Origin of the sequence: Butyrivibrio sp. AE2005, from assembly GCF_000686965.1 — a bacterium.
Taxonomy (GTDB): domain Bacteria; phylum Bacillota; class Clostridia; order Lachnospirales; family Lachnospiraceae; genus Butyrivibrio; species Butyrivibrio hungatei_A.
Window position 1 is genome coordinate 1 of record NZ_JMMD01000018.1, and the last position, 57,671, is coordinate 57,671.

At 41.3% G+C, this 57,671-nt stretch carries 54 protein-coding genes and 1 riboswitch (1 of these 55 running past the window's edge); of the genes, 43 read left to right on the plus strand and 11 right to left on the minus strand.

Annotation, left to right across the window (positions count from 1 at the left end):
- The 8 genes from DL92_RS21275 to DL92_RS0112065 form a co-directional block, all read left to right on the plus strand.
- The coding region (locus DL92_RS21275; protein WP_034469076.1) for an RHS repeat-associated core domain-containing protein at positions 1-835 on the plus strand (835 nt) is incomplete at its 5' end.
- A gap of 2 nt (positions 836-837) precedes the next feature.
- Positions 838-1,278 carry a hypothetical protein gene (locus DL92_RS0112035; RefSeq protein WP_026667852.1) on the plus strand — a complete coding sequence of 147 codons (441 nt, stop codon included), beginning with the start codon at positions 838-840 and terminating at the stop codon, positions 1,276-1,278.
- 85 nt (positions 1,279-1,363) lie between these two features.
- Positions 1,364-1,729 carry a hypothetical protein gene (locus DL92_RS0112040; protein ID WP_026656140.1) on the plus strand — a complete coding sequence of 122 codons (366 nt, stop codon included), beginning with the start codon at positions 1,364-1,366 and terminating at the stop codon, positions 1,727-1,729.
- Between the two features lie 193 nt (positions 1,730-1,922).
- Positions 1,923-3,092: an RHS repeat domain-containing protein gene (locus tag DL92_RS0112045; RefSeq protein ID WP_026667853.1), complete on the plus strand. Its 1,170-nt coding sequence runs from the start codon at positions 1,923-1,925 to the stop codon at positions 3,090-3,092.
- 15 nt (positions 3,093-3,107) lie between these two features.
- Positions 3,108-3,833 carry a hypothetical protein gene (locus DL92_RS0112050; protein WP_026656138.1) on the plus strand — a complete coding sequence of 242 codons (726 nt, stop codon included), beginning with the start codon at positions 3,108-3,110 and terminating at the stop codon, positions 3,831-3,833.
- Between the two features lie 6 nt (positions 3,834-3,839).
- Positions 3,840-4,043 carry a hypothetical protein gene (locus DL92_RS0112055; protein WP_026667854.1) on the plus strand — a complete coding sequence of 68 codons (204 nt, stop codon included), beginning with the start codon at positions 3,840-3,842 and terminating at the stop codon, positions 4,041-4,043.
- Between the two features lie 95 nt (positions 4,044-4,138).
- Positions 4,139-4,501, plus strand: a complete 363-nt coding sequence (locus DL92_RS0112060) for an RHS repeat domain-containing protein (RefSeq protein ID WP_026667855.1) — start codon at positions 4,139-4,141, stop codon at positions 4,499-4,501.
- 250 nt (positions 4,502-4,751) lie between these two features.
- Positions 4,752-5,489: a hypothetical protein gene (locus tag DL92_RS0112065; protein ID WP_026667856.1), complete on the plus strand. Its 738-nt coding sequence runs from the start codon at positions 4,752-4,754 to the stop codon at positions 5,487-5,489.
- 101 nt (positions 5,490-5,590) lie between these two features.
- Here the strand turns inward: DL92_RS0112065 and DL92_RS0112070 are convergent, their stop codons facing one another.
- The 3 genes from DL92_RS0112070 to DL92_RS0112080 all read right to left on the minus strand — a co-directional run bounded on the left by DL92_RS0112070 (position 5,591) and on the right by DL92_RS0112080 (position 10,030).
- Positions 5,591-6,529 carry an alpha/beta fold hydrolase gene (locus tag DL92_RS0112070; RefSeq protein WP_026667857.1) on the minus strand — a complete coding sequence of 313 codons (939 nt, stop codon included), beginning with the start codon at positions 6,527-6,529 and terminating at the stop codon, positions 5,591-5,593.
- An 88-nt stretch (positions 6,530-6,617) separates the two neighbouring features.
- Positions 6,618-8,255, minus strand: a complete 1,638-nt coding sequence (locus DL92_RS0112075; RefSeq protein WP_026667858.1) for a hypothetical protein — start codon at positions 8,253-8,255, stop codon at positions 6,618-6,620.
- Positions 8,256-8,284: 29 nt separating this feature from the next.
- A complete protein-coding gene (locus DL92_RS0112080; RefSeq protein WP_026667859.1) occupies positions 8,285-10,030 on the minus strand; it encodes a S41 family peptidase in 1,746 nt (581 codons plus the stop codon).
- Positions 10,031-10,452: 422 nt separating this feature from the next.
- On the opposite strand from DL92_RS0112080, the gene DL92_RS0112085 reads away from it, so the two are divergent.
- From DL92_RS0112085 to DL92_RS19150, 5 genes are all read left to right on the plus strand, one after another.
- Positions 10,453-12,192 carry a GH25 family lysozyme gene (locus DL92_RS0112085; RefSeq protein WP_026667860.1) on the plus strand — a complete coding sequence of 580 codons (1,740 nt, stop codon included), beginning with the start codon at positions 10,453-10,455 and terminating at the stop codon, positions 12,190-12,192.
- A gap of 79 nt (positions 12,193-12,271) precedes the next feature.
- A complete protein-coding gene (locus DL92_RS0112090; RefSeq protein ID WP_026667861.1) occupies positions 12,272-13,501 on the plus strand; it encodes a UTP--glucose-1-phosphate uridylyltransferase in 1,230 nt (409 codons plus the stop codon).
- A gap of 40 nt (positions 13,502-13,541) precedes the next feature.
- Positions 13,542-14,558, plus strand: coding sequence for a UDP-glucose 4-epimerase GalE (gene galE / locus DL92_RS0112095; RefSeq protein ID WP_026667862.1), 1,017 nt, complete (start codon positions 13,542-13,544; stop codon positions 14,556-14,558).
- Positions 14,559-14,639: 81 nt separating this feature from the next.
- Positions 14,640-14,909: a hypothetical protein gene (locus DL92_RS0112100; RefSeq protein WP_026656126.1), complete on the plus strand. Its 270-nt coding sequence runs from the start codon at positions 14,640-14,642 to the stop codon at positions 14,907-14,909.
- 100 nt (positions 14,910-15,009) lie between these two features.
- Positions 15,010-16,533, plus strand: a complete 1,524-nt coding sequence (locus DL92_RS19150; RefSeq protein ID WP_051625322.1) for a S1C family serine protease — start codon at positions 15,010-15,012, stop codon at positions 16,531-16,533.
- A 97-nt stretch (positions 16,534-16,630) separates the two neighbouring features.
- Here the strand turns inward: DL92_RS19150 and clpX are convergent, their stop codons facing one another.
- The 6 genes from clpX to DL92_RS0112135 form a co-directional block, all read right to left on the minus strand.
- On the minus strand, positions 16,631-18,178 hold the full coding sequence (gene clpX, locus DL92_RS0112110) for an ATP-dependent Clp protease ATP-binding subunit ClpX (protein WP_026656125.1): 1,548 nt from the start codon (positions 18,176-18,178) through the stop codon (positions 16,631-16,633).
- Positions 18,179-18,201: 23 nt separating this feature from the next.
- Entirely contained in the window at positions 18,202-19,140 is a 939-nt protein-coding gene (gene arcC / locus DL92_RS0112115) for a carbamate kinase (RefSeq protein ID WP_026656124.1), read from the minus strand.
- 101 nt (positions 19,141-19,241) lie between these two features.
- Positions 19,242-21,164 (minus strand): glycoside hydrolase family 2 protein, encoded by a 1,923-nt coding sequence (locus tag DL92_RS0112120; RefSeq protein ID WP_026667863.1) that lies wholly within the window; start codon positions 21,162-21,164, stop codon positions 19,242-19,244.
- Positions 21,151-21,891, minus strand: coding sequence for a DUF975 family protein (locus tag DL92_RS0112125; RefSeq protein ID WP_026667864.1), 741 nt, complete (start codon positions 21,889-21,891; stop codon positions 21,151-21,153). Before DL92_RS0112125 ends, DL92_RS0112120 begins: the two co-directional genes overlap by 14 nt.
- 17 nt (positions 21,892-21,908) lie before the next feature.
- Positions 21,909-22,403, minus strand: coding sequence for a hypothetical protein (locus tag DL92_RS0112130; protein WP_026656121.1), 495 nt, complete (start codon positions 22,401-22,403; stop codon positions 21,909-21,911).
- A gap of 9 nt (positions 22,404-22,412) precedes the next feature.
- Entirely contained in the window at positions 22,413-22,811 is a 399-nt protein-coding gene (locus DL92_RS0112135; protein ID WP_026667865.1) for a hypothetical protein, read from the minus strand.
- A gap of 218 nt (positions 22,812-23,029) precedes the next feature.
- Between DL92_RS0112135 and DL92_RS19155 the strand changes: the two genes are divergently transcribed.
- From DL92_RS19155 to metK, 5 genes are all read left to right on the plus strand, one after another.
- A complete protein-coding gene (locus DL92_RS19155; RefSeq protein WP_034469080.1) occupies positions 23,030-25,789 on the plus strand; it encodes a Tex family protein in 2,760 nt (919 codons plus the stop codon).
- 773 nt (positions 25,790-26,562) lie between these two features.
- Positions 26,563-27,354, plus strand: a complete 792-nt coding sequence (locus tag DL92_RS20345; RefSeq protein ID WP_051625323.1) for a hypothetical protein — start codon at positions 26,563-26,565, stop codon at positions 27,352-27,354.
- A 306-nt stretch (positions 27,355-27,660) separates the two neighbouring features.
- Positions 27,661-29,130, plus strand: coding sequence for a xylulokinase (gene xylB / locus DL92_RS0112150; protein WP_026667866.1), 1,470 nt, complete (start codon positions 27,661-27,663; stop codon positions 29,128-29,130).
- Between the two features lie 201 nt (positions 29,131-29,331).
- Entirely contained in the window at positions 29,332-30,591 is a 1,260-nt protein-coding gene (locus tag DL92_RS19165) for a CapA family protein (RefSeq protein ID WP_051625324.1), read from the plus strand.
- Positions 30,592-30,739: 148 nt separating this feature from the next.
- Positions 30,740-30,860, plus strand: a riboswitch (SAM riboswitch).
- 206 nt (positions 30,861-31,066) lie between these two features.
- Positions 31,067-32,257, plus strand: coding sequence for a methionine adenosyltransferase (metK, locus tag DL92_RS0112160; protein ID WP_026513558.1), 1,191 nt, complete (start codon positions 31,067-31,069; stop codon positions 32,255-32,257).
- A gap of 151 nt (positions 32,258-32,408) precedes the next feature.
- Here metK and DL92_RS0112165 read toward each other — a convergent pair whose 3' ends face one another.
- The gene (locus DL92_RS0112165) at positions 32,409-35,948 is read right to left on the minus strand and encodes a DNA polymerase III subunit alpha (RefSeq protein ID WP_026667867.1); all 3,540 of its coding nucleotides are present in this window, start codon (positions 35,946-35,948) and stop codon (positions 32,409-32,411) included.
- Positions 35,949-36,140: 192 nt separating this feature from the next.
- Between DL92_RS0112165 and pfkA the strand changes: the two genes are divergently transcribed.
- The 22 genes from pfkA (at position 36,141) to DL92_RS0112280 (ending at position 55,886) form a co-directional block, all read left to right on the plus strand.
- Entirely contained in the window at positions 36,141-37,109 is a 969-nt protein-coding gene (gene pfkA, locus DL92_RS0112170) for a 6-phosphofructokinase (protein ID WP_026656114.1), read from the plus strand.
- A 193-nt stretch (positions 37,110-37,302) separates the two neighbouring features.
- A complete protein-coding gene (folE, locus tag DL92_RS0112175) occupies positions 37,303-37,857 on the plus strand; it encodes a GTP cyclohydrolase I FolE (protein WP_026667868.1) in 555 nt (184 codons plus the stop codon).
- A gap of 21 nt (positions 37,858-37,878) precedes the next feature.
- Complete coding sequence (folP, locus tag DL92_RS0112180) at positions 37,879-38,709, plus strand: dihydropteroate synthase (RefSeq protein ID WP_026656111.1); 831 nt, start codon at positions 37,879-37,881, stop codon at positions 38,707-38,709.
- A gap of 20 nt (positions 38,710-38,729) precedes the next feature.
- The gene (gene folK / locus DL92_RS0112185; RefSeq protein WP_026656110.1) at positions 38,730-39,545 is read left to right on the plus strand and encodes a 2-amino-4-hydroxy-6-hydroxymethyldihydropteridine diphosphokinase; all 816 of its coding nucleotides are present in this window, start codon (positions 38,730-38,732) and stop codon (positions 39,543-39,545) included.
- 333 nt (positions 39,546-39,878) lie between these two features.
- On the plus strand, positions 39,879-40,595 hold the full coding sequence (locus DL92_RS0112190) for a LytR/AlgR family response regulator transcription factor (protein WP_026667869.1): 717 nt from the start codon (positions 39,879-39,881) through the stop codon (positions 40,593-40,595).
- Positions 40,592-41,896: a GHKL domain-containing protein gene (locus tag DL92_RS0112195; protein WP_026667870.1), complete on the plus strand. Its 1,305-nt coding sequence runs from the start codon at positions 40,592-40,594 to the stop codon at positions 41,894-41,896. Before DL92_RS0112190 ends, DL92_RS0112195 begins: the two co-directional genes overlap by 4 nt.
- A 75-nt stretch (positions 41,897-41,971) precedes the next feature.
- Entirely contained in the window at positions 41,972-42,772 is an 801-nt protein-coding gene (locus DL92_RS0112200; RefSeq protein ID WP_026667871.1) for a TrmH family RNA methyltransferase, read from the plus strand.
- A 4-nt stretch (positions 42,773-42,776) separates the two neighbouring features.
- Entirely contained in the window at positions 42,777-43,571 is a 795-nt protein-coding gene (proC, locus tag DL92_RS0112205) for a pyrroline-5-carboxylate reductase (RefSeq protein ID WP_026656106.1), read from the plus strand.
- A gap of 149 nt (positions 43,572-43,720) precedes the next feature.
- Positions 43,721-44,881 carry a cell wall hydrolase gene (locus DL92_RS0112210; RefSeq protein ID WP_026656104.1) on the plus strand — a complete coding sequence of 387 codons (1,161 nt, stop codon included), beginning with the start codon at positions 43,721-43,723 and terminating at the stop codon, positions 44,879-44,881.
- Positions 44,882-44,976: 95 nt separating this feature from the next.
- Positions 44,977-45,969 carry an ornithine carbamoyltransferase gene (gene argF / locus DL92_RS0112215; protein WP_026656103.1) on the plus strand — a complete coding sequence of 331 codons (993 nt, stop codon included), beginning with the start codon at positions 44,977-44,979 and terminating at the stop codon, positions 45,967-45,969.
- A gap of 2 nt (positions 45,970-45,971) precedes the next feature.
- A complete protein-coding gene (locus tag DL92_RS0112220) occupies positions 45,972-46,790 on the plus strand; it encodes a biotin--[acetyl-CoA-carboxylase] ligase (protein ID WP_051198993.1) in 819 nt (272 codons plus the stop codon).
- A gap of 19 nt (positions 46,791-46,809) precedes the next feature.
- Complete coding sequence (locus DL92_RS0112225) at positions 46,810-47,583, plus strand: type III pantothenate kinase (protein WP_026656101.1); 774 nt, start codon at positions 46,810-46,812, stop codon at positions 47,581-47,583.
- Positions 47,584-47,604: 21 nt separating this feature from the next.
- On the plus strand, positions 47,605-48,234 hold the full coding sequence (locus DL92_RS21530; RefSeq protein WP_242845859.1) for a DUF6145 family protein: 630 nt from the start codon (positions 47,605-47,607) through the stop codon (positions 48,232-48,234).
- A complete protein-coding gene (gene dusB, locus DL92_RS0112235; RefSeq protein ID WP_185750445.1) occupies positions 48,234-49,211 on the plus strand; it encodes a tRNA dihydrouridine synthase DusB in 978 nt (325 codons plus the stop codon). The genes DL92_RS21530 and dusB overlap by 1 nt, the downstream gene beginning before the upstream one ends.
- A 156-nt stretch (positions 49,212-49,367) precedes the next feature.
- Positions 49,368-49,853 (plus strand): transcription elongation factor GreA, encoded by a 486-nt coding sequence (greA, locus tag DL92_RS0112240; protein ID WP_026513575.1) that lies wholly within the window; start codon positions 49,368-49,370, stop codon positions 49,851-49,853.
- 139 nt (positions 49,854-49,992) lie between these two features.
- Positions 49,993-51,555, plus strand: coding sequence for a lysine--tRNA ligase (gene lysS / locus DL92_RS0112245; RefSeq protein ID WP_026667873.1), 1,563 nt, complete (start codon positions 49,993-49,995; stop codon positions 51,553-51,555).
- A gap of 400 nt (positions 51,556-51,955) precedes the next feature.
- The gene (locus DL92_RS21535) at positions 51,956-52,432 is read left to right on the plus strand and encodes a DUF6462 family protein (RefSeq protein WP_242845860.1); all 477 of its coding nucleotides are present in this window, start codon (positions 51,956-51,958) and stop codon (positions 52,430-52,432) included.
- Between the two features lies 1 nt (position 52,433).
- On the plus strand, positions 52,434-53,219 hold the full coding sequence (locus DL92_RS0112260) for a ParA family protein (protein ID WP_026513577.1): 786 nt from the start codon (positions 52,434-52,436) through the stop codon (positions 53,217-53,219).
- Entirely contained in the window at positions 53,209-54,120 is a 912-nt protein-coding gene (locus tag DL92_RS0112265) for a ParB/RepB/Spo0J family partition protein (RefSeq protein ID WP_026513578.1), read from the plus strand. The genes DL92_RS0112260 and DL92_RS0112265 overlap by 11 nt, the downstream gene beginning before the upstream one ends.
- Positions 54,117-54,485, plus strand: coding sequence for a replication initiator protein A (locus DL92_RS0112270; RefSeq protein WP_051625326.1), 369 nt, complete (start codon positions 54,117-54,119; stop codon positions 54,483-54,485). The genes DL92_RS0112265 and DL92_RS0112270 overlap by 4 nt, the downstream gene beginning before the upstream one ends.
- Before the next feature lie 66 nt (positions 54,486-54,551).
- Positions 54,552-55,481 carry a DUF6017 domain-containing protein gene (locus DL92_RS0112275; RefSeq protein WP_026513580.1) on the plus strand — a complete coding sequence of 310 codons (930 nt, stop codon included), beginning with the start codon at positions 54,552-54,554 and terminating at the stop codon, positions 55,479-55,481.
- Positions 55,482-55,502: 21 nt separating this feature from the next.
- On the plus strand, positions 55,503-55,886 hold the full coding sequence (locus DL92_RS0112280; protein ID WP_026667875.1) for a hypothetical protein: 384 nt from the start codon (positions 55,503-55,505) through the stop codon (positions 55,884-55,886).
- A gap of 43 nt (positions 55,887-55,929) precedes the next feature.
- On the opposite strand, the gene DL92_RS0112285 is transcribed toward DL92_RS0112280, so the two are convergent.
- A complete protein-coding gene (locus DL92_RS0112285; RefSeq protein WP_026667876.1) occupies positions 55,930-56,298 on the minus strand; it encodes a hypothetical protein in 369 nt (122 codons plus the stop codon).
- Positions 56,299-56,490: 192 nt separating this feature from the next.
- Here DL92_RS0112285 and DL92_RS0112290 point away from each other — a divergent pair, with 192 nt between their 5' ends.
- The 3 genes in view from DL92_RS0112290 to DL92_RS0112300 are tightly spaced (at most 11 nt apart) and all read left to right on the plus strand, a layout consistent with a single transcriptional unit that may run on beyond the window.
- Positions 56,491-56,820 (plus strand): hypothetical protein, encoded by a 330-nt coding sequence (locus DL92_RS0112290; protein WP_026667877.1) that lies wholly within the window; start codon positions 56,491-56,493, stop codon positions 56,818-56,820.
- Positions 56,804-57,190, plus strand: coding sequence for a DUF5082 domain-containing protein (locus tag DL92_RS0112295; protein WP_026667878.1), 387 nt, complete (start codon positions 56,804-56,806; stop codon positions 57,188-57,190). Before DL92_RS0112290 ends, DL92_RS0112295 begins: the two co-directional genes overlap by 17 nt.
- 11 nt (positions 57,191-57,201) lie before the next feature.
- Positions 57,202-57,671, plus strand: partial view of a T7SS effector LXG polymorphic toxin gene (locus DL92_RS0112300; RefSeq protein ID WP_026667879.1) — the 5' end (the start) only. It continues 1,939 nt past the right edge of the window; 470 of the gene's 2,409 nt are visible here — the first part of the coding sequence; its start codon is at positions 57,202-57,204; the stop codon falls past the right edge of the window.

Consider the following 57,671-nt stretch of genomic DNA (forward strand, 5'->3'; position numbering starts at 1 on the left):
AAAAGGATTTATTATTAGTCCGTTTACGCTGAATCACTATGGCTATTGTTGGGGGAATCCGATTAATCTTGTTGATAATGATGGAAATTTGCCTAAGTGGATAACTGATGCTGCAAGCAATATTGAAAATGGAGTAGAAAAAATTAGTTCTACTGCTAAAAGTGTTGCACATACTACTGAAAAATGGTGGGATGAAAATAAGGGAACTGTTGCAAAAGTTGCTGTTACAACTGCAGTTGTTACTGGATTGGTGGCGGGAACTGTTCTTGCACCTGGAGCAGTTGGATTTGTGTGTGCAACTGCGCTTGCATCTGGAACTATATCCATGGGAGTAGATGTTGTTGCTCAAGTTATTGAACATAAAGGTTTCTCTGATTTTAATTTGAATCAAACACTTATTGCAGGGGCAAGTGGTGCCTTATCAGGAGCATTAAGTTGTGTAACAGCTAATCCGGGAATGCTTTTTGCTGGAAATGCAATAATTAATAGTACTTCATATGCTGTTACACAGGCAGTTAATGGTGAAGAAATAAGTGCATCAGGGGTGCTGATTAATGGTATTATTGGTGGAATAGTAGGAACTAGAGCTGGATCAAGTAATGAAGCAATGAAATTTGCTGGAAATCAATGGGGATGGAATAAGATTGGTGTTGGTGCTAAAGGCGCATGGGCAAAAGAATGCGTTAGATGGATAGGTGATGAGGTTGGTAAAGGCTTTGCACGAGCAGTAGGGTTTGAAGGTGCAAGATATACAGCATCTGATTTATTAACGGACGAAAAATTATATGATATACCAAGGCGAATAATTCAAAATTTTAACAGTTGTGGAGAATAACCATGAAGATAGTATTTGCGGTAATTATCTGGCTTTATTATATGTGCTGGGTTATGAATAATAAAAAAATTAATAATGTTTCATTTTATAAAGTTGTTGTATCACCTAAACTGAAGCTCCTACTTAATCCCTTTAAAGAAAATGAGGAATTTGATTTATCTGCAGTGATAATTGAATTATATGCTCATATTAGTGTCATGGTGTTGTTGGTCTTATATTTGACTGGAGAAATTGAAAAATTCAATCATAATATATGGTTGCTTGTAACATTTGCTTTATTGTGTATTGTTGAAGCTATAAGTTTTATGCGCCACATAGGGCAAACGGACAACAAAGCTGCTAAGTTTGGTTATGGGATAATACTGATTGTCTTGGTGATTGCAACGCTAGTTTCGATGCTTTTTGCGGCTATGTTGATGCTAGATCAGTTTAAAGTAATGTGAAATAAGTATGTATGACTTTATATAAAAGCGACATAATGGAAAAATAAAAATTAAAGGCCGCAAAAATGGCAATCTTAATAGAATAATGGCTGCAACGTTTGCTTCCGCAGCGGCATGCTCACCAAGATTATTCAGAGCGCTTGCAGGAAAAAACGTTTTTGAAGCTATAATAAATGTCGTTACGTTTCTTTTAGTAGTAGCAGCTATGGGGCTTTTTCTTAACTTGATTATTAAGAGCTCGATAGTGGTTAAAGAGGACAGGTTTGTGATACATGCCGGATTATATTTCAAGACAATTAAGTATAGCGACATTAATCAGTGCTTCTTTATGGATGGTAAATTTGTTTTTGTGACCAGAGACAGAGAAGTTCCTATACAAATTGCTATATTTGAGGATATGAGTGCTTTGTATGATGAACTAAAGAGAAATGGTATTGTGATAGAAGGATGATCAGATAAGATAAAAATCCCCTGATAACTTACGGCATATAACGAAGTTATCGGGGGATTCCGCTATTAGCATTTGTAAGACCGGAAGAAAGAATAGAGTTTTTTGAAATCTTTCGAAGGATTACTATAACCTTCTTGAGAGAACGGTAAATGGTGAGACAGAGAGATTTGTTTATGACAACAATGTAATTTCTATGTCAAAGTCAGGAAATAACTTCTATTATATCCAGGATGAACTTGGATCACCGATGTACATGACAGGTACTGACGGAGCAGTTGTATCATCATATGCATTCGATGACTTTGGAAGAAATATAGATCCGTTTACAGGCAATATAAGAAACAATAACTCGAAGCATGCATACACAAAACAGGGCAATATAATTCAGCCATTTGCTTTTACAGGCTATCAGGAAGATGAAGTATCGGGGCTTAAGTTTGCACAGGCAAGATTCTACAGCACTGATAATGGTAGATTTGTTGGTGAAGATCAATTTCCAGGATTGCTAACTTCTGCCAGCACATTGAACAAATTTCTATATTGTGAAAATAGTCCCATAGATTTTGTTGATAATAACGGAAAATGGCTTAAATTAAAAGATTTTGATATAAATGATGGATTAGGAGTGGCAGCTGTAACTGTAGGTGCAGTAGCAGCTACTGTAGGGGCTATAGGCGTAGGAATAGCTTTGACAGCTACTGCACCAATTTCGCTTCCGGTATTAGCTTGTTGTGGTGCTGCGGTTGGGGCAGGAATAGCGTGTGATGCATCTATTATTTCTGATTGGAAGAAGGGAGAACATGCAAATCTAATAAAAGCTGCAGGTAATACTCTTGCTGGAGCGATGATAGGTGGAGCAGTCGCTTCAGGAGTAGGGGCGGTTGTTTCTGGTGGAGTAACAACGTTAGGAACTGTAAGCACTGCTATAATGGAACATAAAGATATTTTAACTGCAACGGTTGGAGGAACGATAAGTGCAGTTAAAGGTAATTCATTTAGCTCTGGATTCTTTTCAACATATATTAACTGTAAAGTTACAAGTAAAATTGGTGGTGCTAAGGGTAACTTTTTGGGAGGTGCGACTGGTAGTACTGTTGCTGATGCAATAACAAGTATAGAGAATGGCGAGAGCATCTCTGTTAAAAAAGTACTAGGTAAGGCGACTTTATCAGGTATAGCTCAAGCTTTAATATCAGGTCCAGGAGATTGGATATCAGATGTTTTTAATAGTGCTAATCCTAGCGCAAGTGAGCAACTCTTATGGTATGCGATTCATGATACTAAAAATATTGGGATTTTGTCGGAAGCAGCTGGGTGGATTATTGATAATATAATAGATGACAAGAATAACTGTGAAGGTTGATTGTGAGGTTGAGAAATGACTGTATTTTGGACTCTTGTAGTAAATATAGGTATTATAATAGTTGCACCGTGCATTATACTTACTATTTTTTTACAGAATTGTGCAACTAAGGCGAGTTCTGTAAAAGATAAAAAAGAAGCAAATATATTAGCAAAAGTGCTAGGAGTACTTATGCTATATGGTATTTTCTTTTGGGATCCCGATATGTATATTGGAACGTGGCGGCAAATATTAGATATTTCAAATGATGCAAGTATGAGAGATGCGTTTGGGATAGTAGCATTAGCATTTATAGTAATGTGGCTTTGTTTTTATTACATAATCGTAAATAAGAGAAACATGAAAGCTTTTTACAGATACAGGATTGTTAGATGGTTAGCAATTGCTATGCATATAATAGACAGTATATTGGTGATTGTTTTTCTTTGGGTGAGTAATGCGAACACAGACATTGATTATGATTGTTGGCGATGGTTATTATTATCAAATTATATATTGATGGTATCTATTGTTGTGCTTGATGCGTTTAGAGTGGGATATGAAAAGGAGGGGCAGTTCTTTGAATATAACAATATAATTAGACAGATAAAAATATTTACATATAATGGGAAAAAAATAGACATCATAGAGAATGGGGATGAATTTATAGTAACAAATGGTGATGAGGAAGTAAGAATGACTAAACTATTACCATATCAGGAGAACGGAGTAAAAGGATTTAAGGATATAATAAAGGAGTAAAAAATATTGGAGTCAAAAGTAAAAAAACTAATTATTAGTATGATGGTAGAAGCAATAATTTCATTATTCATAGGAGTAATGTTTCTATATTTTGGAGAGATTTTGATAGGAGCTTTGTTTTGTGTTTTTGTTACTTTTGAGGCTATTCTTGTAATAATCAGAATTAAAAAGCTAAAAGAGAGTAGCCAAACTATAGGTGATAGCAATTGATTTGCTTGAACAGAAATTGGAACTTTGAGGTATGTAGCGTATTACTTATTTGTCGCATTCAAAGTATGTGGTTGTATAGCTTGAATAAGTAAAATATGCAGATTATTGATGCGCTTGGAAATAAGACCAGCATTACCTATAGGGTAGATGGAAAGCTTCATACCGTAAAAGGACCAAGAGACGATACATACAAATATTTTTATAACAAAAACGGCACGATAAAAGAGATTGCTGCTCCCGGAGGGAATGCCAGCATTTTTGCATACAGTGACGGAAACATAAAAGCAGTTTATGACGATAGAGGAATAGGGTCAAACTTTACTTACGATGACAGAGGAAACGTTGCTACAATAACAGATCCTGACGGAGTAAAGACGAGCTATAAGTATGACGAACTTAAACGTGTTGTAGAAACAGTTTCTGCTGACGATGCAAAAAATTTGTATAGCGTTAAATAAATATTTTCCAATAACGGAAGTTTAGTTGTTGACTTTGAACGAGCATTATTTGGAGTTAATGGATGCTCTGATATTATTCAAAATTATATTGTACAGATATTTAGTATAGTCAGACTGGAGATAAAAAGCCCGAGAGTATAGAGACTCTTGGGCTACTTCAATATTAGGGTGGGAAAATGGATTCATTTAAATTTTGACATCCAATAATGTTTTTGATTTCATTAATACTTTTGTATTGAGGAGAGCGTTTATGGTAATTTTTTGGAGCATTATAATAAATTTTTGTGTTGTTCTATGGGGGCCCTGTATAGCATTGGTTACTTTTGTGCAGAACTGTACAAAAAAAGTTTGCTCTGCAAAAGAAAGTCGAAATGCAAATATATTATCGAAAGCGTTAGGGGGACTGGTGCTATTTGGATTATTTGTTTATACACCTGATACTTTTAAAGAGTCATGGCAAGAGCTTTTAGATATTCCAACTATTATAATTAATGAACATTGTTTTGGGATAATTGTTTCTGCACTTTTGATTGTATTGCTGACTTTTTATATTATGATTTTTGGGGATAGTTTAGGAGTTGAAATATTTTATAAATATGAAAAATTGAGAATTGTAGCTATTGGTATTCATTTGTTGAATAACGTTATTATGATTGTTTATCTGTTTCTTATTGATAAAAAAGTTAATATTGCTTATTGGAAGTATCTACTGGTATTTGATTTAATAATGTTTGCAACTATTATTTTGGTTAGTGCAATAAAAGTAGCATATACAGAGGATGGAAGGATTTTTGAATATAATACTGTTATATCACAGCGGAAAATTTCTACAGTTGGCGATGATAAGTTTGATTTGACTTTAGATAATGATGAATATGAGATTACAAATGGCGAAGAAATAATACGAATGAAAAAGCTTACACCATATCAAAAAGAAGGTATAAAAAAATTCGTAGAATTGATAAGAGAAAAACAAAATGATAAATAAGGGTTTTTTTATTTGAATAATGTATTATAGACTAATGCTCTATTTAAAAAAAGGGACTTCGTTCAGATGGTTGATCATCTAAAACGAAGTCCCTTCTAATATTATAGTGCTTTCAAAAACTCTTTTATATCTTTCGCGATTCTTTTTTCTTCAAATTTATATACATAGTGTGCACAGTTGAGTTTAACAAGCTTTCCGTTGGAGGAAGAATCTACGAGGGCCTGATGGCCTTCAAGCCAGCCGGGAGAGAGTTCGGTAGTCTGTGCCGAGATGTACTGGATTGTCGGAGCTGTAGGGAGAGGATTGCTACTGATTTCATGTAGGGCTTCTATGCAATTTAAGCCTTCGTCCAGCTTGCAGTTATTTACGTCGTTTCTGTATCCAATGGCAGTTTCCATTTTAGCAAGCTCATCGGCTTCATCTGAATGTCCGCTCAGAACTCGCATAATTCCTGAATCAATAAGGCATCTCATAATTGGAAATTGCTTTTTGGCGGCGTCAAACTCTTCCTTATATTGATCGTCCAAACCGGGGATTGATATATCCATTCCAACGATTCCCTCTACTTCCGCGGGATATTTCTGAGCCCAGAGAGTTGCTTCAACTCCTGCGATTGAATGAGGACATAATACGAAGGGGCCTTCTATGCCGGCTTTGGAAAGGCATTCTCTGTCATTTTCGACGATCTTATCGAAGGTTCTTTCTTCTTTTACAACGTCGCTTAAGCCGTAGCCGAATCGTTCAATGATAACCACTTTTGCATCGGTGCTTAAGTCTTTGCAAAGAGGAAGAAAATTGACGTATGGACTTGTGTCGCCCCAGCCTGACATAAGTACGATTGTGTGGTCGCCTTCGCCTTCCGTGTAGATGTGCATTTTGTGGCCGTCCACTTCGACATACTGTCCGGGAGGATTCTGCCATATCGCTTCTTCTTTTTTGAGCTCTATGCGGTGGTATATAAATGCACCTGTTATAAAAAGCAGGGCAATTATTAAAATAACTGAAAAGATTCTTCCGAGTATCTTTAAAAATTTTTTCATAGTATACCTCACTTATCTAAAAGGGGGGGTCCTTGTTTCAAATACACTATATCTTGTCTTAAATATACTGATTCATTGTGGTGAATGTTTAACTGTTCTTATTTTCCTGTTTGAAATAATTGGTGTCGGATTTATAGCATGCAAGCCATCTCGTTTCGCCGACATATTCGTATTCGTTTGCAATGTCTTCGGAGACGTAATCGGTTAACTTATTGAAGTTTGGAATAGCGATCACATTTTTATCCCCGTAATAATTAAAATTCTTTTCATCACGGTAGTAGTTGATCTCTAGTGTGATGCTCTCGTTTTCGCTGTCGTAGCAGGCATATTTTTTGCTGTCGTCAACGGCCTTGCACATGAGCGCAGTGTCCTTGTCATCGGCAATAAAGACGGTTTCTACGTCGAGCGTATCAAAATAGTCGGTCATATCAACGATATAATCTTTGTCCATGAGGTTGTCGTTTGCTACTTTGAAGTTGCCGACAAGCATATATGCACAAGCGAGCATTATAAGAGCCATTACAGGCATGGATTGCTTGTTTTGGTGAGTTGCGAGGTATCTGTTGAGCATGATTCCCATTCCGGTCAAAAGAATCGGTATTCCCACAAAAAGGTATCTGTAAGGAATGAAGTCATTGCCGGCGCGCATATCACCAACGATCAAAATGAGCATGTTAAACAAAATTACCGAGAAGAACGGTAAATAATAGTTATAGTTTGCGGCGCCGCGGATCCATTTATAGATGACGAGCGCTGTGACAATAAAGATCAATAAAACAAAAAGTGTTTTTAGCAAGATGAAAAACCACATCTTGGAAAATACAGGAACAGTTTCGTGTCCCATAATACCAAAGGCCTGGAAAACTCCTGCAAAAACGTACTTCAGGTTATCCCAAAACTCTGATATCTTTACCGGGGATGTGTCGGGAGAATGACCTGTGTAGATCAGGTTATAGGTAAACACACCTATTGAGGCAAAGATGCCTGTCATTGCCCAGACCGGAACCACACTTTCCTTGAAGGGATATCTCTTTTTCCACAAAGAGAACAGAGATGCAAAAAAGATTGGTGTGACTCCGCAGACAATTGTGTAAATTCCTGTAGAAGCGCATGTCACAAAAAGCAGTGACAGATATGTAAATAAGAATATGATTCTTTTTCTCTTGCTGAAACAATCGGCGAACTCACCATCATCAAATGCTATAAGGCATAGCACAAGCATGATCGGAACAAGAGCCTTAATGCTGTAATTGGCGTGCGCAAAGAACAGCATCTTGAAGTAATCAAGCCAGTCATAGTTATAAGGTGTTATGATGACGGCAAGCGAAAGAAATCTAACGCCAATCCGCACATGGAGCGCCATTAAAATGTTCCATATTGCGTAAATATATATGAAAACGATCAAAAGATCGGATAAGCCTACAGACAAAAACTCATTGCCTGTAATCGCAAAAAACGGAACTGCAAATATGAGAGTGGAGTCAAACTCCATGCTGGTGGTTGCTACCCAGTTCGGAAGTATGAGACTTCCTTTATTTACAATCTCTCTAAGATGATATACAACGGTTGCAAAATCGGGATCCAGCGAAAGGCGAAGATCTGAAAGGTTAAAGTAGAAGATACTTGAGAGATTAACCGTAAAAAGTATCATCGCTGCTATTTCCCATAAACACATGCTCTTAATTCTCTGATATATTGTCTTAAAATAATTCTTCAAGTAATTCATTGCTGTCTCTTTTCTTATGTCGGGTAAAACTAAGTATTGCTTTGGGTAAGGTAATTTATAGCCCAATTAAGTTCGTAATCCTCGCCGGTGTGGAATATTTCAAGTGCGGCGTTTTTATCAAAAGGAATGTGAACCTCTACAGGGTTACGGCTGATGCGGTCTGCCTTTACATCAATATTGGGCTCGTCATTTTCGTTCAAGATAAGGCTGACCGGATAACTGACCTTGATTTTGTCATTTGCCAGAGTTATTGCTCCGCCTACAGCCTGGTTTGAACCATTGGGATTGGTGATTCCTGCAAGGGTTACATTTGGAAGCTTTGAAAGATAAAGCGATGTTCCGTCTCCTGCGCTTACACATGCATAATTTGTGAGAGCAACTGCTTTAATGTCAGCAAATTCGCCTGTTCCATGTACAGCATGATCGGGAGAAACATCGATGTATTTTCCGTTCTTGCGAATACCGAGTCCCTGACCGAAGTAGTAATCATTTGTGAGGAGACTTGCAAGTGCACAGCCTATTTCGTCTAAGCCACCCGTATTTCCTCTGAGATCTATAACAAGGTATTCCATGCCCTGAGCCTTGAGTTCGGTAAGTCCTTTACGGAATATTTCTTTGGATTCCTTGTGATTGCCGGTGAGCATACCGAATATGTCACCGGGTTCGATCGATTGAACAGAGAGCATTTCACTGTTTAAACGCAGGTATCCTACATTGTCGGTAAGCATTTTTGTGCTAAAGTTTTCGTTAAACCACGGTAAGGCTTCTTCAATTGATTTAGCATTCGGCCTGTGTGAGTATGTTGTAAGTGTTTTTATACAGGTTGTGTTTTCTCCGATATTTTGCAGAGAAACAGTCTGCTCGGTGCCTTCTTTATTAATGAAAGATACGTCGACTGTTTCATTCCCGTAAGCTGATAAATAAATATATGAAAGGAATTCAGCATTTTCTTTTACCGGGACGCCCATGTCAGGGATACTTTCGGCAGCAGCTTTGATCGGCTTACCGTCCCACTTTGTAATAACGGTTCCGTCTTCAATCCCAAGTTGGTTGACTTCGGGAAGGGTGTTTACTGCAATAACTTCATCGTTATCAAGATGAACCATACAAAGGCCATATTCGTTATTTTTAAATATGGAATTGTTGGTTTCTTCATTCGAATCAAGTTCTACACCTACGTGCCCATCATGAAGCTCGTTACAGAACATCTTCACCGCGTCGTAGTATTTGGTCAGATTCTTTTCGTTTTCAGCTTCTTCAACCATAGGCATATATTTTTTTTCAAGTGCTGAAAAATCTACATCTTTCCATTCTTTTAATATGTATGTTTTATCCATTGCCTGAGCCATCAGGTGAAATGATTCTGTATAACTCCTTTCTGAAAAGTTATATGTATTTGACGGAAGCATGAATAATAATGCTATAAAGCAGGCAATTGAAAGAAGGAAGGTAATGACGGTAACTACTTTGTAACCGATTTTTCTTTTTCCCAATAAAGTAGCTATCAGTGTCATAAGAGCCAATGCGTAGATTGGGAGGAAAGAAATAATGCTTTCTTTGCCGGCAATAACATAAATAATAATGTGGATCAAAGCGAGAAATATTGGGACAAAGCTTGCTTTTTTCCACAACTTGAGTTTGTTTTCATCGCCCTTTATTCGGGTATGGAGTATTCCGAGGGTCAATGCGATCAGTGCAAAAACTGCGAACCAGATAAGGTGAGTTTTGTCCATGGTGTATATGACCTGGTAAAGGGAGCCGAGTAATGTCTTCATTGTTACAATCCTTTCCTATATGTCATTTTCCGGTTAGTAGTTCTATTGCTGATGAAATAAATACTATCAGCAATATCAAAAGAATGCATAGCCGCTATGTTGCCTTAAATGCTTTGTTTTTTATGCCATATCTCTTTTGTTGCGATATTTCGATAAAAGAGTATCGACATATGCTATGCCTGTCATGGTACGACTGTAGTACTACGATGGGCATAGTAACATATGAAAACTGTGTTGTCAACATTTCGCTGAAAAAACTTTTTTACGTATCGGAACTGTTCTGATACCGTTAGTTTCAGGTAAGTTGTTAATAAAGTGTAAATATGCCAATTCTCCATTGACCTACGCAAACGTTTACTAATATAATGAGAACGTTAAGTGTGTGATTTAATGCGATAAAAAAATGGGAGCGAGGTATTATAATGAGAAAAGTTTCGAAGATTGTTACATCACTGGGGGCTGTCGGTATGTCAGCTGCCTTATTCTTTACTCCTATTGCCGGCGTAAGTGCGAGTGCACGTGCGGTAGGGCCTGAATTGGCTACAGGTATCGACGTATCCAAGTTTCAGGGTGGAATCAATTGGCAACAGGTTAAGGCAGCAGGTATCAGATTCGCCATGATACGTGTGGGAACAATGAAAAAGGGACTGGATGAACAGTTCGTAAATAATATAAATGGAGCAAATGCGGCAGGTATCAGAACAGGTATTTATATCTATTCTTATGCAACAACTCCGGAGGCAGCAGCTGTGGAGGCAAATCAGGTTCTTGCGTGGATTGCACCTTATGCGGTAACATTTCCGGTTGCGATTGATATAGAAGATAACGTTCAGAAAGGTCTTAATGCTGCACAGCTTCAGGCTATTGCAGATACATTCTGCAATATTCTCAGTGGCGCAGGATATGAGACATTGGTATATGCAAACAGAAACTGGTTCATGCAGAGGATGCCTTCAGTATCTGCACCTAAGTGGGTTGCACAGTACGACGTTGCCTGTGATTATCCGGGCGATTACGTAATGTGGCAGTCAAGCAGCCATGCAACATATCCCGGAATTCCAGGAAGAGTTGATGTCGATCACCTTTACTCGGATTATTTCACAAGAATTATTCCTGAAGGTTTTAACAGCTGGGGCGGACATACATTCTATTATCACAACTTCCGTAAGCAGTTCGGATGGATTAATCTTGAAAACAAGAAATACCATGCCGATCCTAACGGATATATCCAGACAGGCTGGTTCCAGGACGAGAGCGGAATCTATTATCTCGATCCTACAGCAGGCGGACTTGCCAAGACAGGATTTGCCGATATCGAAGGCAAGCGCTATTACTTTGATGAAGCAGGCGTAAAGAGAACAGGACTTCTCAACCTCGGAGGAACTGTTTACTACGCAAATGCAGACGGTGTATGCCAGAAAGGTCTTGTACCTCTTGAAGACGGCGTTCACTACTTTGATGATGAGTATAAGATGCACACAGGTCTTACGCAGGTTGGAGATAAGCTCTACATGTTCAATCCTCAGGGTGTAATGCAGACCGGTATGGTTGCACTTGAGACAGGCAAGTATATGTTTGGTTCAGACGGCGCAGCTATCAAGGGATGGTATTCAAACGAGCAGGGACAGAAGTTCTTCTTTAACCAGGATCATGTTGCGGTTACAGGTAATCAGACTATTGAAAAGGCTAACTACCTCTTCAATCCTGAAGGCGTAATGCAGACAGGTTGGTCAGGAGAGATTGCTACAGGAAGATATTACTTCGGACCTGACGGAAAAATGGTTACAGGATGGAGCGATATCGAAGGACAGAGATATTACTTCGGTGCAGACGGTAAGATGGTTGTAGGAATGGCTTCACTTCCTGACGGAGTATACTATCTTGAGCCTAAGGACGGACACAGAACTGTAGGATGGGTTCAGCAGCCTGACGGATGGCGTTACTTTGACGGCAACACAGGTAAGATGCTTGTAAAGACAACTGCAGTACTTGAGAATGTGTCATGCACATTTGATAAGAACGGTCTCCTTGCAGATCCTGCAGGTTGGACACCCGGAACACCACTTCCGGCTCCGGCACCTGACGCAGGTGCGGCTGCATCAACAGGAGCCTCAACACCCGCTGCTTCAGCACAGACAGCTCCCGCGGCACCGGCTAATTAATATAATAATGAGGGGTTGGACGCTCAGTGCAAAAGCGCGGAGCGTCCAAAAATGTTTATAAACGGAGGGAAATTTAAAAATGAACATCGAAGAAGCAAAAGAGAAATTACAGAAGTACGGACAGGAGCATGTACTTAAGTATTATTCCGAACTTAGCGATTCTGAGAAGCAGGAGCTTCTTGCGCAGGTTGAGGACACGGATTTTGCGGTACTTGCTAATTGTAAGAATCTTGGACATGCTGACGCAAGAGGAGAGTTTGCACCTTTGGCGGCTCTTCAGGTATCAGAGATCGAGAAGAGGAAAGACGAGTTTACTAAGCTTGGCGTTGAGACGATCAAGGCAGGCAAAGTTGCCGCAGTTCTTCTTGCAGGTGGAATGGGAACAAGACTTGGATCCGACAATCCGAAAGGAATGTATGATATCGGTATAACCAAGCCTGTTTATATCTTCCAGAGAATAATCGAGAACCTTCTTGATACAGTTAAGCAGGCAGATGGCACATACATCCGTCTTTTCATTATGACTAGTGAAAAGAATAATGATGCTACTGTTAATTTCCTTAAGGAGAAAAACTTCTTCGGTTATCCTGAAGATAAGATCATATTCTTTAAGCAGGAGATGGCACCGGCATCCGATTATGACGGAAAGGTATACATGGAGAGCAAGTCAAGAATCTCAACTTCTCCCAATGGTAACGCCGGCTGGTATTCATCACTTCTTAAAGCAGGTCTTCGTGATGTCATTGTAAAAGAGGGCATCGAATGGATAGACATTTTTGCAGTAGACAACGTTCTTCAGAGAATTGCAGATCCTTGCTTTGTAGGAGCTACAGTTGCAGCTAAGGTTTCTTGCGGAGCCAAGGTTGTAAGGAAGAACGCTCCCGATGAAAAGGTAGGCGTTATGTGTCTCGAAGATGGCAAGCCTTCAATCGTAGAGTACTACGAGCTTTCACAGGAGATGATGGATGCCAAGGACGAGAATGGCGATCCTGCTTACAACTACGGAGTTATTCTCAATTATATGTTCAATGAGAAAGCTCTCTATGAAATCGCTCAGAAGGAACTTCCGCTTCACGTTGTTGAGAAGAAGATTCCTTACATAGACGAAAATGCTAATCTTGTTAAGCCCGAGACTCCTAACGGATGCAAGTTTGAGCAGCTCGTTCTTGATATGATCCACATGCTTGATACATGCCTTCCTTATGAGGTAGTAAGAGAGCACGAGTTTGCACCTATCAAGAACAAGACAGGTGTTGATTCTGTAGAGTCTGCAAGAGAACTTTGCAAGAAGAACGGAATCGAGCTTTGATCATACGCAGAAATTTTAATGACAGAAAGAAGGTAGTAATATGACTATACTGGTGACAGGAGGAGCAGGTTACATCGGCTCTCACACTGTTGTTGAACTTCAGAACGCCGGATACGATGTTGTCGTAATGGACAACCTTGCCAATGCGAGCAAAAAAGTAATCGGAAGAATTGAAGCGATCACAGGCAAGAAAGTACCTTTCTACGAGACAGATATCAGAGACCGCGAAGGTCTTGAAGAGATCTTTTCAAAAGAAAAAATTGACGGAGTTATCCATTTTGCAGGACTTAAGGCAGTTGGAGAATCTGTTGAGAAACCTTGGGAATACTACGAGAACAATATCTCGGGAACACTTACACTTGTTGATGTTATGAGAAAGCATAACTGCAAGAACATAATCTTCTCGTCATCGGCGACTGTATACGGAGATCCCGCTTTTGTTCCTATCACTGAGGAGTGCCCTAAGGGAACATGCACAAACCCTTACGGATGGACCAAATCAATGCTTGAGCAGGTACTTTCCGATATTTATAAGGCTGATAACGAGTGGAACGTTGTTCTTCTTCGTTACTTCAATCCTATCGGAGCACACAAGAGCGGAACAATGGGAGAGAATCCGAACGGAATCCCTAACAACCTTATGCCTTACATCACACAGGTTGCTGTAGGAAAGCTCCCTCAGCTCAATGTATTCGGTAACGATTATGATACGCATGACGGAACCGGTGTGCGCGATTACATCCACGTTGTGGATCTTGCACTCGGACATGTTAAGGCGCTTAAGAAATTTGAGCCCGGAAGCGGACTTAATATCTATAATCTTGGCACAGGTGTCGGATACAGCGTTCTTGATATAGTCAAGAACTTTGAGGAAGCAACGGGAGTTAAGATCCCTTATGAGATCAAGCCCAGACGCGCAGGTGATATTGCTACGTGTTATTCTAATGCGGATAAAGCGGCAAAAGAGCTTGGCTGGCACGCGCAGTATGGAATAAAAGAGATGTGTGCGGATTCATGGAAATGGCAGAGTCAGAATCCTAACGGATATGATGAATAATTAAGATGTAAAAATATGTCGGTCGTATGCTCTGTAGGGAACATGCGACCGGTTTTTACTATCGGAATAGCAGGAGATAAGATGTTTAGACTTTGGGTAAGATTGGTGGAAGACAACCACCTTATAAAAGATATGGTCGTTTGCGACGAATCAAACGATACAAGAACACATAAAGTAATGAATGCCATTGAGAAGGCATGTTATGAAATGGACCTTTCCAAACCTATTTGGCTTGATAATATAGTAAAAGATTTCCAGATCCATTCAAAGTGTCGATTCAACAAAGACGCCTTTGTGGAGCAGATTGAGTTTGATTACATGGAGATACAAGTTATCGAAGAAGACTATTAAAAATTTACGTTATTTTTTTATAATAAAATAAACACAATTTCGACACATAATGAAACTATACTTATTTTAACAAATAGAAAAAAGGAAGAAGGTAGATACTATGTATGAAGATGTTACCAAAGAAAACAGTGGTGTAAATTCGTCAAACTCATACAACAGTTATAACTACACTAACTATAATTATTCCGATGATAAGACATATAACGGAGATTTGACAGGAAAGAGCGCATATGGATATGGAAACGGCGGGAATAATTACGGAGCCTATCAATATTCAAATGCAGGAAGTACAATGGGGAATGCTATGGGTAATATGGAAAGACCGGCTAAGAAGAGAGGTCTGAAGATTTTAGTTTCAATTATTGTGTTGCTTGCGATTGTCGGTGGAATTGGCGCAGGCGGATATTTGTATCGAACATACGGTAAGGACAAGCCGTTGTTATCATTTAATACTAAGAAGACAGAAGAGAATACCGGTGCAAATCCGGATAATATAGCTACCACGACGGTATCAAACGTGGGAAAAGCTACAGTAACGGATGTTACAGGTGTTGTTCAGGAAGTTATGCCTTCAATGGTTATCATTCATAATAACCGTATCAAATCATCAAACTTTTTCGGATACGGTCAGGAATCAGAGGGACTTTATGCATCAGGAAGCGGAATTATTGTCGGCAAGAATGATTCGGAGCTTTTGATCGCAACAAACTTCCACGTAGTAGACGGAGCTGATTCAATCGAAGTTATCTTTTCCGATGGATCATCCGATGAAGAGGCGGCTAAAAAAGCTGTTCAGGCAGATCTAAAGGGACCCGACCCCGAGATGGATCTTGCGGTAATTGCTGTATCTCTTAAGGATATTCCTGCTGATACGGCGTCAAAGATTAAAGTTGCCACACTTGGTGACAGTAACGCGCTTACACTTGGTGAGCCCGCTATCGCGATCGGTAATGCTCTTGGATATGGTCAGTCTGTATCTACAGGTGTTATCTCAGCGGTCAACAGAAAGTTTGATATGGGAGAGGGTTCATCCAAAATATATATTCAGACAGATGCAGCTATTAACCCCGGTAACTCAGGTGGTGCACTTCTTAATATCAAAGGTGAAGTAATCGGTATTAACTCTATCAAGATCGGTGAAGCGGCAGTTGAAGGTATGGGATATGCTATTCCTATCTCGCTTGCTAAGCCTAAGATTGAAGAGCTTATGAACCAGGAGACCAAGAAGAAAGTAAAAGAAGAAGACCAGGGAGTTATTGGAATCCAGGGTATAAGCGTTTCTGCTGAAGATACAATGAAGTATGGTATTCCTCAGGGTGTATATGTTTATGAGACTATTCCCGGAGGTGGAGCAGAAAAGGCCGGTATCGAAAAGGGTGATGTCATTGTGAAGTTTGACGGATCGGAGATCGGTTCTATGGAAGAACTTCATTCAAAGCTTAGATACTATTCGGTTGGAACTTCGGTTAATATAACGATACTAAGACCTAACGGAAATCAGTACGATACGATAGATGTTACGGTTCAGCTGTCCAATAAGAATATAGGTTCATCGGATGATAATAATTCCAATGCGGAATCCGATAGTGCTTCAGATGATGAGAAAGCAGGCACAGGCGGCTGATATTAAGATACGAAAGATAACAGAAAAGTATTAAATAAAAGAGGCGGTTCAAAATGGAAATTCATTTTGAACTGCCTCAAATTTTTTTGATCAAATCTTATACAAGAGTGGCCTGTTCCTTGTTAAATACAGGAATCTGAGGGTGAATGCCTTCGCCTCGTATCTCAATAAGAGGTGAAGCTTTTCCTTCAATGTAATCTCTTGTAATGGTTACGCGGCCGATGTTGTCATCTTTGGGAATCTCATACATGATATCAAGCATGAAATCCTCGATGATGGCTCTGAGGGCACGTGCACCGGTTTCTTTTTCCAATGCTTTCTCAGCGATTGCTTCGAGAGCGCTGTCGTCAAATCTAAGATCGACCTCATCAAGAGCAAGGAGCTTCTGATACTGCTTAAGGATTGCATTCTTTGGCTCTTTGAGAATCTTGATAAGCATTTCTTTGGTAAGAGCCTGCAGTGTACAGATAATCGGAAGTCTTCCGAGGAATTCAGGAATCATACCGAACTTCTTAAGATCCTCAACCGTTACATTGGAAAGAACGTTGGGGTCATCTGCATATTTATCCTTAAGATCGGCATCAAAACCGATTGAAGTCTGTTTATTCAGTCTCTGAGTGATGATGTCTTCGAGGTCGGGGAAAGCACCGCCGCAGATAAACAGGATGTTTCTGGTGTTTACTGTGGCAAGAGGAACCATGGCGTTCTTGCTTCCTGCTCCTACGGGAACTTCTACATTTGAGCCTTCGAGAAGCTTAAGCATTCCCTGCTGAACAGATTCGCCGCTTACGTCTCTTGCTGTTGTATTTTTCTTTTTGGCAATCTTATCTATCTCATCGATAAATATAATGCCGTGTTCTGTCTTTTCCACATCGTTGCCTGAAGCTGCAAGGAGCTTACTTACAACGCTTTCGATATCATCTCCGATGTAGCCTGCTTCTGTTAGAGATGTTGCATCAGCAATAGCAAGCGGAACATCGAGAAGCTTGGCAAGAGTCTTAACAAGATAAGTCTTACCGCTACCTGTGGGACCAAGGAGAAGAATGTTTGATTTTTCTATCTCAATCTCATCCATGGTATCTGTCGCAACCCTTTTATAGTGGTTGTAAACCGCTACAGACATGACTTTTTTGGCCTTGTCCTGTCCTATGATAAATTCGTCAAGTTTGGCCTTGATCTTGTGGGGAGCGGGAATGTTCCTTATGTCTATAACGGGTTTTGATTTAGCTTCGCTCTTTTTCTTGATCTTCTGTGAGTTGGGAATGCCACCCATGTTGAAATCACCGGGCATATCGCCTAAGTTGAAAAAGCTCACATTCGGAAATGTCCCCATATTCTTATTGAGTTCATTCATAAGATTGGGGTTATTCAGAAGATTCTGATAATCAAACTGTGTGACCGTGTCCATTGTTTTGTGCATACAGTCTTCACAGATGCAGATATTATTGGGAAGATGGAACATCTTGCCCGCCTTGCTCTCAGGTCTTCTGCATACGAAGCAGACATCTTCAAACTCCGACTTGTCATTATTATCATTGTTGTCGGTATTTGAAGTGGTGTCTTCTGTATCTTTTGTGTCTTTGTTATTCAGTTCTTCGTCTGTAACTTCTCTGAAATCGAAGTTATCGTCTCTTTTATCTTCCATATTATCTCCATAGAGAAAAGAGGTTACTCAAAAGTTATGAATGTACCTGCTTTTCCTTTGAGTGCATCAGCTACAGAAGCAAGAGAAGTAATAAGAACCGAACCGTCGTGATTTGATTCCAAGAACTCAATTGCTGCCTGAATCTTGGGAAGCATGTCTACTTCGCCAAATTCGTCTGCTTCGATGTACTCTTTAGCTTCTTTAACGTTCATTTTAAGGATAGGTTCCTGATCATCCTTACCAAAATTCTTGTATACGTAAGGAACCGATGTAAGAATGATAAGTCTGTCAGATTTAAGGTCTGCAGCGAGCTTTCCTGCGATAGAATCTTTTTCGATTACCGCTGAAGCGCCTTTAAGAACGTGACCTTGCTCAATTACCGGGATTCCGCCGCCGCCGCATGCGATAACTTCCTGACCGGCTTCTACAAGAGTCTTGATAGCATCAATCTCAACAATCTTGATGGGGTTAGGAGCGGCAACGATTCTTCTGTAGCCTTTTCCGGGATCTTCTTTTACAAAGTTACCTTTCTTAATCTCTGTATCGGCGTCTTCTTTTGACATATAACGTCCGATTGCTTTAGTCGGTGCATAGAAAGCTTCGTCATAAGGATCTACCGTAACCTGTGTAAGGATAGTGCTTACCGGTTTGTAGATTCCTCTGCTTGTGAGCTCTGTTTTAAGAGAGTTCTGAATGTCATAGCCTACATAACCCTGGCTCATTGCATTACATACGCACATAGGAGCGGATGTGTAATCGATATACATTCTGTGGAGCTCAGTCATTGCTTTGTGGATCATGCTGACCTGAGGTCCGTTACTGTGAGTTATAACAAGCTGATAGCCTGCTTCTATAAGGTCGGCGAGTGCTTTTGCCGTAAGCTTTGTGGCATTTCTTTGTTCGTGTGTGGTTACTCCCAGCGCTTCGTGTCCGAGAGAAACAACTGCTTTGATGTTTTCCATGTTGGCCTCATTTCTGCACGTTGATCGTGCTTAATAAGATAATAATTTATTGTACAATAACTCTGTCTTTTTTGGAAGTAATACAGTAACGTACTACACTGCTAGTTGCGGTGCAGTCTGGCGTATACGTTGGGATCGAGATCCGGATTGACCTTGGTTATTTTCCTGTCATAGGTCATAAGTCCGTTTACTTCCTCTTCAACGTCGCTGACCTGCGTATATACTGCGCCTGAGAGCCCCTTTGAGATAAGCGGGATAATGTTCGCGTTTATCACGTTGTAGTAAGCAACGCCGAGTGTCTCGAGGTTATCGTATTTTTTGTATCCAAATACTCTGTCAACGCTTGAATGTCCGTCTATGTGGCAGGTAAATCCGCCATATTCGGAGATGACAAAAGCCCTGTTCTTAGGATCTTTTTCTACGGCAAGAGGTCTGAAGTAGTTGTGCACGCTTCTAAAGTCGCCGCTTCCTTCATCAAACCAGCCGCTGGCCTGGTCGATAGGTCTTGTATTGTCGAGCTCTTTTGCCATAACGGTAGCACCTGCGGCGTTAAACTGCCCCCATCCTTCGTTGAAGAGAACCCACGTTGCTATTGAAGGTACGCTGTAGAGGTATCTTATAGTGTTCTGCATCTCGTTAAGCCATTCTCCCCGTCCTTCTGCCGAGTGTCTTGAGAATGTCTTGTAGTACGCGGGGCCGTCTGACATTCTTCCGAATACTTTCGGGAAAAGAGTCGGAAGATAGGAGACCATGGGCTTTGCATAGGATGAACCGCCGCTTACCATGTCCTGCCAGACTATCATTCCGAGCCTGTCGCAGTGATAGTACCAGCGCGCAGCCTCGATTTTTACGTGCTTTCTCATCATATTGAAATGAAGTCGTTTCATCTCAGTTATATCAAATATCAGCGCTTCGTCTGAAGGAGCGGTGTAGAGGCCGTCCGGCCAATAGCCCTGATCGAGAACTCCCATGAGGAAGTAGGGCTTGTGGTTAAGGAAGAAACGCTTTGTTCCCGTATTGTCTTCTTCAATGGTAAAAGATCTCATGGCAAAGTACGACTGAACGCTGTCGTCGCCTGCTTCTATGAGAATCGGGTATAGGTACGGATCCTCGGGGCTCCACAGATGAGCATCTTCAATTTCAAAAGAGAAGCTGTAACCTGCGGGAGCAAATTCTTTTACGCCGGCTTCGTTAGAAGGATATGTGTCTGACGAAAAGAGATCCTCACGCTCGGAGTTAAAGCTTTCGCCGGATTTCTTGGGCTTAATTGCCTCGTGTCCGGGAATTCTGACATCGATGTCGCAAGGCTTATTTGTTGAAACTTCGATAGTTACGCTCTTTAAATCCTGTGAAGGAGTTACGATAAGCTCTCTTATGTAAGTTTCGGGAACTTCCTCAATCCAGACAGTCTGCCAGATTCCGCTCTGAGCGGTGTAATACATTCCGCCTCGTCTGAGAGTCTGCTTACCTCTGCTGTGGTAGGAGCTGTCGCTCGTATCCCTGACTTTAACATGAATAAGAGTGTTAAGAGCGGTGCTGTCATTATCCGTAAACTTCAGATGATCCGTTATGTCCAGTGTAAAAGGAAGATATCCGCCGCCATGCGAGCCTACAAAAGATGAGTTTATATATACTTCGGCAAACTGATCCACAGCTCCGAAATGCAGTAAGAATCTTGAGTTTTCATGTTTTCTTTTAAGTGTCGGAAGTACCTTTTTGTACCAGAGAACCTGATCGGGTAGAAGTCTTTTTTCCACACCTGATAAAAAGCTTTCGGGTGAAAAAGGTACGAGAATTTCGCCGTCAGTGTCCGCAGGGAGAACATTTGCCGATATATCCTGAACAATCTTGTATTCCCAGATACCGTTCAAATTCATAAAGCCGTCTCTTACAAAGCGCGGCCTTGGATATTCGGGAAGAACATTGTCTTTATCAAGATTTTCTCCCCATACTGTATAAAGCCTGTTAAGCACATCGTTCTCGTGAGGTTTGTCGATTGCTTTTATTGCATCAATTAAGTCCATTTTCAACCTTTCCTGTATTTCCGGCAGCGATGAGATCTTGGTAGAACGCTGTCAATGTTGCATATCTGTAGACAAAAATCCACAAAAGCGGAATGAAAAAGGTCAAGCATCCGAAAATGATAAGCGGAATGAAGCTTATGTGCAAACGAAAGAGCTTAAACCTGTTCCCTTGCATAAGAGTTTTGCTGTATGCAAGGAGCTCTTTTGCCGATCTGTCAGGATAATCATGTAATAAATAAAAAGCCTGTGAATATGTAAGTGACACGTAGATGTTCACGATAAGTCCGAATAGCAGTGCGATGAAGAGTGCGACTCTGACGGAAAAAGGTGATCTCGGTGTCAGGATAAACCAAATTATTGAAGCGGGAAGACTTGAAAGGAAGTCCGCAAGTACAAAGACTGATTGAATCTTTACCGCTTTGTCGGGGTGCTGCTTAAGTCCGAAGAAAATGTCGCCTGTTGAAACCGTATGTGAGTAGATGAGATTCATGTACAGGTACGCTTTTCCTGAGACCAAAACACCAAGTAGTATGCTTACTATAAGGAATATTATTTGATTTATCGCAAATATAACAAGGCTACCCGAGCTTGAGATTGTCACAATGCTCGAGATAGCCATTTGCAGAACGAAAATTATAATATTTGCAAGTATTAAAATTCCGTATTTATCAAGTGATCTTTCTTTGGCGATTGCCTTTAATTCTGTCGATGTCTTAAGATTAGTCATTAAATATTGCTCCCAACTTACCCTGTAAGGTCTATATTTGCACCGACAAGTCCTTGACGGTGCATTGCTTTTCTCTCTTTTTCATACGGATTGTCTTCGTTTCCGTAGCGGATCTTGGTGGTTGTTTCACCTCCGCAGACATAGGTTCTGCCACATTCCGGGCAAACTGCAGTCTTTATCGAAACTGAAGCCTGAAGAACTTTGCCGTTATTCATGGCGGCTTCTTTGTAAGCATTACTTACATGTTCAGCCTCATGACCGCGTACTCTTGCAGGAGCGGACTGCGGACTTATGTGCTGAGCGCTCTTAAAAGAAACCATCTCATCGGAACCGTCCTGGTATTTGCGGTTCTTGCAGGTTTCGCACTCTGCGGGAGATGATACTCTGCCCGGTGCCTTCTCGGTGGAGGCATTGGGATTCAATATTGGTTTGTTTCCGGCTACAGCACTTGTGCCGATGGCGGCAGATCTGTATGGTGCATATCCGCTGCCTATCGCACCGATAATACTCATAACTTCAAATTACCTCGATTTTATTTCATTTAACATATCATCAAAACTTGTTCCGTACATTTGCTCAGACATCATGTTAAGCTGCTGGCGCTGTTCGGGATTGGTAAGTACCGTATGTATGCTGGTAACCATCATGGTATATCCGAGAACTACGCCGACAGTTCCGAGTACAAGCGCTTTTTTTGCCTGCGGAAGGAATGTCTTCATGGTTCCCTTTGACAAAAGAGCCAGAACGACCGCTACACCGCCAAGAATAATGCCTGTGTAAAAGATAAGGCAAAGCGGGATTGAAAACATTCCCAGGATCCTGGCAAAAGTAGCAAGTGCCACGTGGCTGTCCAGCTCGTTATGTGCCTTGTTGTAGTTATAATTGTTGTAGTAGTATTTCTCGTCGTCGTTTTCTGCCATTTATATAAGAATGACTCCTTTTGAAATTTTTGGTTAATTACTTAAATTTTAGTATAAAACCCCGTATTTTACAATGCTTCGACATTTTACGGACTCTTGAAATACGTCCGCAAGGCTTGGTATAATATGGGAGTGCGCGGTTTATGAAAAAATAATCAAAAATTATTCTTTTTATCATAATTTCGGCGCACAAAGCATATATATACTGCGAGGTAGGTATGGATATAGTAGTAAAGATAAAAGAGGAGCTTAATGTAGAGAAGTGGCAGGTAGAAGCCGCTATTAAGCTTATTGATGAAGGAAACACCATTCCCTTTATCTCACGTTACAGAAAGGAAGTAACAGGCTCATTAAATGACGAACAGCTTCGTAACCTTGATGAGAGACTTAAGTATTTAAGAGGACTTGAGGAGAGAAGAGAGCAGGTTCTTGCTTCTATCGAAGAGCAGGGCAAGATGACAGATGAGCTTAGGGCTAAGATAGTTGCTGCCGAGACTATGGTTGCGATTGAGGACCTTTACCTTCCTTATCGTCCAAAGAGAAAGACAAGGGCAAGCATTGCCAGAGAGAAAGGGCTTGAAGGATTATCCGAGATCATTCTTGCGCAGGAAATTACAGGCTCACTGGAAGAAGCGGCCAAAGCTTTCGTAGACGCCGAGAAAGGTGTAAATGACGAGAATGAAGCCATCAGCGGAGCAATGGATATTATCGCCGAGGATATTTCCGATAACGCCGACTATCGTAAGTATATAAGAGAAGCGACAATGGAGAACGGTATACTTGTCGGAAGAGCCAAAGACGAGAAGGTTCAGAGCGTTTATGAGATGTATTACAACTACGATGAACCTGTGAAAAAAGTTCTCGGACACAGAGTACTTGCTCTTAACAGAGGTGAGGCTGAGAAGTTCCTTGTGGTTAAGATACAGGCTCCCGAAGAGGATATCTTAAGATACCTTAATACCAAGATTATTACAAAAGATAACCCTGTGACTACTCCGGTCATCGAAGAGATTACAAGAGATGCATATGAGAGATTGATAGCACCTGCTATTGAAAGAGATATAAGAAATGAGCTTACGGAGAATGCTGAAGACGGCGCTATTTCCGTATTTGGTAAGAACCTGACACAGCTCCTTATGGCACCTCCCATCGTAGGAAAAACTGTCCTTGGTTGGGACCCTGCGTTCAGAACAGGATGTAAGCTTGCCATAGTCGATGCTACCGGAAAAGTGCTTGATACCAAGGTTATTTATCCCACAGCACCTCAGAATAAAGTTGAGGAAGCTAAGGCGGATCTTAAGAAACTTATAGATAAATACAACGTAGACCTGATTTCTGTAGGTAACGGAACGGCTTCAAGAGAATCCGAGCAGGTCATTGTTGAGCTTATAAAAGAACTTGATAGACCGATTCAGTACGTAATCGTAAATGAAGCCGGAGCTTCTGTTTATTCTGCAAGTAAACTTGCAACAGAGGAGTTCCCACAATTCGATGTTGGTCAGAGAAGCGCGGCATCCATAGCAAGACGACTTCAGGATCCACTTGCAGAATTGGTTAAGATCGATCCCAAGTCAATCGGTGTAGGTCAGTATCAGCATGATATGAATCAGAAGAAACTCGGCGAGACACTTGAAGGTGTTGTCGAGGACTGCGTTAATAAAGTAGGTGTAGATCTTAATACGGCATCAGCACCTCTTCTTCAGTATATTTCAGGTATTTCAAAGGCAATTGCCAAGAATATCGTAGATTACAGAGAAGAAAACGGTAAATTTAAGAGCAGGGCAGAGCTTCTTAAAGTTCCGAAGCTTGGACCCAAGGCATATGAGCAGTGTGCCGGATTCTTGAGAATAGCTGACGGAGAGAATCCTCTTGATGCTACAAGCGTGCATCCCGAGTCATATGATGCAACACTTAAGCTTATGGATAAGCTTGGAATAACATTTGATGATGTCCGTGCGGCTCAGAAGAATGCTGCCAAGGCAGTTCTTGAAAAGCCCGCCGCTCGTCCCGAGAATAAACCCGCACCAAAGAAAAAGCCCAAGCAGGTTGTTATCAGAAATACAAATACAGCTATGGGAGCAGCCCTTGCGGCTGCACTTGCGGGAAGCAATCTTGCTGTTGTGGAAGAAAATGCTAAGGGCGGAAACGCTTCTGCAAAAGCGGAAAGCGAAGCAGGAAACAAAACAGTATCGGCTTCCGGAAGCGCAGCTGGTTCTCTTTCACATAAGATCACAGAAAGTGAGAAAAAGAAGCTGTCAGAAGAACTTGGTGTCGGAGAGATCACTCTTACAGACATTCTCAGCGAGCTTGAGAAGCCTTCAAGAGACCCTCGTGAGAGCATGCCTGCGCCGATACTCAGAAGCGATGTTCTTGATATGAATGACCTTAAGCCCGGTATGGTCCTTAAGGGAACGGTTCGTAATGTAATTGACTTTGGTTGTTTTGTGGATATCGGAGTTCACCAGGACGGACTTGTTCATATTTCACATATCACAGACAGATTCATCAAGCATCCGCTTGAAGCTGTGAGCGTAGGAGATATTGTAGACGTACAGGTTCTTGATGTTGAAGTTGATAAGAAGAGAATCTCTCTTTCGATGAAGCTTCGTGATCCCGCTCAGGTTGCGGCAGAGGCAGAAGCTCAAAGAGCAGCGCGCGGTGCCCAGAATGCAGCTAAAGCAGCTCAGGCAAAAGCAAAAGATGAAGAAGCCAAAGCAACCAAGAAGACAGCAAAAGCTGCTTCTCCCGTAAAGAGAAACGTTTCGAAGACGGCGACGGTTGCTACAAAGGCAGAGGAAACTTTGAAGACGCGAGCTGTTACAAAGACAGGAGTAGCAGGTGAAAGGGGCGCTGCGAAGGCAACAGCTACGACAAAGGCAGGAGTTGCTGCCGGTGTGGATGGTAGCGTTGGCGAAGCACCCGTTAAGAAATTCAAGAAAAAGGGCATTGTTATTTTTAAGGGCAACGCAAATGATTGAAGAAATACGTAAGCACCGTTTTGTTTGAGACATGTGTGCTGATTGGATGCTTCCCGACCGGATTTGCCCGGTCGGGAGTTTTTATGGCAAGAAATGACTTTTTGCTGACATTTTTATAATTTTGAACTTGCCAATGAGTCCTGTTGGAAATATAATGTTTTTCAGACGTTTTTCAAACGTGTTATAGAGCAGACACGGCAGAATAAGGTTGTGTTACTTGCTTTTCTTGTTGCAACTTGAGTTGATTGATTCAATTTCAAGTGTACATCTTGCCGGCTCCGGCATAACTCCTTTTTGTTGTGGTGTTATTAGGATGTTATTGGGATTTTTTATAGCTGTGTTTTATTGAAAAAAACGCGAAGCGGAAGCGTGAAAATGCATTTTATGCCTTTATTAAGAAAAAATGCAGATTTAAGGCATACATTTTAGCCTTTAGAAGGATGTACTGAAGTCAAAGTATGCCTTTAGAAAAGAAAAGTAACGCTTTGAGGCATATTTTTGAACCGCGACGGATTGATATTCAGCGTATAGTATGCCTTAGATTAGGGATAATAGTGATATAAGGCATATAATAAGACAAATTCTAGTCAGAATAAGAACAAAAGTATGCCTTCATAGGATAAAAAAATAATTCTAGGGCATATTTTCATTTTTTTTTTAAAGCATTATATTTTTTGTTTTTTCATCAATGAAATAAAACAAGTCAATATAAATGACACTTTATTAATGCACATCAAGAATAAACAATAAATGAAGAGAGGATACCAAATAAAATGAATGAATTGATTGAAATGGTTAACAGGCGCCGAGTGCTATTGGAAAAGGCAATTAGGTTGGCGGACAAAGAGGAAAAAACATTTCCGGACGGAAGTCTTCGAGTGAGCAGATCGCCAAGGCAAACGCGATATTATCAGATGATAGATGGATTTGGGAGAGTGGGAAAATACTTACCAAAGAAGGAGTTGTCTACAATCAGAAGGCTGGCACAGAAGGACTATAACAGATTATTTAGGAAGACTGCAGAAAATGAGTTAAAGGAACTAAAGAAATTTATTCTTAAATATAATGCTACAGCTGAAGATGTATATACAAATCTTATTCCGGAAAGAACAGCACTGGTAAAGCCATATATCTTGCCGGATGATCTTATAGCCAAAGAATGGCAGTCTAAGATATTCAAAACAAATCCATACAAACCTGAAAATAAAATATTTGATACACGGAAAGGAGAAAGAGTAAGGTCAAAATCTGAAGCAATCATCGCGGACACACTGTATGAACTTGGAATACCGTATTTTTATGAATATCCGCTCAAACTGAGTAACGGAGTAATAAGATATCCGGATTTTATGTTACTTAAGGTAAGCACCAAAGAGGTAATATATTTTGAACATTTCGGATGCCTGGATGATGAAGTATACAGAAAAGAAACACTTGAAAAGTTGAATTTATACAGAGCTAACGGAATATTTCCGGGAAAAAATCTCATCTTTACATATGAAACTAAAGATAGTCCTCTTGATATAAACGGATTAAGGAAAATGCTTATTGAGTTATTTCTGTAGAGAACAAAGAGCATAACAATATTTAATTAGATATCAGCAAAAAATGGCGTGATTAGTAAGGGGGAAACGGGTATAATTGATTTGTATAATGCCGTAAAAGAAAGAACATTTTTTCAAAGGCATCATATAGTGTAAATAATATGTCAGCGTCCACAGATGTAGTGCTTTGACGAATTATGATCCGGTGTCGGTATTGGTCAAAAATCCGGCGAGACATCACACCGATTGCAGGATGTGATGTATAAACGATCGTAAGTCAGTTGGTACCACATTCGGAACGCTATATATTTAATTAGGAGGTTACATATGCTTTATATTGGAGTAGATTTGGGAACGTCATCGGTTAAGCTCGTGCTTATGGATGAGACAGGTAAGATTCACGGAACAACATCAAGGGAATACAAGCTTTACTTCCCTCAGCCCGGCTGGTCAGAGCAGAATCCTGCTGACTGGTATAACGAGGCAATTGCAGGACTTAAGGATCTTCTTAAGGATGTTGATAAGTCAGAAGTTGCAGGTATCAGCTTTGGCGGACAGATGCACGGACTTGTAATTCTTGATGAGAACGACGAAGTTATTCGTCCCGCAATTCTTTGGAACGACGGAAGAACTCAGAAACAGGTTGATTACCTTAACAACGAGATCGGAAAAGAGACTCTTTCTAAGTACACTGCAAACATCGCATTTGCAGGATTTACAGCACCTAAGATCCTTTGGGTAAAAGAGAATGAGCCTGAGAACTTCAAGAAGATCAAGAAGATCATGCTTCCAAAGGACTATCTTGCATATAAGTTATCAGGAACATTCTGCACAGACTATTCTGATGCTTCAGGAATGCTTCTTTTGGATGTTAAGAATCGTAAATGGTCAAAAGAGATGTGTGATATCTGCGGAATCACAGAAGATATGCTTCCCAAGCTCTTTGACAGTTTTGAGAAAGTTGGCGAGTTAAAGCATGACCTTGCTGCAGAACTCGGTCTCAGAGACGGTGTTGTTATCGCTGCAGGTGCCGGCGACAATGCGGCAGCAGCTGTTGGAACAGGAACAGTAGGAAACAACAAGTGCAACATTTCACTTGGAACAAGCGGAACAATCTTTATGTCTTCAGACAGCTTTGCTGTAGACAGCAATAACGCTCTTCATTCATTTGATCATGCCGACGGACATTTCCATCTTATGGGATGTATGCTCAGCGCAGCAAGCTGCAACAAGTGGTGGATGGATGAAATCCTTAAGACTAAGGACTACGCTGATGAGCAGAAGGGCATTGATAAGCTTGGTGAGAACCATGTATTCTTCCTTCCTTATCTTATGGGTGAGAGATCTCCTTGGAACAATCCTAACGCTCGTGCTACTTTCACAGGTATCACAATGGATACAACAAGAGAAGATATGACACAGGCAGTTCTTGAAGGCGTTGCATTTGCTACAAGAGATATGTACGAAGTTGCTAAGAGCATCGGTGTAGCTCCCAAGAGAACAATGATCTGCGGTGGTGGAGCAAAGAGCCCTCTTTGGAGAAGAATGATCGCGAACATTCTCAATGTAGAAGTTGATGTTCCTTCATGCGAGGAAGGCCCCGGAATGGGCGGTGCTATGCTTGCAATGGTTGCATGCGGAGCATACAAGAGTGTAGAAGATGCTGCAGCAGCTATCGTTAAGGTAGATAAGACTGAGAAGCCCGATCCTGAGCTTGTTGCAAAGTACGAAGCAAGATACCAGCAGTTCAAGACTATCTATCCTTCACTTGCTGAGACATTTGATAAGATAATCTGATATATAAATAAAAAGGGATGTTGCACTTATGCTTTTTTCCAAAAGTCAGAACATGAATCTGGCGATATGGATGGGGAGATTATGCATCATCCCTTTATCTTAATTGAAAGAAGTACCCTCATTTCTTTAATCTGGGGATTATGACAAATTGTCGTTTTATGGTGTTTGTAGAATAGTGATTGCTTTTATCGGTATATAAGTATGAAAAGACAGACATCTTTTATTATTTCGATAATATGCATATTGTACATAGGTGGATGCGGCCTTCGAGAGGATGAAGGAAGGTCGGAGGCATCTGGGGCGGATATTCCCGAAGTAGATTCAGCGCCGGTAACGGAGGTATTCGGTGGGTATGTTACACCTTCACAGTATGCTTCGGAAGCAGAAAAGCCACAGAGTTCTTCAGATGTCACTTTGGTAATGGCGGGTGACATTCTTCTTCATGATCGGATTGAGCAAGTCGCGAAAGATTCAGACGGTAATTACAATTATAAATTTATATTCGAGAATATGAAGCCTGAGATAGAAAAGGCAGATATTGCCATAGTTAATCAGGAAGTCATTATCGGTGGACAAGAACTTGGGATATCCGGTTATCCTGAATTTAATGCGCCATATGAAGTGGGCGATGCACTTGTGGAAACAGGTTTTGATGTGGTTTGTCACGCAACAAATCATGCGCTTGATAAAGGTAAAAGCGGAGTTGTAAATTGTTATGAATTTTGGAAACAACGCTATCCGCAGATAAGTGTTCTTGGAATAAATAGAACGGAAAGAGATTACGAAGATATAGATATAATCGAAAAAAATGGAATTAAAATTGCATTTCTTAATTACACATATGGGACAAATGGGATATCTTTTCCAAAAGATATGCCACATGCCATTGATATGCTTGATGAGGAAAAGGTGGTAAAAGACCTTAAGAATGCGGAAGAAAATGCTGATTTTACGGTTGTTTGCCCGCATTGGGGAACCGAATACAATCATGGTGTTGATAAATATCAGAAGAAATGGACTGAGTTATTCAGAGAAAACGGTGCAGATCTTGTTATAGGAGCACATCCGCATGTGATCGAACCTATTGAAATGATAGAAGACGAAAATGCAGAAATAACTAACAACCACGGTGGCGGAGATATGCTCGTATACTATTCGATCGGGAATTTTGTAAGCTGGACGTCTTCAACAGGATCGGGTGTAGCGGACAGAAGCGTTGGAGGGATGGCGAAGGTTACTCTTACGCGAAATCCTGACGGTGAAGTTATCATCAAAGATAACTCGGTCAGGGCACTCGTATGTCATAATCACAGCGAAGAACATGGTGTTACTGTTTATCCGCTTTCAGAGTATTCGGAAGACTTGGTAAATGAAAATGAGATAAGATTAAATGACAGCTCTTTTTCTAGGCAATATTGTATTGATCTGTGTAACAGAATCTGGGGAGAGAGTTGGGAATGATAGTGTAAAATTGGAGAAAAAGACAAATAGTTTATGAAGTTTAGATAACAATTATCAATTGGACTATTGCTTTTATAAAACTAATAATGTATTATCATAAACGAATCTATTATAGTGATGGGTTCGTTTTAAATTTTTATAAGACGTTCTCTTATTCAGAGTGGTGGAGGTACATAGGACCTGTGAAGCCACGGCAACCCCTTGATTTATTCAGGAAGGTGCCAACCTGAGCGTGCATTTCCGTTTTAACGGACGACGAGCAATAAGAGGATCTGAGACAGTTATTCAGTTCCGCTTGTTTGTGCACGCAAAACAAGCGGTTTTTTCATGGTTTCACCATGAAAAACGCTCCGCGAGGATGCGCATCGGCGCGATATGTAGATGATGCTAAGGCATCCGCGCCTCGCGCGAGAATTTCGCGAGCGAAATTCTAATAAATTTTGATTGGCGCTATAGGCGCAGGAAAGGAAACAGAATGGACAAATTTATTTTCACATCAGAATCAGTAACAGAGGGACATCCCGATAAAATCTGCGATAACATCTCAGACGCGATCCTTGATGCTTGCATGGCAGAGGATCCTATGAGCCGTGTTGCTTGCGAGACAGCTACTTGCACAGGTTTCGTACTTATTACAGGTGAGATCACAACAAAGGCTAACGTTGATTATGCTAAGATCGCAAGAGAGACAATCAAAGAGATCGGTTATGATGACTCAGCTAAGGGCTTCGACGGAAATACTTGTGCTGTATTCGTAGCTCTCGATCAGCAGTCGGCAGACATCGCCATGGGTGTTGATAAGGCTCTTGAGGCTAGAGAGAACCAGATGACAGATGAGCAGATCGAAGCAATCGGTGCCGGCGATCAGGGTATGATGTTCGGATATGCTACAAACGAGACAGAAGAGTACATGCCTTACGCAGTAAGTCTTGCTCACAAGCTTACAAAGAAGCTTACAGAAGTAAGAAAGAACGGAACTCTTCCTTACCTCAGAGCAGACGGTAAGAGCCAGGTTTCTGTAGAGTATGATGAGAACGGAAAGCCTATCCGTCTCGAAGCTATCGTAATCTCAACTCAGCATGATGAGAAGGTTACACAGGAGCAGATCCACGAGGACATCAGAAAGCAGGTTATCGACGCTATCGTTGATCCTAAGATGGTTGATGACAATACAAAGATCTACATCAATCCTACAGGACGTTTCGTAATCGGCGGACCTCAGGGTGACGCAGGACTTACAGGACGTAAGATCATCGTTGACACATACGGCGGAGCAGCTCGTCACGGCGGCGGTGCATTCTCAGGAAAAGACTGCACAAAGGTTGACCGTTCAGCAGCTTATGCAGCAAGATACGTTGCAAAGAACATCGTTGCAGCAGGACTTGCAGACAGAGCAGAGATCCAGCTTTCATATGCTATCGGTGTAGCACAGCCTACATCAATCCTTGTAGATACATTCGGAACAGGTAAGGTTTCAGATGAGAAGCTTACAGAGGCAGTTCGTAAAGTATTCGATCTTCGTCCTGCAGGAATCATCAAGATGCTTGACCTTCGTCGTCCTATCTACAAGCAGACAGCAGCTTATGGACACTTCGGACGTAATGACCTCAATCTTCCTTGGGAGCAGACAAACAAGGTTGATGAGCTTAAGGCAGCAGTACAGTAATTTAGAAGAGAATTTATTATTTTTCTAATAAAGGGGTTGAGACAGCAGTTGAGTTTTTGAGACAGCTGTCTTGGCTCCTTTTGTATTTAAGGGAAGAGTTATGGGAAAAGACGTAAAAAGGGAATGCTGAAATCGGCATTCCCTTAATTTCTTATACTACCTGAACATTATTTTTTCCCGCGAGCTCTTCTAAGCGCTCGATCATCACTTTGTCCGCCTTGATTGTAGCGGAGCGTCCAAGTTTCTTAATCTGCTTGGTGTCCTTGAGGTAGATGGCAATCTCATCGCGTCCGTCCGAATCGGCGATTATTCGCTTGAGTTCAGCATCTTTTTCCGAATAGGCATCCTTATTGTCGAAACGAAGCCACACAGTCCTTGGAATCTCGTCAAATAGCGTGATCTTTGATGCGATAAGTTTGGCGTCGCGGTCATCTTCGACTGAAACGCGGCCTTCTATAAAGACTTTGGCATCAGCGTCAAGCCTTGGCGCGTTAGCTTCATATGTCTTGGGGAATACGATTACTTCGATGCTTCCGACAAGATCTTCAACTGTAAGGAAAGCCATGATCTGGTCATTCTTTGTATATTTAATCTTCTTATCGCTTATGATACCACCTATAATGGCTTTCTCATTGTCTTTTACCGCGGGCTCGCCCGTCTCATCGTCGAGGTAGAAATCCGCAGTGGTATTTGAAATTCTCTTTTTCCACATTCCGACATAGTCATCAAGAGGATGGCCTGAAATATATATTCCAAGGACATCTTTCTCGAATTCAAGGAGAAGTTCCCGGGGAAATTCGCCTACATCGGGAAGGGGAATCTCGTATTGCTTCTTATCATCTTCGCTTACGATGTCGAAAAGAGTCATCTGTCCTGCCATGGAGTTTCTTCCATTGTTATGCAGGCGGTCCATGATCTGAGCGTAGACTGTCATAAGCTGCTTTCTGGTTCCGGGGAAACAGTCAAGCGCACCGGCTTTTATAAAGTTTTCGATAGCTCGTTTGTTTACATCAGTGTCCTTACCCTGCATGCGGGAGAGGAAGTCGTTAATATCCTTGAACTTTCCGCGGATTGAGCGCTCTTTTACAATAGCGGCGATAGCCGGATAGCCGACACCTTTAATTGCGGTAAGAGCGTAGTGGATAGCTTTCTTCTTGCCGGGAGTCGTTGCAGCGACAGCGCCGGGAAGGGAAGTATCGCTTTCTTCCAAGTTGATCTCCGTAACGGAGAATCCTTCAAATCCTTCATTGATATCGGGGGGAAGGAGCGTAATGTTCATGTTTCTGCAGCTCATGATGTAGCCTGAAACCTTGCTCGGATTGTCTATGACGGAAGTCATAAGAGCTGCCATGAATTCAACGGGATAGTAGCATTTAAGCCATGCCGTCTGGAGCGCAACAACCGCGTAGCATGCAGCGTGTGACTTGTTAAAAGCATACTTTGCAAAGTCCATCATGGAGTCGTAGATTGCGTTGGCTATCTCGGGAGCAACGCCTTTTGAAGCACATCCCGGAACGTTCTCTTCGGGATTTCCGTTTACGAAGTTTGCTCTTTCAACCTCCATTACGTGCTGTTTCTTTTTACTCATGGCACGACGAACAAGGTCGGCACGGCCGAGAGTATAGCCGCCGAGTTGCTGAACTATCTGCATAACCTGCTCCTGATAAACGATACAGCCGTAGGTTGGCTTAAGTATCGGCTCGAGTTCCGGTGTGAGATAGCTGATGGAGCCTGCGTCGTTCTTACCTGAGATGTACTTGGGAATGAAGTCCATCGGGCCCGGACGATATAGTGAGATACCCGCTATGATGTCTTCCAGTGATTTAGGCTTGAGCTCCTTCATGAAAGCCTGCATACCGCCCGATTCAAGCTGGAATATACCGTCACACTTGCCACTTCCTATAAGAGCAAGAACCGCGGGATCGTTGTAATCAATCTTGTCTATGTCAATGAAATTCGCATCACCTTTCTTTGCGCCGATGGATGCATTTGCAAAGCGGACAGCGTCCTTGATAACGGTAAGTGTGCGAAGCCCCAAAAAGTCCATCTTAAGAAGTCCAAGTTCCTCAATGGTTGTCATCGTGAACTGAGTGGTTATGTTACCTTCTGCTGAGCGCGACAGAGGAACAAGGTCTTCAGCGGGAGCCTGGCAGATAACGACACCGGCTGCATGGATAGAAGTGTGTCTCGGAAGTCCCTCGAGTTTTTTACACATGTCGATCAGCTTGTGAACCGTTTCGTCAGTCTCGTATCTGGTGCGAAGCTCAGGATTCATCTCAAGAGCTCTGCTTAGAGTCATGTTGAGCTCGTTCGGAATCATCTTGGAAATCTGATCGCCGTAGCTGTAGGGAAGATCCATTACTCTGGCAACGTCTCTTATTACACCCTTTGCGGCGAGCGTACCGAAGGTTATGATCTGTACGACTTTGTCGGCACCGTATTTCTCGGTAACGTAGTCAATAACGTCCTGTCTTCTTTCGTACTCGAAATCCACGTCTATATCGGGCATGGATACACGTTCCGGGTTGAGGAAACGCTCAAAGAGCAGATCGTACTTGATTGGATCGATATTTGTTATGTGCATGCAATATGACACGATACTTCCTGCGGCAGAACCTCTTCCGGGACCGACTGCGATGCCGTTCTCGCGACAATAGTTGATGTAGTCCCATACAATAAGGAAGTAATCGACGTAGCCCATTCTTTTAATGACACCGAGCTCGTAGTCGAGTTTCTTTTTAAGAGTGCCGTCATCATTGGGATATCTCTCGTTAAGCCCGTCGAGACAGAGCTTATTGAGATATGTCCATGAATCATAGCCTTCAGGAACCTCGAAATGAGGGAGTTTTGTCACGCCGAACTCAATCTCGACGTTACATCTTTCTGCAATCTTGGCAGTGTTGTCAATTGCCTGCTGCGCATATGGGAAAAGAGCTCTCATCTCTTCTTCACTCTTTACGTAGTACTGCCCCCCTTCATAGCGCATACGGTCTTCGTCGGAAACTTTTTTGCCCGTCTGGATGCAAAGAAGGAGGTCGTGTGCCTCCGCATCGTCTGCATAAGTGTAGTGGCAGTCGTTTGTGGCAACAAGCGGAATGTCAAGCTCCTGAGAAAGAGAAAGAAGCGCACTGTTAACTGTTCTCTGAGCGGGAATGCCGTGATCCTGAAGCTCTAAGAAAAAGTTACCGTGTCCGAATATGCTATCAAGCCTTAAAGCAGCCTCTTTTGCCTTGGCGGGAGTGCCCTTAATGATGTTCCTTGGGATCTCACCCGCAAGACAGGCGCTGAGACAGATGAGTCCTTCGTGGTACTGCTCCAGAAGTTCCATATCAACTCGTGGCTTGTAGTAGTAACCTTCAGTAAAACCGCGGCTTACGATGTGTGACAGATTGGCATAGCCTGTATTGTTCTCGGCAAGAAGAACGAGGTGGTAATAGCGCTCGTCCATGCTGCCTGTTTCCTTTTCAAACCTTGATCCGGGGGCAACATAAACTTCACATCCAAGGATGGGATTGATTCCGGCCTCCTTGCACGCTTTGTAGAAATCGATGACGCCATACATGACACCGTGATCGGTGATTGCACCCGAAGTCATGCCAAGGTCTTTCAGGCGCTTGACATATTCTTTTATTTTATTGGAACCGTCCAAAAGACTGTACTCCGTATGGACGTGAAGATGCGAAAAAGCCATATAAATACTCCCTGTTTTTCAGATGAAAAAATTATATCATATGAAATGAAATTTTTTATGAAAACGCTCCGTCAATCATTGCATTTTAAAAAAAATTGCTCTAATATTATGAAAAGAGTATGTCAATAAATTGTCAAATGTGAGCGTTTGACATTTTTAAGGGTTTTAATCTATAGAATCGAGGAAATAATTATGGCAAAGCAGATCAAAACAATCGGTGTACTTACCAGTGGCGGCGATGCACCGGGTATGAACGCAGCTATCAGAGCGGTTGTACGTAAGTCACTTGCGAACGGTCTCAAGGTAAAGGGAATCAAGAAGGGTTACATGGGACTACTTAATGAAGAGATCGAGGATATGGACAGAAGAAGCGTGTCTGATATCATTCAGCGCGGAGGAACTATCCTTGGTACAGCTCGTTGTATGGAATTCACAACTCCCGAAGGTCAGGCTAAGGGCGCAGAGATCTGCCGTAAGCACGGCATTGATGGCATAGTCGTTATCGGCGGTGACGGATCTTACCGCGGAGCTCAGAAGCTTTCACAGCAGGGCATCAACACGGTAGGTATCCCCGGAACAATCGACCTTGATATTTCATGTACAGATTACACAATAGGTTTTGATACAGCTATCAATACCGCTATGAGTGCTATAGATAAGATCAGAGATACATCATCATCTCACGAAAGAGTCAGCGTTGTTGAGGTTATGGGACGTCATGCCGGATATATCGCTCTTTGGTGCTCGATTGCCAACGGTGCGGATGACATACTTCTTCCTGAGAAATATGATTACAATGAGCAGCGCATTATCGACAACATCATCGACAATCGTAAAAAAGGTAAGACACACCACATCATCGTAAATGCCGAGGGTATCGGACATTCAACATCAATGGCTCGTCGTATCGAGGCAGCTACAGGTCTTGAGACAAGAGCAACTATCCTTGGATACATGCAGAGAGGTGGAAGTCCTACATGTAAGGACCGTGTTTATGCTTCTATGATGGGATGTTACGCAGCAGATATCCTTGCAGCAGGCAAGACAAACAGAGTAGTAGGATACAGAAACGGTCAGTTTGTTGACTATGATATCGATGAAGCTCTTGCTATGAAGAAGAATATCAACGAGTACATGTACGAGATCGCTCGTATTCTTTGATTAAAAAACAAAATGAAAATTTAAATTTTACCCCTTGCCGGTTAATTCGGTAAGGGGTTTCTTGTATGCAAAAAAGTAACAAACACTTCGCTCACGAAAAAAATCTGTTGTTTACTCGATAGTGATTGACCGCAAAAGCGTATTGTAATAGCCTTGTTGATGGTTACATATAAAAAATTATGTGGGTGGAGAGATGATCAACAAGGAAAAGATTGAGCAGGCAGTTCAGCTTCTGCTTGAAGGAATGGGGGAAGATGCCACTAGACCGGGACTTATCGAAACGCCCGAAAGAGTGGCAAGAATGTACGAGGAGATTCTTTCGGGTTACGGAGACTGCGCTGAGAGGCATCTATCAAAGACATTTCCTGTTACAGAAAGCGGAATGATCCTTGAGAAAGACATTCAATTTTATTCATTGTGCGAGCACCATCTTCTGCCATTCTTCGGTAAGGTGCATATCGCTTATGTTCCGGTAGATGAAGTTGTCGGTATCAGTAAGCTGGCAAGGACGGTCGAGGTATTTGCAAGAAGACTTCAGATTCAGGAGCAAATGACCGGCCAGATTGCGGATGCCATTGCAAAAAATCTTAAGACCAAGGGCGTTATGGTTCTTGTCGAAGCTGAGCACATGTGTGTCTCTATGCGCGGTATAAAGAAAAGCGGAAGTAAAACCGTGACTATCGCATCAAGGGGCTGTTTTGAGAACGATCAGAATTTAAGAGAGACTTTTTTTAAACTAATCAGTTAAAAACAAGGGCGGTGAGAAGAGATGAAGATAGGGAAAAAATTTTTCGATCTAGATTCAGACAGATCACTTATCATGGGAATTTTGAACGTTACACCCGATTCTTTTTCTGACGGAGGAAAGTACTTAGACGTAGACAGCGCACTCTTTCAGACGGAAAAGATGATAAGGGACGGTGCAGACATAATTGATGTAGGAGGTGAATCAACGCGTCCCGGTTACACGAAGATATCATGTTGGGACGAAATAGCAAGAATTAATCCGGTGATCAAAGCTATAAAAGAGCGGTTCGATGTACCCGTTTCTGTTGATACTTATAAGTGGGAAGTTGCGGAAGCGGTTATAGAAAGCGGTGCGGATATGATCAATGACATCTGGGGGCTTGATTATTACGAAGATACTGAGCATCGAATGGCACAGGTCGTTGCAGCCGCGGAGATTCCGGTCTGTATCATGCATAACAAAGCAGACAGGATCATAAGCATGGACAGATTTTCTTTTGAACGGGAAATAATTGAGGACATGGAAAAGAGGATAAAAATAGCCACTGATAACGGCATTTATGATTGGAATATCATCCTCGACCCCGGAGTTGGATTTGCCAAGAACTTTGAAGAAAATATGTGGTGCATATCACTTATAAGTCAGCTTAAGAAACTTGGCTATCCCGTGTTGCTTGGAATATCGAATAAGTCGCTCATCGGCAATATCACAGGACTTGAAGTGGATCAGAGAAAAGAGGGAACGATAGCACTTAATGTGCTTGGAAGAGAATTTGGAGGCAAGATTTTCAGAGTGCATGATGTATTGGCAAACAAGCGAGCACTTGCTGTTGCCGATAGTATTTGTGGATGAAACGAACAGGAGGGGGAAATATGGATTGCATTAAGATTGTTGATCTCGAAATTTTTGGAAATCACGGACTTTTGAGAGAAGAAAATGCTCTTGGGCAGAAATTTCTCATATCGGCAAATCTGTATTTGGATACGAGAAGAGCCGGAATGTGCGATACAATGGAGTTTTCTGTAGATTATAATGAAGTTTGCCATCTCATATATGATTATGTTAAAGGAAATACCTATAACTTAATAGAAACCGTAAGCGAGGAGCTTGCTGAGGAGATACTGTTAAGTTTTCCGCTTTTGGAAAAGGTTGATATAGAAGTAAAGAAGCCATGGGCACCTATAGGATTGCCGCTCAGCTACGTGTCCGTCAATATTTCAAGAGGCTGGCATACGGCATATCTGTCGGTTGGTTCAAACATGGGTGACAAAGAGAAAAACATAAAAGGAGCGCTGGAGGAGCTTTCGAAAGATTCGCTTATAAGGGTTGGCAAGAAATCGGAGTTCATAACTACAAAGCCTTACGGATATGAAAATCAGGATGATTTTTTGAACGGAGCGCTTGAGATAAGAACTCTTTACACTCCCGATGAACTCCTTGATAAGTTACATGATGTTGAAAGACAATTCGGAAGAGTCAGGGATGTACACTGGGGACCGAGGACTTTGGATCTTGATATAATCATGTACGACCATCTGGTAATGAAAAATGAAAGACTTACGATTCCGCATATAGATATGCAGAACAGACAATTTGTATTAAAGCCGCTTGCCGAGATAAATGAACAGCTTGTTCATCCCGTATTACATAAGACGGTTGGGCAGATGCTCAGAGAAGTGCAAGCATAAACAATGGAGCGCCTGTAAGAATACTCTTGCAGGCGCTCCATTGTTTTTGTGTTGGGTGGATCAACGTCCGCTGAGCCAATCCCAGATATCCATTAAATACATCATTGTGGTCGTCGTAAACCTCTTTCCTTTCCCCAAAATTTCAATTCCATATGAAATAGAGTATAATATTGTCGAAAAAAAGAAAAGAATAAGTTAGTAAATGACATATTTTTTGTGTAAATGACATAAAAACCGGTGGTCAAAAATTGCAGATATGCACGTTGTTAGGCCATTCACGATATGTTAATATTATATCAATGAGCTTTCTCAAGTGGATTGGGGGGTGGCAATATGGTGAATTTAAGTGTTGGTATATGCGACGACGACCCGAAATGTCATCGCAAGATCATGGAAATATGCGAAAAGCATTTTGCCGACAACGGTATCGCCTGCGAGATTTTTTCTTATTATTCGGGCGAAGAAGTGATAAATGAGCACGACAGTCACATTGATTTGCTTTTTCTTGACGTTGAGATGGAGGGCATTGACGGACTTAGGGTCATGCATAAGGCCGAAGAGATGCAGAATATCCATAGCATTGTCTTTGTTTCCGCTCATTCTGAAGCGGTTTGGGATTCTTTTGGTTACAAAACGAGGGGATTTCTTCAAAAACCTGTTGATGAAAAAAAGATATGTAAATGTCTCGATCAGGCTTATGAACGCAAGAAAAACGATTCTTTTATAGATTTTCCAAATTATAACGGTTCAATATTTTATAAAAAGTCAGATATTGTCTATGTTAAGTCAGACTCGAATTATGCGATATTATATCTTGGAAACAACGAAAAGATAATAACTTGTACTTTAAAAGAATGTGAAAAAAAACTTGGTGGAATGCCCTTTTTGAGGGTTCACAGGTCATATATCGTAAATCTTAACCATATAAAGAACATTACCGGGGAAACGGTATGCTTTAAAGACGGTTCTGCAATAAGAATCGGTAGGAGTTATAGAGAAAAAGTAAGAAAAGGATACAATGATTATCTGTTGGGTGAGCTGAAAAAATGAATGGGTGCGTGATTGCAGTAGTTTATTGTATATTGGATATGCTTAAATATTACTTTTGTCTGTTATATGTGTTTGATATACGTATAACACGCAGAAAGTATGCTGTTATTGCGCTTATCGTGACTGCTTCTGCAGTTGACGGCCTTTTCTATTGGCTGACCGGCGGATCGGATGATTGTTGTATTATTCCGAATGTCTTTATGTTGCTGTTTGTTTTTCTGCTTCAGAAGGGGAACAGGCTTAAAGGGGCATTATATATTGTTCTTGCATGGATAATAATGGATTCGCTTACGGAACTTATCAAAATATTTGCGTCTACCATAGGATTTGGACAGGAGATTCTGTTTAAAAAGATAGCCTGGGAGACAATAAATGCAAAAGTTTGTACCATTTTGATAATCATTATTTATCACGGCGTGGTAAACGTACTGATCCGAAAGCGACTGGATTATTCATTCAGGACTGCTCAGTGGGGAGTGATATTTGTGTGCTTTTTGGGACTTGTTTTGATCATTCCGCCACTTGAGAGGATGAGTGCGGGAAGAAATCTTTCTTCCGGAGAGTACGTCAGGATGTGCATTTCACTGATGCTTGTGCTGTTTCTTTTTATCGGAGTCATGCTTTGGCAGAGCTATATTGTAAAAAAGAATCTCGGCATGAAAGAACGTGAGCTAAGGTATCAGTATGTTGTTAAGAGTCAGGCTGACTATTTTGAAGGGCTTTTAAATGATTACACCGAGATCAGAAAGTTCAGACATGATATGAAAGCTCATGTAATGGCGCTTTCAGAGCTTGCATCAGACAGCAAAAATGAAAAGATACTTGATTATCTTAAGTCTATCGATGCTAAGCTTGATTGTTCCGCAATAAAGAGCTATACGGGAAATAAGGCTGTGGATGCGGTCATAAACGAGCTTGCAAAGCACATGGAAGAAGCAAAAATTAAATTTGAGTATGAAGGTGTCCTCAGGAACAGGGAAGATGTTCAGGATTTTGATTTTTGCACTATTTTTTACAACGTTCTTCAGAATGCAATTGAGGCATCGAAAGCTCTTGACGAGGACAAACGTGAAGTGAGTATCGAGGTCAAGAGTGTAGGCGACAAAGCGGGCATTCTTATAAGTAACAATACACTTATTGAAAAGATTCCCGGCGAGAAGGATGGCCGTTTTACGACCAAGAAAGATAAGGAAAATCACGGCTTTGGCATCCAGAATATCAAGGATGTTGTCAAAAAACATGATGGAATCTACGAAGCGCGCATTGCTGACTCGCGCTATATAGTGACAATCGTGATATAAACTCTTTTAATGTGGTATAATAATTATACACGTCGCTAAATTATCGCGTGAAATCGGTGACCAAAAGAGGTATATATGATCAAGAGTGTAAACAACGAACGTGTGCGTAAAGTTGTAAGCTATATACAAAAAAGTAAGGCCAGAAAAGAGGAAAACGTATTTGTCATAGAAGGCATGAAGATGCTGAGAGAAGCGCCTGTTCTTCAGGTAAGAGAGGCGTATGTAACAGAAAAATTTCTTGATGAGGCTTCGGAGGATGACAAAGAAATCCTTTGGAGATACGGAGCTGAAACGGTAACGGCCGAAGTTATGAAGAAAATGGCTGATACGCGTACACCGCAAGGGGTTTTGGCGGTAGTAAGTATGTATCATTACTCGGAGGAAGAGGTACTCGAAGGTTACAAAGAGATGGGGAATGAGAAACCTCTTTTACTCATACTTGAGAATATTCAGGATCCCGGAAATCTGGGGACCATGCTTAGATCGTCGGAGGGCGCGGGTGTAACGGGGGTTATACTGAGTAAGGGCTCTGCCGACGTTTATAATCCCAAGGTAATTCGCTCAACCATGGGATCTATATTCAGAATGCCCTTTATGTATGTGGATAACATCGCTTCTTATGTGGAAAAGCTCTCGGATAGAGGGATAAAGACCTATGCTGCGCATCTTAAGGGAAAAAAGAACTATGACAAATTTGATTATACGAAGCCTACGGCTTTTCTCATAGGAAATGAAGGAAACGGATTGTCCAAGGAGACAGCGGATGCGGCATCAGAGTATGTGCTGATACCGATGAAAGGGCAGGTTGAATCGATGAATGCTGCGACTTCGGCGGCTATACTTACATTTGAAGCATCCAGACAGAGGAGGAAATGAAGAAATGACAATTGGATTTATAGGACTTGGAAACATGGCAAAGGCGATGATCGGCGGGATTATTGCCAAAGGACTTATGGGACCTGATGAGATCATAGGAACTGCGGCAACCGAAGAGACATGCGCTAAAGTTTCCGAAAAATACGGGATTCAGACACGCAGTTCAAATGCGGCCGTGGCAAAGGAGGCTGACATCATAATTCTTGCCGTTAAGCCTCAGTATTTAAAGGTTGTTATCGCAGATATCATGGACAGCGTTGACGACAGCAAGGTGATCGTAAGCATTGCCGCAGGAAAGACAATAAGCTGGCTTCAGAACGAATTTGAGAAGCAGGTAAAGATTGTAAGAGTTATGCCAAACACACCGGCTCTCGTACTTGAGGGATGCTCGGCGGTTTGCAGAAACGATCTTGTGGATGACGATAATTACAGCTTCGTAAAAGAGCTTCTCGGAAGCTTTGGAAAAGCCTACACGGTTCCTGAGTCTCTCATGGATGTAGTTGTAGGAGTAAGCGGTTCTTCACCGGCTTACGTATTTATGTTCATAGAAGCAATGGCAGATGCCGCTGTAGAGGGTGGAATGCCCAGAAAACAGGCATATGAGTTCGCTGCCCAGTCGGTTCTTGGAAGTGCCAAGATGGTTCTTGAGACAGGAAAGCATCCCGGTGAATTAAAAGACATGGTATGCTCACCTGCCGGAACAACAATTGATGCAGTTCATGTTCTTGAAGAAAACGGATTCAGGGGTACAGTCATGAATGCGGTAACCGCCTGCATCGAAAAGAGCAGAAGCCTTTGAAATATCTGCATTTGCAGTCTTGAAAAAGTATAAAATTTGACAAAAAAAGATATATTTGCTAATATCTCTACTACAGTGTTTTGCTAACGTTAACAAGTCGAAACATAAATGTAATATTATTTAGTAGGAATTTATAGGAAACGAAAGCAATGAATAGAGTTATGAAGTTATTCTTGGAGGTTTCGAAGCTGCTATTTACCTGGGCTTTGATCATTGTACTTTTCATCTCTCAAGGAATAACAGCAGAGGCTAAGAGAAGTTCGCTCAAAGCCAAACCATGTGCGGATCTCTCGGCAGGAATATCCGATATTGTCAGTCCGGTAACGCCTCTTGGTGTTGATAAAACTTCAACGGAAGCAAGAGTACTTGGAAATAGCAACAAATCCTCCGTAGCTATGAGCGCATCGTCTTCAAGCACGAGCAGTGAAGAAAGCAAGCTTGTAATGTCTAAAGGAGCAGAGGCTATGTACATTCTGGCATCGCCTGACAGCGCGTCAAATGAAGATAGCAACAAGGTTGGTGTTCTTTACAAGGATTGCGGCGGAAAAATTTTAGAAAGAAAAGACGGATGGACTAAGATCAGTTCCGGTGATGTTATCGGATGGGCAAAGGATGACAGTCTTTTGTTCGACGAAGACGCGGAAAAACTTGCATCCGAAGTTGGAAAGCAGATCGTAACCAATAACAGTAGTGCACTTAAAGTAAGATCGAGTGACTCTGATGACGCAAAGGTTATCGGTGTGCTTGGTGAGAAGTCTTTTGTAGACATGCTCGAAGATATGGGCAACGGCTGGATCGCTGTTGATTACAACGACCATAAAGGTTTCGTTCAGGCCGAGTATGTAAGCACAGACTTTAAGATCGACCAAGGTAAGTCAATGGCAGCGATCAAGATGCGTGAGATTGACAAGAAGGGCAGACAGGCAGCCAAGGAGCCGTCTCTTCGAGAAAACAGAGGCGCTGTAGATGCAAGTGCTGACGAACTTAAACTTCTTGCAGCACTTATCCAGTGTGAAGCCGGTAATCAGCCATATGACGGCCGAGTTGCGGTCGGAGCGGTTGTTATGAACCGAGTTAAGAGTGGAGCTTATCCTAACAGCATCTATAATGTTATTTATGCTTCAGGACAGTTCACACCGGCACTTAACGGAACGGTTGCAAAGGTTTACGACAGCGATAAAATTTATGATATGAATTATCAGGCTGCCCAGGCAGCGCTTAACGGTGAAACAACAGTAGGATCCGCTCTTCACTTCAGAAGAGTCAACGGACGAGAAGGAATTGTCATCGGTGAGCATGTATTTTGGTGATATTATGAGGGATTGCAGAAATGCAATCCCTTATTTACAATATAGAGACAGAGTGTAATAATAGTGCATAATTATTTTGAACGGAGGAGCATGACATGAATTTAAAGGGACGCGATTTTTTGAAACTTCTTGATTACACTGCTGAGGAGATTGAGTACCTGATCGACCTCGCCGCAGAGCTCAAGAGAAAGAAAAAAGAGGGTATTCTTCACGATGAACTTAAGGGAAAGAATATTGCTCTTATCTTTGAGAAGACAAGTACGCGTACCAGATGCTCTTTTGAAGTTGCAGCTTCGGATCTTGGAATGGGATCTACATTTCTTAATCCCACAGACTCTCAGATCGGTAAAAAAGAGAGTATTGCCGATACTGCACGAGTTCTTGCAAGTATGTACGACGGAATCGAGTACAGAGGCTTTGAGCAGGAGAAAGTTGAAGCTCTTGCCAAGTACAGTAAAGTTCCCGTATGGAACGGACTTACAAACGAGTTCCATCCCACACAGATGCTTGCAGATATGTTGACCATTAAGGAACACTTTGGCAAACTTAAGGGACTTCACCTTGCATACATGGGTGATGCAAGATACAACACAGGTAATTCGCTTATGGTCGTATGCGCTAAGCTCGGTCTTGATTTTACCGTTGTATCTAATAAGAAATATTTCCCTTCAGAGGAACTTGTAAACACATGTAAAGAAATTGCCGCACAGTCAGGCGCTTCTATAAACTTCAGCGAAGACCCTATGGAGGGAACAAAGGGTGCTGATATTGTTTATACGGATATATGGGTTTCAATGGGTGAACCCGACAGTATCTGGGAGGAGAGGATAAAAGACCTTCGTCCTTATCAGGTAAACATGGATATCATGAAGAATGCGGGAGAGAAGAGCGTATTCATGCACTGCCTGCCTTCATTCCACGATCTCAATACAGGAATCGGAATGGAGATCAAAGAGAAATTCGGCCTTGATGAGATGGAAGTTACGGATGAAGTGTTTGAGTCAGAAAGGTCTATAGTGTTTGATGAGGCTGAGAACCGCATGCACACTATAAAGGCTGTGATGCTGGCAACAATAAAAGGAAATTGATAATGCTAAATGCAGAAAATATAAGGGGGCAGCTCGGTACCAAGTGGGCTGCCCGTAACCTTATTTTTAAGGAAACTACGGAATCTACAAATGACGATGCCAAGATGCTCGGAGAAGAAGATGCACCTCATGGTACACTTGTTGTCGCGGATGTTCAGACGAGTGGAAGAGGTTCAAGAGGAAGAAACTGGGAGACTCCCGGCGGAAGCAATATCGCAATGAGCCTTATTGTAAGACCCACTGCGCCGCCTGACAAGATCTCGGTTCTTACACTTATTATGGGACTTTCGATTGCGCAGGGTGTTGAGGATCTTTTTGCCGACAACGAAGAGTTTGCGGATTATCCCCAGATTAAATGGCCCAATGACGTTGTCATAGCGGGTAAAAAAATTTGTGGAATACTTACGGAACTTCATATGAATAACGACAACACCATAAACAACGTGGTTATCGGAGTAGGAATAAACGTCAACATGAATTCTTTTCCGGAGGAGATCGAAGATATAGCAGGTTCTATCTATACTCAGACCGGATTTAAAGTTGACAGGGCAAGCGTTGTCGCTGCATGTATGAAGAGATTTGAAGAAAACTACGAGAAATTTGAGAAGACTTATGATCTGTCTCTTTTAAAAGATGAATATGAGGACAGGCTTATAAACAGAGACAGAACGGTCAAGATACTTGACCCTCGCGGAGAGTACGAGGCGGTTGCCTTGGGAATCGGAGATGACGGTGCGCTTAAAGTGCGACTTTCTGACGGGAATGTCGTTAACATAAACGCCGGAGAGGTATCGGTGCGCGGACTTTACGGATATGTATGAGAAAAAGACGGAGGAAACTATGATTCTGGTAATTGATGTGGGAAACACCAACATTACTTTCGGAGTTTTTTCACAGGATGAGCTTGTGAGCTCCTTTAGAATGACAACACAGATGCCCAGAACTTCCGATGAGTTTGGAATTAATCTTGTGACGCTTCTGAGTTCAAACGGAGTTACGACGGATGATATTGAGGGCGTAATGATAGCGAGCGTAGTGCCTAAGACAATGCACGCTCTTGTAAATGCGATAGAGAAATATATCGGTAAGAAACCTTATATTGTAGGTCCGGGGATTAAGACGGGTATCAAGATCGCGACGGATAATCCGAGGGAAATAGGACCCGACCTTATTGCAGGCGCTGTCGGAGCGTATGAACTTTATGGCGGACCTGTTATGATAATCGACTTTGGAACGGCAACGACATATGTTACCGTAAACGCCGAAGGTGAGTTTTTTGCCGGAGTTGTTGCACCCGGAATCGGGATATCAGCCAAGGCGCTGTGGCAGGATACGGCTAAACTTCCCGAGATTGAGATCGCGAAGCCTAAGAGTATTCTTGCAAAAGAGACCATATCAAGTATGCAGGCCGGACTTGTTTACGGACAGATCGGGCAGACCAAGTACATTATTAAAGAGATGAAGAAAGAGGCCAAGATGCCCGATATGAAAGTTGTGGCAACAGGAGGCCTTGGAAGACTCATTTCCAATGAGACCAAAGAGATTGATATATATGACCCGATACTTATACTTGAAGGACTTAAGGTCCTTTATGATAAGAACAAAAGAAAATAATAAATGGAGATTTTAGTATAGATGGCAGGTTTTTTTGAAAAATTTAGTAAGAAGTTCAGTGAAGAGCCGAGCTTTGCTGAAGAATATAAGGAAGTTGAGATTCAGCCGAGTTTCTCGGAAGAGTATAATAAGGAACTTCAGAGTAAGCCTAGTTTTTCTGAAGAGAATGATGCGGAAGTTCGCGGCGAGACCGATTTTGAAAAGGAATATAAAAGAGAATTCCGTGAGGATAACGGCAAGGAAGATCTTCACATAGACAAGATGGATAAGACCAATAAGGGCCGTGTTTTTGAAGAAAATGCGGACGGAAGAGTGGTTCTTTGCGGTGCGAATGCATATGAGCTTAAATACTACTTCAATCCTCTTTTCAGACAGATCCCTGAGAGTATAAAGAAAGAGCTCAATATTATCAGTGTTCTTTTTACCCAGGAAGCCGGAGGCATATTTACCATACTATTTGAGAAGGATGGAACCATCAGCATAGAGACAAATGCAGATGAAGAGGATATCACTTATGATGAGATCACAGCAGGGCTTCTTGTCGGTGAAGTGAGAAGAAAGAGACAGGATCTTTTCGAGGCGCTCGGACTTTATTACAGGATTTATGTGTTACACGAAGATCCGGCCGAACTTTTAGGGGAAGATGATTGATGCCGGGATATGGTAAGTTGCAGATCGGCAACGTTACACTTGATAACAACATAATATTGGGGCCTATGGCGGGAGTATCGGACCTTCCGTTCAGAATCCTGTGCCATGAGATGGGCGCGGGACTTGTATGTATGGAGATGGTGAGCGCCAAGGCTATAATTTACAAGAACAAGAACACGGACATGCTCATAGAGATACATAAAGATGAGCATCCCGTGTCTTTGCAGCTTTTTGGGTCAGAACCTGCCGTGATGCAGGAAGCGTACGGAATGATAAAGGACAGACCTTTCGATATCCTTGATATCAACATGGGATGTCCGGTTCCAAAGGTTGTAAGTAACGGAGAAGGATCGGCTCTTATGAAGAAGCCTGAGCTTATCGAAGAGATAGTTGCGGCGCTCGTGAAAGTTTCTGACAGGCCTGTCACTGTTAAGATAAGAAAGGGCTTTAACGACAAGAGCATAAATGCCGTTGAATGTGCACTTGCGGCGCAGGAAGGCGGAGCGGAGGCCATTGCCGTTCACGGAAGGACCAGAGAGCAGTATTATACCGGAGATGCTGATTGGGATATTATCAGTAAAGTCAAGGAAGCGGTAAGGATACCTGTTATCGGAAACGGAGATGTTACGGATGGCGAGAGCGCAAAGAGAATGTTTGAAGAGACCGGATGCGACGGAGTTATGATAGCCAGAGCCGCTCAGGGCAATCCTTTTATCTTTAGGGAGATAAAAAGCTTTTTTGAAACGGGCAAAGCATGTGAGAGGCCAAGCGCCGAAGAAATCTATAACACAGTCATAAGACATGCGGATCTTCAGCTTAAATACAAGGGTGAATATATCGGGATAAGAGAAATGAGAAAACATGTATCCTGGTATACTTTCGGAATGCCTGGAAGCGCCAGATTCAGAAATGAAATTAACCAAATGACGGACATGGATTCATTAAAAAAAGCATGCAAAGCGGTAATGCTTTCGTAGACGTTACATTAACGGTAGATTTTTATATGATTGACACAGAAAATAATTGACTGTATAATATCCAAGTTAATATAGAATGCTGATTTGAAATTTTTTTTGATATAAATTTGCGCAACGCGCCAGACCTGAATATTTGAAGGGGTAGGAGACGTAACAATGGAAGAGAAAAAGAATATTTTAACTTACGAAGGACTTAAAAAATACGAGGACGAGCTTCACGAGCTTAAAGTTGTAAAACGTAAAGAAGTTGCAGAGAAGATCAAAGAAGCAAGAGAGCAGGGCGACCTTTCAGAGAACGCTGAGTATGATGCAGCCAAAGATGAGCAGCGTGATATCGAAGCAAGAATTGAGACGCTCGAGAAAATCTTGAAAAACGCAGAAGTAGTTGTAGAGGAAGATGTAGATCTCAACAAGATCAGCATCGGATGTAAAGTAAAGATTCGCGACCTTGAGTTCAACGAGGATCTTGAGTACAAGATCGTAGGTTCATCAGAGGCAAACAGCCTTAAAGGTAAAATATCTAACGAGTCACCTGTTGGTAAAGCACTCCTTGGAGCCAAAAAAGGACAGACTGTTTCGGTTGAGACACAGGCTGGCGTTATCAAGTATAAGGTACTTGGAATTGAGAGATTTGAAAACTGAGTAGCTGTACCTGTTTGAGTGTATGCGTGACTCTCAAAGAATTGGTGATTTAAAACAGTGAATTTTTTGGAGCCGGCGATTTTTACATTCGCTGGCTCTTTTTTGAGATTATATTAGATTGATGCGGAGGAATCAAAAATTGGAAGCCAATAATCAGCAGAATAACCAGAACACACAGGAAGACGTTGGACGTCTTCGTCAGGTCAGAAGAGATAAGCTTTCTGAGCTTCAGGCAGCAGGAAGAGATCCTTTTCAGATTGTGAAATATGACCAGACTCATCATACACAGGACATCAGGGATAAATTCGATACCCTTGAGTTTGTAGCTCCTGTAGATGCAGATGGAAGACCTGTGGTAGTGCCTCTTTCGGATGTTCCGGCAGAGAAGATCGTATCACTTGCAGGTCGTATGATGAGTAAGCGTGTAATGGGTAAGGCTTCTTTTGCTAACCTTCAGGATAGAGACGGACGCATGCAGCTTTACATCTCAAGAAATGATATCGGAGATGAGGCTTATGCAGATTTCAAGAAGCTTGATATCGGAGATATCATCGGTGTTAAGGGCTTTGCTTTCAGAACAAGAACAGGAGAGCTTTCTGTTCATGTTAAGGAGCTTGTTCTTTTGTCCAAGTCACTTATGCCTCTTCCTGAGAAGTTCCACGGACTTACAGATACAGAAATCCGTTACAGACAGAGATATGTCGACCTCATCATGAATGAGGAAGTGAAGGAGACATTTAAGAAGAGATCTGCGATCATTCGCGAGATCCGTAACTTCCTTGCAGGCAGAGACTTCATGGAAGTTGAGACTCCTATGCTTGTTGAGAATGCGGGCGGTGCTGCGGCAAGACCTTTCTTCACTCACTACAATGCTCTTGATGAAGAGAGAAAGCTTCGTATCTCTCTTGAGCTTTACCTTAAGAGACTTATCGTAGGTGGCATGGAGAGAGTATTCGAGATCGGCCGTGTATTTAGAAATGAAGGAACAGATACAAGACATAATCCTGAGTTCACACTTATGGAACTCTATCAGGCATATACTGATTATGAAGGAATGATGGAACTTACAGAGTCCATGTTCCGTTATCTTGCCGAGAAGGTATGTGGAACAACACAGATTCCTTACGGCGATAACATCATCGACCTGGGCAAGCCTTTCGAGAGACTTACCATGAACGATGCGATCAAGAAGTACGCAGGCGTTGATTTTGACGCTGTTGCAACAGATGAAGAAGCTAAGGCTATCGCAAAAGAGCGCGGTATCGAATTTGAAGACCGTCACAAGAAGGGCGATATTATCAACCTCTTCTTCGAGGAGTATTGTGAAAAGAACCTGATCCAGCCTACATTTATCATGGATCATCCTCTTGCAATCTCACCTCTTACCAAGAAGAAGCCCACAGATCCCGAGAAGGTTGAGCGTTTTGAGCTCTTCATCAATACTTGGGAGATGTGCAACGCATACTCAGAGCTTAACGATCCTATCGACCAGCGCGAGCGTTTCGCCGCTCAGGATGCCAATGCGGCAGCAGGCGACGAAGAAGCTGAGCACACAGACGAAGACTTCCTAAACGCCCTCGAGATCGGTATGCCCCCTACAGGCGGTATCGGCTACGGTATAGATCGTCTCTGCATGCTGCTTACTAACAGTGCAGGCATAAGGGACGTGCTGCTCTTCCCGACGCTTAAGTCTTTGAATTGACGTATGGAGGAATAGGGAAGAATCGGTGAGTAAAGAGGTCCAATCAGATACATGTTGTACTAAAAAGTACATCTATTTCATTGGATTTCTATACCCTTCAATGGACTTTGGTGCCTAGATTGCCCAAAATGGAGCTCCGCTCTATTCGCTGTTTGGAGTTGATTTAATTAAACAAAAAGTGTTTATTTTTTGTGATAATTGATGAGGAACAGTTGAAAATTAAAGAGATAATACCGGTTATCTGCAAAGAATTCTTTCAGCGAAAAAGGCAATTATTATATTAAAACCTTATATGATCAAATATTCTAAGGACATATGTGTTCTCCAAGAAACGGAGAATAATATATGTCCTTTTTTATTTTCTTTTTCTTGCACATCCGGAGCAAAAAGGAGGCACTGGATGAACAAATCAAAATCCCCACCAGTAGATTTAGAAAAATATTTAGAAGCCCGAGGAAGAAAGCATCATTACGTCACATATGAAGACGGCGCAAGAGCTTTGGGAATGGCTTATTGGGGCTTTGTCCGATTCTGTCAGGAGATTGGGGCAAATATTCCATTAAGAAAAACATCAATAGTAGATATGGATATCGTTGAAAAATACATAGAGAAATATCCATACGAGTTTAAAAGCAAAAGTGAGGGAAATTATATGCCTAAAAAAAGAAAAAAGATAGACAACATCGATGAATTGGTTAATTCAGGTAAAAAGAAATATGTTCGTATAGCAGAAGGAGCTGAGCTCTATTCAGTCGGAAAACATACCTTTGAATCTTGGGTTGAGGAAGCTAAAGCAGCAAGAAGGATAAAAGGAGTTGTACTTGTAAATACAGATAAGATCGATGCGTTCATAGAATCATTTGAGGAGGATTATTGATATGTGCAGAGTTATTGCGGTAGCAAATCAGAAAGGCGGAGTTGGAAAGACTGTAACTTGCGTGAATCTTGGCATTGGATTGGCCAGAAAAGGAAATAAGGTTCTTATGATAGATGCAGATCCACAGGGGTCTCTGACAATAAGTCTTGGTTGCAGTGAACCGGACAGTCTTGATTATTCACTTGCAGATGCGATGGTAGACATTATTAATGATGAACCCATAGATGTGAAAAAAGGGCTTATTCATCATATGGAGGATGTAGATGTTCTTCCGGGTAATATAGATCTGTCCAGTTTAGAAATAACTCTGACAGGTGTTATCAGCAGAGAAACCATTTTAAGAGAATATGTGGATAAAGCAAGAGAGTTTTACGACTATATCATCATCGATTGCATGCCATCTCTTGGAATGATGACTATAAATGCATTGGCTTGTGCAGATTCAGTATTGATCCCTGTTCAGGCGGCGTACCTTCCTGTAAAAGGTCTTCAGCAGCTCATTAAGACAATCGGAAGAGTAAAGAGGCAGCTTAATTCAAAGCTTGAGATTGAAGGAATACTTATAACGATGGTAGACAGTAGAACTAATTATGCAAAGGATATCACAACACTGATATACGAGAACTATTCATCAAATATAAGAATTTTTAAAGAAGAAATACCTTTATCGGTACGAGCAGCTGAGATAAGTGCATCAGGAAGTAGTCTTTATGTATATGATCCAAAGGGCAAAGCAGCGATGGCGTATACATATCTGATTGAGGAGGTAGTGGAAAATGGCAGGTAGGATTGGACAGAAAGTAAAGCTTTCAAGTATAGATGAACTTCTTGGGGTTCCAAGTACAGAAGGTACAGTGGATTTGGAAGTTTTATCAATATATCCTTTTGAAAATCATCCATTTAAGGTTGTCGATGATGAGAAGATGGATGAACTTGTAGAAAGCATAAAAGAAAGCGGAGTTTTAACTCCTGTCCTTGTAAGACCGGATGATGAGGGGACATATGAAATGATTTCTGGTCACAGAAGGTTACATGCGGCTAGAAGAGCAGGACTTCGAAAGATTCCGGCAATTATAAAGGAAATGACTAATGATGATGCGACTATTGCAATGGTCAATGCCAATATGCAGAGGGAAGAGATACTTCCAAGTGAGAGAGCATTCGCTTACAAGATGAAATTAGATGCAATAAAGCATCAGGGAGCAAAAAGAGAAACTTCCCCCCAGACTGGGGGGAAGTTGGAAGCGGCTGATATTGTAGGAGAAGCTTCCGGAGTAAGTGGATCTCAAGTACAAAGGTTCATACGACTAACATATTTAATTCCCAATCTTCTAAATCTAGTTGATGTAAAAAGATTAGCTTTAGGGGTGGCGGTAGAATTATCATATCTCAATCATGCTTATCAGCAGTGGATATATGAGTATATCTGCGAAAACGGAATGATAAAACAGGAACAGTTAATGGATCTGAGGAAGTACCGAGAAGATAGTTCATTAACACATGAACAGCTTTTGGAAATCATTATTCAGGGACGTTCTTCTACAGATAAACGAAAGAAGATCACGTTTTCGGAGAGGAAGCTTAATAAGTACTTTCCGGCTTACTATACTCAGCCAGAAATAGAAAGGATAATAGTAGGCTTATTGGAACAGTGGAAGGAATCACAGGAAGGAGAGGGCAACAAATGATGTTGGAATATTTTTATAACACACAATCAGAGCAATTTGCTTCTGTAGAGATACCTAAAGAGATTTTGACAGGGGAGAAGTTTTCTTCCCTATCTCCATCGGCAAAGATATTGTATGCGGTTCTTTTAGCAAAGATGGAAGAAGCCGGAAGGCATAACTGGTTTGATGAAGATAATAGGATTTACATTATATATCCGCTAAGAGAGATTGAAGAAGATATCAATTATTCAAAACATACAGTTATTGATTGTATGAATGCGCTTGAAGATATAGGACTCATTTTTAAGATTCAAACTAAAGGAAAACCAAGTAAGATTTACGTTAAAAATTTCAATAGGATGTGTAGATTTCAATTGATAGGGTAGTGCAGATATTGCACCACTAAGGGAATTAAAAGTAATAGAAAGTAATTGTAGGGAGGATATGGAAGCATGGGCGAAAAGATAATATTTGATTATTTCTATGGTCAAGAATCTGAGATGCATGCTTTTTACAGAGTTCCAAAGCTTCTTTTTACCAATGCGCATTTTAAGAAGCTAAGCTCTGATGCCAAGATTCTATATGGCTTAATGCTTGATAGAATGTCACTTTCACAGAAGAATAAGTGGTTAGATGCCGAAAATAGAGCCTATATCATATATTCTCAGCTTGAAGCAATGGAAATGCTTAATTGTAAGGAAAACAAAGCTATCAATTTGTTTAGGGAGTTGGAGGCGATAGGTCTATTGGAACGTAGAAAGCAAGGACAAGGTAAACCGTCATTGATTTATCTTAAGGACTTTGTTCAAGAGCAGATATTGGAAAAAACAAGTTCTGAAGAGAAATGTTCAGACATGGGAAAAATCAAGGTCAAGAACTTGGAAAAAACAATGTCTGGAGATGGGAAAAAACAAGGTCTAGACATGGGAAAAACCAATGCTAATTATAATAATATAAATAATAATAATTTAGTTATACATACAAATCATATCTATTCGATGAATCAGGATATGAATGATGAGTACAGTGCGTATGCTGAAATTGTAAGAGAAAATCTAGATATTGATAGTATGAGTGAACGCTATCCACAAGATGTAGATATTATTGAGGGGATTTATGACCTTGTACTTGAGACAGTTCTTTGCAGAAAGCCTACAATCTGGATTTCAAAGAATGAGTATCCGACCAACCTGGTTAAGTCCAAGTTTCTAAAGCTCAACCATATGCATCTTGAGTATGTCATGGGATGTATGAAGGATAATACGACTAAGGTTAGGAATATAAAGAACTATCTGTTATCTGCGCTATTTAATGCGCCAACAACTATGGGAAGTTACTATCAGGCAGAGTATATGTATGATCGTGTAAGAAAGGCGGAGTAAATTGAAAAAGGAGGAAATCAAATGACAGTTTTTTTATATATTCTTTTGTTGGTAACCGAATTTACAATTAGAATCGTGGTTGCCCTGATAAAGCGAGTTGATTTGACAAATTCTTTGGTTATCGGAGCTATCCCGGTATTTCTTGTAAGAGAACAGGGATTTGATAAAAAGACAAATTTGATTATCTTCGGGATAGCAGTGCTTTTGGCATTGATAATACAGCATATGTTTACGATTGCCAAAATACTTGCTTCAGTGATAAGTTGCGTAGCTATAGCGTTTCTTTGCTCTATATGGAAGAGTTACGATTCAAGGCATGCGCAGCTTACAGTAGTTGTTGTTGGCACTATCATAGCTGCAATATGGAATCTGCAGTATTGGTACGGATATGAGAGAGAATTGTAAAAGCGCATTTTCTAACAGTGCGCTTTTATGAATTCCGGACGCGTTATGAGATTACGTCAAGTTCTGTTTCAAGTGCTTTTTTCCTATCGTCGCATTCCTTTTTTTCTTTCAGTATCTTTTCTTTGATAGCAACAATTTGAGACAAGAATTTAGAAGTATCACTGAGACTTTTTTCTAATTCAGTGACGATTCTTTCTTTATATTTCTCTGCTCCGTCCTGGATTTCTTTTCCGTAGACAGAAAGAGGAGACATATCGTAAGCCTTTTGGGGTTCATAGACATTTTTTATAATATTGTTGTAATGTATCTTTACTTCTTTATATGCTTCTTCGAGTTTAAAAATCTTAGCTTCATATTCTTTTATCTGCTCATCGAGTTTTTTTATTTCTGAGCGTATATCACTTCGGTTCAATTTTGGTTCCTCATTATTTATAAACTAAAAGTAATGCACTGGCGTAAAAAATATATTAACACAATATCATATTTTTTTGTGCCATATCAAGAGCGGGATTATGCGCTTTTTGCATTGATAAAGTTGTAATTGAGTGATAAACTTGTTAATAAAATATTAAAGCTTTATTCTGTATAAGGAAAAAGGAGAGAGATGGTAGAAAGAAAAGTTTTCATGGACACAAACGTGTTCACGGGGATAGTGGGGGATATTCAAAGTGCTGCAGATAACTTGGTACTTTCAGATAGGGCACTGAAAAATACAAGCTGCTTGGAAGGTTTTACTGCAGGAAGACAGATAATCGGAGCATTAAAGAGTGTTCATATATCAGCAGATTTATATAGACAGGAAGCGTCCATATCGCTTCCACGAGCACTCTATACTCTTAGGGATAGTATGATTGAAGTAGATAAAGCTGCCAGTGAGAGCCTCACGGTTGAAACTAAAAATGCCGGAGGTCTTTTAAATGAGTCGAAGAAGTGATATAGAACATGAAATACATAGTTACGAGCGAAAAATAGATAACTGTGAAAGACGAATGAGCAGGCTTGAAGATATATATGACTCCATGTCAACAAAGCGCATGTATGTAGAGAGCGATGTATATGAGCCTGAGCGTACTTATGACATGACTTTTAGTGAAGAATTCCTAGGAAAGCTTGAACAAAATTCAGAGGAATATCAGCTTGAGATAAATAATAGAACAGACACATTCTTGTGTAATGTTACACAGTTTATGAATTCCATAAAAAGAGCTATAGAAAGACTATGTGAAATGATTGAGGAATACAGGGATCGAATAGGAGATCTTGAAGCTGAGCTGGATTCTCTTGATGATAACGATGAATACTAAGAGGAAAGATTATGTTATTTTATGATGATGAGATAGATTTAAGGGGGCTTGAAGATATTAAATTTGATGCAGAAAAATTCTCTGCATTTATGGATAGTCTTGCACAGGATATTGACGGATATACTGCGAAGGCAAGAAATCTCGTATCAGGATATGGTAAATACTATCACAACGAGACCTATGGTGGCAGGGCTGCAGATGCTTCAAAAGAGTTTATTGCAAACGGTCAGATGGATAAGCTCCATGTGCAAAATCACAATGTGCAAAAAGACCTATTTAAAGCGTGCATTGATACAAAGGAAGCATTTGAAGAAATGGTTGATCCTTCTCCTAAAGCGCGTATAAGTAGAGAAGCGCTTAGACAGATAAAGAAAGATCATCAAGGTCGTTACGAAGAAATGGATATGCTGGGGCATGAAATTGAAGGTATGGTAAGAGAAGTTATGGCTGACTTCAGTGATCTTACAAATTTTGAATATTT

Bases quoted from the DNA above. Each gene is read 5' to 3' on its own strand.
- DL92_RS0112035 (WP_026667852.1), top strand. From the start codon at position 838: ATGAAGATAGTATTTGCGGTAATTATCTGGCTTTATTATATGTGCTGG.
- DL92_RS0112040 (WP_026656140.1), top strand. From the start codon at position 1,364: ATGGCTGCAACGTTTGCTTCCGCAGCGGCATGCTCACCAAGATTATTC.
- DL92_RS0112045 (WP_026667853.1), top strand. From the start codon at position 1,923: ATGTCAAAGTCAGGAAATAACTTCTATTATATCCAGGATGAACTTGGA.
- DL92_RS0112050 (WP_026656138.1), top strand. From the start codon at position 3,108: ATGACTGTATTTTGGACTCTTGTAGTAAATATAGGTATTATAATAGTT.
- DL92_RS0112060 (WP_026667855.1), top strand. From the start codon at position 4,139: ATGCAGATTATTGATGCGCTTGGAAATAAGACCAGCATTACCTATAGG.
- DL92_RS0112065 (WP_026667856.1), top strand. From the start codon at position 4,752: ATGGTAATTTTTTGGAGCATTATAATAAATTTTTGTGTTGTTCTATGG.
- DL92_RS0112070 (WP_026667857.1), bottom strand. From the start codon at position 6,529: ATGAAAAAATTTTTAAAGATACTCGGAAGAATCTTTTCAGTTATTTTA.
- DL92_RS0112075 (WP_026667858.1), bottom strand. From the start codon at position 8,255: ATGAATTACTTGAAGAATTATTTTAAGACAATATATCAGAGAATTAAG.
- DL92_RS0112080 (WP_026667859.1), bottom strand. From the start codon at position 10,030: ATGAAGACATTACTCGGCTCCCTTTACCAGGTCATATACACCATGGAC.
- DL92_RS0112085 (WP_026667860.1), top strand. From the start codon at position 10,453: ATGAGAAAAGTTTCGAAGATTGTTACATCACTGGGGGCTGTCGGTATG.
- DL92_RS0112090 (WP_026667861.1), top strand. From the start codon at position 12,272: ATGAACATCGAAGAAGCAAAAGAGAAATTACAGAAGTACGGACAGGAG.
- galE (WP_026667862.1), top strand. From the start codon at position 13,542: ATGACTATACTGGTGACAGGAGGAGCAGGTTACATCGGCTCTCACACT.
- DL92_RS0112100 (WP_026656126.1), top strand. From the start codon at position 14,640: ATGTTTAGACTTTGGGTAAGATTGGTGGAAGACAACCACCTTATAAAA.
- DL92_RS19150 (WP_051625322.1), top strand. From the start codon at position 15,010: ATGTATGAAGATGTTACCAAAGAAAACAGTGGTGTAAATTCGTCAAAC.
- clpX (WP_026656125.1), bottom strand. From the start codon at position 18,178: ATGGAAGATAAAAGAGACGATAACTTCGATTTCAGAGAAGTTACAGAC.
- arcC (WP_026656124.1), bottom strand. From the start codon at position 19,140: ATGGAAAACATCAAAGCAGTTGTTTCTCTCGGACACGAAGCGCTGGGA.
- DL92_RS0112120 (WP_026667863.1), bottom strand. From the start codon at position 21,164: ATGGACTTAATTGATGCAATAAAAGCAATCGACAAACCTCACGAGAAC.
- DL92_RS0112125 (WP_026667864.1), bottom strand. From the start codon at position 21,891: ATGACTAATCTTAAGACATCGACAGAATTAAAGGCAATCGCCAAAGAA.
- DL92_RS0112130 (WP_026656121.1), bottom strand. From the start codon at position 22,403: ATGAGTATTATCGGTGCGATAGGCAGCGGATATGCACCATACAGATCT.
- DL92_RS0112135 (WP_026667865.1), bottom strand. From the start codon at position 22,811: ATGGCAGAAAACGACGACGAGAAATACTACTACAACAATTATAACTAC.
- DL92_RS19155 (WP_034469080.1), top strand. From the start codon at position 23,030: ATGGATATAGTAGTAAAGATAAAAGAGGAGCTTAATGTAGAGAAGTGG.
- DL92_RS20345 (WP_051625323.1), top strand. From the start codon at position 26,563: ATGAATGAATTGATTGAAATGGTTAACAGGCGCCGAGTGCTATTGGAA.
- xylB (WP_026667866.1), top strand. From the start codon at position 27,661: ATGCTTTATATTGGAGTAGATTTGGGAACGTCATCGGTTAAGCTCGTG.
- DL92_RS19165 (WP_051625324.1), top strand. From the start codon at position 29,332: ATGAAAAGACAGACATCTTTTATTATTTCGATAATATGCATATTGTAC.
- metK (WP_026513558.1), top strand. From the start codon at position 31,067: ATGGACAAATTTATTTTCACATCAGAATCAGTAACAGAGGGACATCCC.
- DL92_RS0112165 (WP_026667867.1), bottom strand. From the start codon at position 35,948: ATGGCTTTTTCGCATCTTCACGTCCATACGGAGTACAGTCTTTTGGAC.
- pfkA (WP_026656114.1), top strand. From the start codon at position 36,141: ATGGCAAAGCAGATCAAAACAATCGGTGTACTTACCAGTGGCGGCGAT.
- folE (WP_026667868.1), top strand. From the start codon at position 37,303: ATGATCAACAAGGAAAAGATTGAGCAGGCAGTTCAGCTTCTGCTTGAA.
- folP (WP_026656111.1), top strand. From the start codon at position 37,879: ATGAAGATAGGGAAAAAATTTTTCGATCTAGATTCAGACAGATCACTT.
- folK (WP_026656110.1), top strand. From the start codon at position 38,730: ATGGATTGCATTAAGATTGTTGATCTCGAAATTTTTGGAAATCACGGA.
- DL92_RS0112190 (WP_026667869.1), top strand. From the start codon at position 39,879: ATGGTGAATTTAAGTGTTGGTATATGCGACGACGACCCGAAATGTCAT.
- DL92_RS0112195 (WP_026667870.1), top strand. From the start codon at position 40,592: ATGAATGGGTGCGTGATTGCAGTAGTTTATTGTATATTGGATATGCTT.
- DL92_RS0112200 (WP_026667871.1), top strand. From the start codon at position 41,972: ATGATCAAGAGTGTAAACAACGAACGTGTGCGTAAAGTTGTAAGCTAT.
- proC (WP_026656106.1), top strand. From the start codon at position 42,777: ATGACAATTGGATTTATAGGACTTGGAAACATGGCAAAGGCGATGATC.
- DL92_RS0112210 (WP_026656104.1), top strand. From the start codon at position 43,721: ATGAATAGAGTTATGAAGTTATTCTTGGAGGTTTCGAAGCTGCTATTT.
- argF (WP_026656103.1), top strand. From the start codon at position 44,977: ATGAATTTAAAGGGACGCGATTTTTTGAAACTTCTTGATTACACTGCT.
- DL92_RS0112220 (WP_051198993.1), top strand. From the start codon at position 45,972: ATGCTAAATGCAGAAAATATAAGGGGGCAGCTCGGTACCAAGTGGGCT.
- DL92_RS0112225 (WP_026656101.1), top strand. From the start codon at position 46,810: ATGATTCTGGTAATTGATGTGGGAAACACCAACATTACTTTCGGAGTT.
- DL92_RS21530 (WP_242845859.1), top strand. From the start codon at position 47,605: ATGGCAGGTTTTTTTGAAAAATTTAGTAAGAAGTTCAGTGAAGAGCCG.
- dusB (WP_185750445.1), top strand. From the start codon at position 48,234: ATGCCGGGATATGGTAAGTTGCAGATCGGCAACGTTACACTTGATAAC.
- greA (WP_026513575.1), top strand. From the start codon at position 49,368: ATGGAAGAGAAAAAGAATATTTTAACTTACGAAGGACTTAAAAAATAC.
- DL92_RS21535 (WP_242845860.1), top strand. From the start codon at position 51,956: ATGAACAAATCAAAATCCCCACCAGTAGATTTAGAAAAATATTTAGAA.
- DL92_RS0112260 (WP_026513577.1), top strand. From the start codon at position 52,434: ATGTGCAGAGTTATTGCGGTAGCAAATCAGAAAGGCGGAGTTGGAAAG.
- DL92_RS0112265 (WP_026513578.1), top strand. From the start codon at position 53,209: ATGGCAGGTAGGATTGGACAGAAAGTAAAGCTTTCAAGTATAGATGAA.
- DL92_RS0112270 (WP_051625326.1), top strand. From the start codon at position 54,117: ATGATGTTGGAATATTTTTATAACACACAATCAGAGCAATTTGCTTCT.
- DL92_RS0112275 (WP_026513580.1), top strand. From the start codon at position 54,552: ATGGGCGAAAAGATAATATTTGATTATTTCTATGGTCAAGAATCTGAG.
- DL92_RS0112280 (WP_026667875.1), top strand. From the start codon at position 55,503: ATGACAGTTTTTTTATATATTCTTTTGTTGGTAACCGAATTTACAATT.
- DL92_RS0112290 (WP_026667877.1), top strand. From the start codon at position 56,491: ATGGTAGAAAGAAAAGTTTTCATGGACACAAACGTGTTCACGGGGATA.
- DL92_RS0112295 (WP_026667878.1), top strand. From the start codon at position 56,804: ATGAGTCGAAGAAGTGATATAGAACATGAAATACATAGTTACGAGCGA.